The 54,232-nt window shown below is 44.7% G+C and carries 50 protein-coding genes; 17 read left to right on the plus strand and 33 right to left on the minus strand.

Annotated elements, in window-relative coordinates:
* Nucleotides 1-142 precede the first annotated feature (142 nt).
* Both ABIO93_RS17635 and ABIO93_RS17640 read left to right on the plus strand, forming a co-directional pair.
* Nucleotides 143-2,266, plus strand: coding sequence for a bifunctional aldolase/short-chain dehydrogenase (locus ABIO93_RS17635; protein ID WP_348069980.1), 2,124 nt, complete (start codon nt 143-145; stop codon nt 2,264-2,266).
* 78 nt (nt 2,267-2,344) lie between these two features.
* Complete coding sequence (locus tag ABIO93_RS17640) at nt 2,345-3,628, plus strand: sugar isomerase (protein WP_348069982.1); 1,284 nt, start codon at nt 2,345-2,347, stop codon at nt 3,626-3,628.
* A gap of 81 nt (nt 3,629-3,709) precedes the next feature.
* On the opposite strand, the gene ABIO93_RS17645 is transcribed toward ABIO93_RS17640, so the two are convergent.
* Both ABIO93_RS17645 and ABIO93_RS17650 read right to left on the minus strand, forming a co-directional pair.
* Complete coding sequence (locus ABIO93_RS17645; protein ID WP_244822196.1) at nt 3,710-4,729, minus strand: GntR family transcriptional regulator; 1,020 nt, start codon at nt 4,727-4,729, stop codon at nt 3,710-3,712.
* A gap of 140 nt (nt 4,730-4,869) precedes the next feature.
* Nucleotides 4,870-6,210 carry a DUF6600 domain-containing protein gene (locus ABIO93_RS17650; RefSeq protein ID WP_348069984.1) on the minus strand — a complete coding sequence of 447 codons (1,341 nt, stop codon included), beginning with the start codon at nt 6,208-6,210 and terminating at the stop codon, nt 4,870-4,872.
* Nucleotides 6,211-6,329: 119 nt separating this feature from the next.
* Here ABIO93_RS17650 and arfB point away from each other — a divergent pair, with 119 nt between their 5' ends.
* Together arfB and ABIO93_RS17660 are read left to right on the plus strand one after the other, a co-directional pair.
* Nucleotides 6,330-6,737, plus strand: a complete 408-nt coding sequence (gene arfB / locus ABIO93_RS17655; protein WP_348069986.1) for an alternative ribosome rescue aminoacyl-tRNA hydrolase ArfB — start codon at nt 6,330-6,332, stop codon at nt 6,735-6,737.
* A gap of 30 nt (nt 6,738-6,767) precedes the next feature.
* Nucleotides 6,768-8,009 carry an MFS transporter gene (locus ABIO93_RS17660; RefSeq protein WP_348069988.1) on the plus strand — a complete coding sequence of 414 codons (1,242 nt, stop codon included), beginning with the start codon at nt 6,768-6,770 and terminating at the stop codon, nt 8,007-8,009.
* Nucleotides 8,010-8,021: 12 nt separating this feature from the next.
* Here ABIO93_RS17660 and ABIO93_RS17665 read toward each other — a convergent pair whose 3' ends face one another.
* The 7 genes from ABIO93_RS17665 to ABIO93_RS17695 all read right to left on the minus strand — a co-directional run bounded on the left by ABIO93_RS17665 (nt 8,022) and on the right by ABIO93_RS17695 (nt 16,820).
* Nucleotides 8,022-8,360, minus strand: a complete 339-nt coding sequence (locus ABIO93_RS17665) for a hypothetical protein (protein ID WP_348069990.1) — start codon at nt 8,358-8,360, stop codon at nt 8,022-8,024.
* Nucleotides 8,361-8,408: 48 nt separating this feature from the next.
* Nucleotides 8,409-9,590 (minus strand): ATP-binding protein, encoded by a 1,182-nt coding sequence (locus ABIO93_RS17670; protein ID WP_348069992.1) that lies wholly within the window; start codon nt 9,588-9,590, stop codon nt 8,409-8,411.
* 149 nt (nt 9,591-9,739) lie between these two features.
* Entirely contained in the window at nt 9,740-10,771 is a 1,032-nt protein-coding gene (locus ABIO93_RS17675) for a hypothetical protein (RefSeq protein WP_348069994.1), read from the minus strand.
* Nucleotides 10,772-10,894: 123 nt separating this feature from the next.
* Nucleotides 10,895-14,332: a HEAT repeat domain-containing protein gene (locus ABIO93_RS17680; RefSeq protein ID WP_348069996.1), complete on the minus strand. Its 3,438-nt coding sequence runs from the start codon at nt 14,330-14,332 to the stop codon at nt 10,895-10,897.
* A gap of 126 nt (nt 14,333-14,458) precedes the next feature.
* Nucleotides 14,459-15,025 (minus strand): Uma2 family endonuclease, encoded by a 567-nt coding sequence (locus ABIO93_RS17685; RefSeq protein ID WP_348069998.1) that lies wholly within the window; start codon nt 15,023-15,025, stop codon nt 14,459-14,461.
* Between the two features lie 83 nt (nt 15,026-15,108).
* On the minus strand, nt 15,109-16,314 hold the full coding sequence (locus tag ABIO93_RS17690) for a DUF763 domain-containing protein (protein ID WP_348070000.1): 1,206 nt from the start codon (nt 16,312-16,314) through the stop codon (nt 15,109-15,111).
* A 122-nt stretch (nt 16,315-16,436) separates the two neighbouring features.
* Nucleotides 16,437-16,820 (minus strand): hypothetical protein, encoded by a 384-nt coding sequence (locus ABIO93_RS17695; RefSeq protein WP_348070002.1) that lies wholly within the window; start codon nt 16,818-16,820, stop codon nt 16,437-16,439.
* A 176-nt stretch (nt 16,821-16,996) separates the two neighbouring features.
* Between ABIO93_RS17695 and ABIO93_RS17700 the strand changes: the two genes are divergently transcribed.
* The 3 genes from ABIO93_RS17700 to ABIO93_RS17710 are packed head-to-tail and all read left to right on the plus strand — an operon-like array spanning nt 16,997 to nt 19,518.
* Nucleotides 16,997-17,869, plus strand: coding sequence for a helix-turn-helix domain-containing protein (locus tag ABIO93_RS17700; RefSeq protein WP_348070004.1), 873 nt, complete (start codon nt 16,997-16,999; stop codon nt 17,867-17,869).
* Between the two features lie 47 nt (nt 17,870-17,916).
* A complete protein-coding gene (locus ABIO93_RS17705) occupies nt 17,917-18,168 on the plus strand; it encodes a DUF1456 family protein (protein ID WP_348070006.1) in 252 nt (83 codons plus the stop codon).
* Between the two features lie 45 nt (nt 18,169-18,213).
* Nucleotides 18,214-19,518: a hemolysin family protein gene (locus ABIO93_RS17710; protein ID WP_348070008.1), complete on the plus strand. Its 1,305-nt coding sequence runs from the start codon at nt 18,214-18,216 to the stop codon at nt 19,516-19,518.
* 2 nt (nt 19,519-19,520) lie between these two features.
* Here ABIO93_RS17710 and ABIO93_RS17715 read toward each other — a convergent pair whose 3' ends face one another.
* Nucleotides 19,521-21,869: a PDZ domain-containing protein gene (locus tag ABIO93_RS17715; RefSeq protein WP_348070010.1), complete on the minus strand. Its 2,349-nt coding sequence runs from the start codon at nt 21,867-21,869 to the stop codon at nt 19,521-19,523.
* Between the two features lie 34 nt (nt 21,870-21,903).
* On the opposite strand from ABIO93_RS17715, the gene ABIO93_RS17720 reads away from it, so the two are divergent.
* Nucleotides 21,904-22,296 carry a hypothetical protein gene (locus tag ABIO93_RS17720; RefSeq protein WP_348070012.1) on the plus strand — a complete coding sequence of 131 codons (393 nt, stop codon included), beginning with the start codon at nt 21,904-21,906 and terminating at the stop codon, nt 22,294-22,296.
* Between the two features lie 65 nt (nt 22,297-22,361).
* Here the strand turns inward: ABIO93_RS17720 and galU are convergent, their stop codons facing one another.
* The 6 genes from galU to atpA all read right to left on the minus strand — a co-directional run bounded on the left by galU (nt 22,362) and on the right by atpA (nt 28,521).
* Nucleotides 22,362-23,225 carry a UTP--glucose-1-phosphate uridylyltransferase GalU gene (gene galU / locus ABIO93_RS17725; RefSeq protein ID WP_348070014.1) on the minus strand — a complete coding sequence of 288 codons (864 nt, stop codon included), beginning with the start codon at nt 23,223-23,225 and terminating at the stop codon, nt 22,362-22,364.
* 110 nt (nt 23,226-23,335) lie between these two features.
* Nucleotides 23,336-24,331 carry a GHMP kinase gene (locus tag ABIO93_RS17730; protein ID WP_348070016.1) on the minus strand — a complete coding sequence of 332 codons (996 nt, stop codon included), beginning with the start codon at nt 24,329-24,331 and terminating at the stop codon, nt 23,336-23,338.
* Between the two features lie 201 nt (nt 24,332-24,532).
* On the minus strand, nt 24,533-25,060 hold the full coding sequence (locus ABIO93_RS17735) for a YceI family protein (RefSeq protein ID WP_348070018.1): 528 nt from the start codon (nt 25,058-25,060) through the stop codon (nt 24,533-24,535).
* A gap of 128 nt (nt 25,061-25,188) precedes the next feature.
* Nucleotides 25,189-25,920 (minus strand): outer membrane lipoprotein-sorting protein, encoded by a 732-nt coding sequence (locus ABIO93_RS17740; RefSeq protein ID WP_348070020.1) that lies wholly within the window; start codon nt 25,918-25,920, stop codon nt 25,189-25,191.
* A gap of 133 nt (nt 25,921-26,053) precedes the next feature.
* The gene (atpG, locus tag ABIO93_RS17745; RefSeq protein WP_348070022.1) at nt 26,054-26,938 is read right to left on the minus strand and encodes an ATP synthase F1 subunit gamma; all 885 of its coding nucleotides are present in this window, start codon (nt 26,936-26,938) and stop codon (nt 26,054-26,056) included.
* Between the two features lie 5 nt (nt 26,939-26,943).
* Complete coding sequence (gene atpA / locus ABIO93_RS17750; protein WP_348070024.1) at nt 26,944-28,521, minus strand: F0F1 ATP synthase subunit alpha; 1,578 nt, start codon at nt 28,519-28,521, stop codon at nt 26,944-26,946.
* Between the two features lie 287 nt (nt 28,522-28,808).
* On the opposite strand from atpA, the gene ABIO93_RS17755 reads away from it, so the two are divergent.
* Both ABIO93_RS17755 and ABIO93_RS17760 read left to right on the plus strand, forming a co-directional pair.
* On the plus strand, nt 28,809-29,567 hold the full coding sequence (locus ABIO93_RS17755) for an FKBP-type peptidyl-prolyl cis-trans isomerase (protein ID WP_348070026.1): 759 nt from the start codon (nt 28,809-28,811) through the stop codon (nt 29,565-29,567).
* 12 nt (nt 29,568-29,579) lie between these two features.
* Nucleotides 29,580-31,703: a carboxy terminal-processing peptidase gene (locus ABIO93_RS17760; RefSeq protein ID WP_348070028.1), complete on the plus strand. Its 2,124-nt coding sequence runs from the start codon at nt 29,580-29,582 to the stop codon at nt 31,701-31,703.
* 69 nt (nt 31,704-31,772) lie between these two features.
* On the opposite strand, the gene ABIO93_RS17765 is transcribed toward ABIO93_RS17760, so the two are convergent.
* The 4 genes from ABIO93_RS17765 to ABIO93_RS17780 all read right to left on the minus strand — a co-directional run bounded on the left by ABIO93_RS17765 (nt 31,773) and on the right by ABIO93_RS17780 (nt 38,191).
* Nucleotides 31,773-33,215, minus strand: coding sequence for an efflux transporter outer membrane subunit (locus ABIO93_RS17765; protein WP_348070030.1), 1,443 nt, complete (start codon nt 33,213-33,215; stop codon nt 31,773-31,775).
* Nucleotides 33,216-33,252: 37 nt separating this feature from the next.
* Nucleotides 33,253-36,408, minus strand: coding sequence for an efflux RND transporter permease subunit (locus ABIO93_RS17770; protein ID WP_348070032.1), 3,156 nt, complete (start codon nt 36,406-36,408; stop codon nt 33,253-33,255).
* Between the two features lie 34 nt (nt 36,409-36,442).
* Complete coding sequence (locus tag ABIO93_RS17775) at nt 36,443-37,594, minus strand: efflux RND transporter periplasmic adaptor subunit (RefSeq protein WP_348070034.1); 1,152 nt, start codon at nt 37,592-37,594, stop codon at nt 36,443-36,445.
* 177 nt (nt 37,595-37,771) lie between these two features.
* Nucleotides 37,772-38,191: a hypothetical protein gene (locus ABIO93_RS17780; protein ID WP_348070036.1), complete on the minus strand. Its 420-nt coding sequence runs from the start codon at nt 38,189-38,191 to the stop codon at nt 37,772-37,774.
* Between the two features lie 383 nt (nt 38,192-38,574).
* On the opposite strand from ABIO93_RS17780, the gene ABIO93_RS17785 reads away from it, so the two are divergent.
* Together ABIO93_RS17785 and ABIO93_RS17790 are read left to right on the plus strand one after the other, a co-directional pair.
* Nucleotides 38,575-39,615: a GNAT family N-acetyltransferase gene (locus ABIO93_RS17785; RefSeq protein ID WP_348070038.1), complete on the plus strand. Its 1,041-nt coding sequence runs from the start codon at nt 38,575-38,577 to the stop codon at nt 39,613-39,615.
* 13 nt (nt 39,616-39,628) lie between these two features.
* Nucleotides 39,629-40,246, plus strand: a complete 618-nt coding sequence (locus tag ABIO93_RS17790) for a DUF1801 domain-containing protein (RefSeq protein WP_348070039.1) — start codon at nt 39,629-39,631, stop codon at nt 40,244-40,246.
* A gap of 34 nt (nt 40,247-40,280) precedes the next feature.
* Here ABIO93_RS17790 and ABIO93_RS17795 read toward each other — a convergent pair whose 3' ends face one another.
* The 6 genes from ABIO93_RS17795 to ABIO93_RS17820 form a co-directional block, all read right to left on the minus strand.
* Entirely contained in the window at nt 40,281-40,871 is a 591-nt protein-coding gene (locus ABIO93_RS17795) for an HmuY family protein (protein ID WP_348070041.1), read from the minus strand.
* 19 nt (nt 40,872-40,890) lie between these two features.
* Nucleotides 40,891-42,969 carry a TonB-dependent receptor gene (locus ABIO93_RS17800; protein ID WP_348070043.1) on the minus strand — a complete coding sequence of 693 codons (2,079 nt, stop codon included), beginning with the start codon at nt 42,967-42,969 and terminating at the stop codon, nt 40,891-40,893.
* 140 nt (nt 42,970-43,109) lie between these two features.
* The gene (locus tag ABIO93_RS17805; protein WP_348070045.1) at nt 43,110-43,646 is read right to left on the minus strand and encodes a YceI family protein; all 537 of its coding nucleotides are present in this window, start codon (nt 43,644-43,646) and stop codon (nt 43,110-43,112) included.
* 31 nt (nt 43,647-43,677) lie between these two features.
* A complete protein-coding gene (locus ABIO93_RS17810; RefSeq protein WP_348070047.1) occupies nt 43,678-44,016 on the minus strand; it encodes a n-acetylglutamate synthase in 339 nt (112 codons plus the stop codon).
* Nucleotides 44,013-44,399: a VOC family protein gene (locus tag ABIO93_RS17815; RefSeq protein WP_348070049.1), complete on the minus strand. Its 387-nt coding sequence runs from the start codon at nt 44,397-44,399 to the stop codon at nt 44,013-44,015. Before ABIO93_RS17815 ends, ABIO93_RS17810 begins: the two co-directional genes overlap by 4 nt.
* 67 nt (nt 44,400-44,466) lie before the next feature.
* Nucleotides 44,467-45,276 carry a helix-turn-helix domain-containing protein gene (locus tag ABIO93_RS17820; protein WP_348070050.1) on the minus strand — a complete coding sequence of 270 codons (810 nt, stop codon included), beginning with the start codon at nt 45,274-45,276 and terminating at the stop codon, nt 44,467-44,469.
* Between the two features lie 293 nt (nt 45,277-45,569).
* On the opposite strand from ABIO93_RS17820, the gene ABIO93_RS17825 reads away from it, so the two are divergent.
* The 4 genes from ABIO93_RS17825 to ABIO93_RS17840 all read left to right on the plus strand — a co-directional run bounded on the left by ABIO93_RS17825 (nt 45,570) and on the right by ABIO93_RS17840 (nt 49,096).
* Nucleotides 45,570-46,424, plus strand: coding sequence for a cupin-like domain-containing protein (locus ABIO93_RS17825; protein WP_348070052.1), 855 nt, complete (start codon nt 45,570-45,572; stop codon nt 46,422-46,424).
* Between the two features lie 77 nt (nt 46,425-46,501).
* On the plus strand, nt 46,502-48,520 hold the full coding sequence (gene uvrB / locus ABIO93_RS17830; RefSeq protein ID WP_348070054.1) for an excinuclease ABC subunit UvrB: 2,019 nt from the start codon (nt 46,502-46,504) through the stop codon (nt 48,518-48,520).
* 43 nt (nt 48,521-48,563) lie between these two features.
* Nucleotides 48,564-48,782, plus strand: a complete 219-nt coding sequence (locus tag ABIO93_RS17835) for a hypothetical protein (RefSeq protein WP_348070055.1) — start codon at nt 48,564-48,566, stop codon at nt 48,780-48,782.
* The gene (locus tag ABIO93_RS17840) at nt 48,767-49,096 is read left to right on the plus strand and encodes a type II toxin-antitoxin system PemK/MazF family toxin (protein ID WP_348070057.1); all 330 of its coding nucleotides are present in this window, start codon (nt 48,767-48,769) and stop codon (nt 49,094-49,096) included. The genes ABIO93_RS17835 and ABIO93_RS17840 overlap by 16 nt, the downstream gene beginning before the upstream one ends.
* A gap of 12 nt (nt 49,097-49,108) precedes the next feature.
* On the opposite strand, the gene ABIO93_RS17845 is transcribed toward ABIO93_RS17840, so the two are convergent.
* Nucleotides 49,109-49,648, minus strand: a complete 540-nt coding sequence (locus ABIO93_RS17845) for a 5'(3')-deoxyribonucleotidase (RefSeq protein ID WP_348070059.1) — start codon at nt 49,646-49,648, stop codon at nt 49,109-49,111.
* Nucleotides 49,649-49,761: 113 nt separating this feature from the next.
* Between ABIO93_RS17845 and ABIO93_RS17850 the strand changes: the two genes are divergently transcribed.
* Nucleotides 49,762-50,511: a DeoR/GlpR family DNA-binding transcription regulator gene (locus ABIO93_RS17850; RefSeq protein ID WP_348070060.1), complete on the plus strand. Its 750-nt coding sequence runs from the start codon at nt 49,762-49,764 to the stop codon at nt 50,509-50,511.
* A 14-nt stretch (nt 50,512-50,525) separates the two neighbouring features.
* Here ABIO93_RS17850 and ABIO93_RS17855 read toward each other — a convergent pair whose 3' ends face one another.
* The 6 genes from ABIO93_RS17855 to ABIO93_RS17880 form a co-directional block, all read right to left on the minus strand.
* Nucleotides 50,526-50,684: a hypothetical protein gene (locus ABIO93_RS17855; RefSeq protein ID WP_348070062.1), complete on the minus strand. Its 159-nt coding sequence runs from the start codon at nt 50,682-50,684 to the stop codon at nt 50,526-50,528.
* Between the two features lie 98 nt (nt 50,685-50,782).
* A complete protein-coding gene (locus tag ABIO93_RS17860; RefSeq protein WP_348070064.1) occupies nt 50,783-51,130 on the minus strand; it encodes a hypothetical protein in 348 nt (115 codons plus the stop codon).
* Nucleotides 51,131-51,217: 87 nt separating this feature from the next.
* Nucleotides 51,218-51,997 (minus strand): 3-hydroxyacyl-CoA dehydrogenase, encoded by a 780-nt coding sequence (locus tag ABIO93_RS17865; RefSeq protein WP_348070065.1) that lies wholly within the window; start codon nt 51,995-51,997, stop codon nt 51,218-51,220.
* Nucleotides 51,998-52,004: 7 nt separating this feature from the next.
* Nucleotides 52,005-52,175 (minus strand): hypothetical protein, encoded by a 171-nt coding sequence (locus tag ABIO93_RS17870; RefSeq protein WP_348070067.1) that lies wholly within the window; start codon nt 52,173-52,175, stop codon nt 52,005-52,007.
* Nucleotides 52,176-52,197: 22 nt separating this feature from the next.
* Complete coding sequence (locus ABIO93_RS17875; RefSeq protein ID WP_348070069.1) at nt 52,198-52,446, minus strand: hypothetical protein; 249 nt, start codon at nt 52,444-52,446, stop codon at nt 52,198-52,200.
* Between the two features lie 202 nt (nt 52,447-52,648).
* The coding region (locus ABIO93_RS17880; protein WP_348070070.1) for a DUF5915 domain-containing protein at nt 52,649-54,232 on the minus strand (1,584 nt) is incomplete at its 5' end.

The following is a 54,232-nucleotide window of genomic DNA, read 5'->3' on the forward strand; positions in this document are numbered from 1 at the left end:
ATAATGAACATTTTAGGCGCATTAGTTGCTTACTGCTTCTTTCCCAAAAAACCGTCACTTAATATTCAAAAAGTCAAAACAAACCAACTTTTTCTAACCGCCGCTTAACCCGAATTCACGTTAATTAATAAAATAAAAAAATATGAGCAGTTCTAAAGTAAGCCAGTACAGGTATGTAAGCTATTTATGGGATGATGAGAAAGCCGCTTCTCTGGGTGATGATCAGGTGGCGCTTCTCTTATATCGTTCCAATTTGTTGGGGGCCGATCTCCGTTTGACAAATTATGCGGGTGGCAATACAAGCTGCAAAACCATTGAAAAAGACCCCCTGACTGGCAATCCTGTTGAAGTAATGTGGATCAAGGGTTCCGGTGGGGATATTGGTACTTTGACGAGAAGCGGACTGGCTGGATTGTACGTTGACAGGCTGCATAGCTTAAAAAGTATATACCGTGGACTGGAATTTGAAGATGAAATGGTTGAGCTTTTCAATCATTGCATTTACGATCTTAAATCGAAAGCCCCTTCTATTGATACACCATTGCATGGCCTGCTGCCATTCAAACATATAGATCACCTGCACCCCGATGCATTGATCGCCATTGCCGCATCCAAAGAAGGTGAGGCAATTACGAAAGAGTTATTTAAAGGAGAACTGGCGTGGGTGCCCTGGCAGCGTCCGGGTTTTGACCTGGGTTTACAGCTGGAACAGGCATTGGCCGAAAACCCGGGAATCCGTGGTATCGTCTTGGGTGGACACGGTTTGTTTACCTGGGGAGATACGGCCTACGAATCGTACATCAACACGCTCGACACGATCGAAAAAGCGTCGGAGTACTTGAATGAAAATTATGGTAAAAACCGTCCGGTATTCGGCGGACAGCGCCTGGAAAGTGAGTCGCCGGAACGTCGCGCAGAAATTGCCGGAAAACTGGCACCTTACCTGCGTGGACTGGCCTCCGACAAGCAGGCGATGATTGGCCACTTTACCGATGACGCCCGCGTACTCGAATTCATCGCCAGCCACGATCTCGACAAACTGGCTCCGCTAGGTACCAGCTGCCCCGACCACTTCCTGCGCACCAAAATCCGTCCATTGGTTCTGAACCTTCCTTTTGAAAAACTGGCCGGTAGCGATCAGGAAATCCTGGATCAGATCAGACCACAATTCGAAGCATATCGCGTCGACTATCAAGCATACTACGACCGTTGCAAGCATGACAACAGTCCGGCGGTACGTGATCCGAACCCTGTGATCATTTTGTTTCCGGGAGTAGGGATGTTCTCATTCGCAAAAGACAAGCAAACTGCCCGCGTTGCCGCAGAATTTTACATCAATGCAATCAATGTAATGAAAGGCGCGGAAGCGATTTCTTCTTACGTTTCATTGCCTGAGCAAGAGGCTTTTGACATTGAGTACTGGCTGTTGGAAGAAGCTAAATTGCAGCGTATGCCGAAAGAAAAGTCGGTTTCGCGTAAAGTAGCATTCGTAACCGGCGGTTCAGGCGGTATTGGAAAAGCCATTGCTCAAAAACTATTGCAGGAAGGTGCTTGTGTGGTTATTTCAGACATTGACGAAAAAGCATTGGCAGAAACCAAAGCGGAGTTCGACGCAAAGTTTGGCAAAGACTTTTCTTCAACAACCATTGCGAATGTTCTTGATCCGGAACAAATTAAAGCAGCATTGCACACTACAAAGCTGAAATACGGCGGTGTGGACATTATTGTGAACTGCGCAGGTTTGTCGATTTCAAAACCACTTGCTGAGACTACCATTAAGGATTGGGATATTTTGCAGGATGTTTTGGTAAAAGGCCAGTTCCTCGTTTCGCAGGAGTCAGTTGCAATTATGCGTCAGCAAGGATTAGGTGGTGATATTATTAACATTGCCAGCAAAAACGGTATCGTTTCAGGTCCTAATAATGTGGCTTACGGAACTGCCAAAGCTGCACAGCAGCACATGACACGTTTGTTGGCTGCTGAACTTGGCCCGGACAGAATCCGCGTCAATGTCGTTAACCCTGATGCTGTAATCGCCGGAAGTAAGATTTGGGAAAGCGGCTGGGCGGCTGGAAGAGCCAAAGCTTACGGCATTAAAGTAGAGGAACTACCTTCTTATTATGCTAAAAGAACGGTTCTGAATGCAGAAATCCATACTGAAGACATTGCAAATGGCGTATACATTTTTGTTAGTGGGTTGCTGAACAAAAGCACCGGAAACGTGATCAATGTGGATGGTGGTGTTCCTGCTGCATTCCTAAGATAATTTAAGACCTGCCAGGTTTCAAGACTTGCCGGGTTTTCAAAACCTGGCAAGTCTTTTTTCATATCAAACTCTTTCCAAATGAAAATAGACCAATATAAGATCGACCAACATAACGACAGCCTGCTGTCAAAGCACAACAATCAGTTCATATTTATAAAGGAGCAGTTAGGGGAGCAGGGAATTAATGCTAATGATGTTGTAAAAGCGTTGGAAGCATTTCAGGTAGCGATCCCAAGCTGGGCATTGGGTACAGGCGGGACTCGTTTTGGAAGGTTTTCCGGCGGTGGAGAACCTCGTTCACTGGAAGAAAAAGTAGAGGACGTAGGCCTTCTGCATGCATTGAACCGATCGAGCGGCTCCATTTCTTTGCACATTCCTTGGGATATACCCGAGCAGGCACAATCCATCATTAATCTGGCGACTTCGCTGGATTTGAAATTTGATGCTGTCAATTCCAATACTTTTCAGGACCAGAAAAATCAGGAGCATTCATACAAATTCGGTTCGCTGTCGCACGTGGACCCGAAAGTGAGAAAGCAGGCTGTTGAGCACAACATTGAAGTGATCAAATACGGGAAAGACCTTGGTTCAAAAGCATTGTCGATCTGGTTGTCTGATGGCTCTTGCTTTCCCGGTCAGTCTAATTTTGTGAAGTCTTTCCAAAATACATTGGAATCATTGCAGGAAATATATGCAGCATTGCCGGATGACTGGAAAGTATACGTGGAATACAAAGCTTACGAACCGAATTTCTATTCTACGGTGATTCAGGATTGGGGCAGTTCTTTATTATTTTGCCAAAAATTGGGGGCCAAAGCTGACGTATTAGTAGATCTGGGGCATCATTTGCCAAATGCGAACATTGAGCAGATCGTGGCTACTTTGATGATGGAAGGCCGCCTGGCTGGTTTTCACTTCAATGATTCCAAATATGGCGATGATGACCTTACCGTTGGAAGTATTCGTCCATATATGTTGTTCCTGATCTTCGTGGAGCTCGTAGAAGGAATGAAACGTGCCAACCGGGCGAGCGATACGTACGCCTGGATGATCGATGCGAGCCACAATGTGAAAGATCCGCTGGAAGATTTGCTGCAATCCGTAGAAGCAATCCTGCTTTCTTATGCGCAAGCCCTGATCGTTGATCGCAAAAAACTGGAACAGGCAAGAATTCAAAATGATGTCGTTCTGGCTCAGCAAATCCTGCAAAATGCATTCCGGACTGATGTTCGTCCGCTTGTGCGCGAGTCTATGCGATTGAGCGGAGGAGCCATTGATCCGATCGGTTTATTCAGAAATCTCAGCGTTCGCTCCGAATTAATGAACGAGCGTGGTAAGGTGACGGTAGCGACCGGCCTATAACGTTGTCAGCCTCCTGCGGAGTCGAAGTGCATATGCACAGCGCAATGCACTTCGACTCCGCTCAGGGTGACAACTACTCTTTCAAAGCGACTTCCTTCGTATCAGCGTAAACGGATTTTTAATGATCGCCCTTCTGTTTTCTCTGATCAGTTCCGCCGCCGTTTTTCCCATCTGCTCGTGGTCAGTGGATATAGTCGTGATACCGTCCAGTAGGATCTCTTTTAGCGGTGTTTCGTTATAGGAAATAATTCCAATGTCTTTTCCAATCGTCAATTGCTGCTCTCTGCATCTTTTGATGAGGTTTACCAGGTCATTTTCCTCAATTACCACATAGGCAGTGTCTTTTACTGCCGTACTGTTTTCATGAAAATCGTACATAATTTCATGCTCAAATTCGTGCTGAATGCAAAAGATCCGGAAGCCTTTGATAATCTCTTTGGGGTAACGGATAATGGTTGGGAAAATGAGGATTAGTTTTTTGTAAACTTTCAATAGATCCACCGCCTCATTCAATGCAGAAACAATGTCTTTTTCAAAATTCTGAAAGACCGAAGAATGTTTTTTGCTGTTAAATTCAATGTCCTTATCGAGTAAAATCAGTTTTTCCGGAGGGATCATTTTGAGTACTTCAATGGCTTCCTCGGCTTTTTCGTAAAAGTGGGGCATAATCACGTAGTAATCATATTCGCCCAAACTGTTCTTAATCAGGTTTTTGAAAATATTAGTATTGGAATGATGAATGTGCAGGTCAACATTCACATTTCTGCCAATGTTCTCGACGAAGGCATTATAGATCTGTTTTTTATAGTTACTGATCTTGTTAAAGACCAATAGTATCCGCAGAGAAGTCTCAATGTCGACGCGATTGATGAAATAACCCTTTCCGCGGACGGAAATCAGGACACCGTCTTTGATCAAATGTTTATAAGCTTTTTCAACTGTATCCCGCGAGAGCAGGTATTCTTCACTGAGCTGGTTAATGGATGGAATTTTGTCCCCTCTCTTCAATTTACCCTTACTAATCGCCTGCAAGAGCGATTTAATGATCTGCATGTATTTAGGTGCGCTCTCCTTAAATTCTATGTCAAACTGTATTTCCATTCAATGTACCGGTTTAGGACTAAGCTAAAATAATGCTTTTTTCTGCGTTTTAACAGGAAAAATATAGGTGTTGCAAACAAAAAGAACCCGGTAAGGATTACTACTATCCTTACCGGGTTCTTTTGTATCAAAATCTGAATTTATCTCGGTGACCGGCTGCTTCTTTCGCTCGCTCCACGACCACCTCTGTCGTGACTTTCTTGCGAAGATCTGTTGTTTTGAGAGTTACCACGCGATTCCGGCTGACTTCTTTCAGGTGCGCTTCTTTCCACACGTTCATTCCGCGGAGCCGACGGTACACTTGACTCTCTACTGCGCTCGGGTTGGCGCGGAGCTTCGTAAGAACCTCTGTCCCGGCCTGGATTCACCTGTTCTGCCGAACGGTTTGAGCGGCTGTTTCTTTCCGGCTCGTAGGTCGGGGCGCTCGATTCTCGGCTGCGGTCAGGTTGGCGGGGAGCTTCGTATCTGTTGTTACGGCTATCCGAAGGCGATGGCGACTCTGCGTCCCTGTTACGGTTGATTCGGCTGTTGTCGCGTTCTTCCGAGGAATTCCGTTGTGCGTCGCGGGAACGTTCATTCGATGGATTATCCCTCCTGGCATCGCTGTTCGAATTGTCCCCGATCCGACCATTGCTATTGCGGTCGTTTCTTTCGCGGTTGCTATTGTTATCAGCATTGCCTCTGCCACGGTCCGAACCTGCATCTATCACTGATCCACGGCGGCTAGGCTCGTCTCTTCGTCCGTTGTCGCGGGAATCATAGCGGTCATTGCCACGACCTGACTCTGCAACGATCACTCTTCCGCGACCTCTCGGGCTGGCATCTATGGTACGGACCGGAACGCTTCTCCTGGTCACTCGCTCGATTTCATCACGTCTCGGGCCGTATACATAGGTGCGGTTGTTGCTGCGATAGTAATTATTCACGATCACAGTTTGATTATATACATGCGTTACACGTCCCCGTGGCGCACAGTAATTGTTCCAGCGTGGGTTGGTAATATAACGTTGTGGTACAAACACCCACCAGAATGACGGAATGTTGATAGAGACATTGATATTGACCCCAGGTCCCAAAGGGGCCCATCCGTAATATCCGCCACCGGAACGCCAGTTTACCCAGGCAGGTCCCCATTCATAGTCAGGTACCCAAAACCAGCCATTATAGTCGTCATAGGACCACCGGCCATAGTGAAAAGGAGCCCAGCCCCAGTCGTAATCCGAAACCCAAGTGTTTCCATATTCCGTTACCTCCCAATAACCATTGGTGGAGTAAGGCTGGAAACCATTGGCAACGTCAGGAATCCAGACTGATCCGAATTGCGGGTTACGTACCCACCTTCCGTAAGGGGCCAAGTCATTGTAGAATGTCTGGAAGGAAATGCTAACGCCCGGCTGTGCCTGGGTTTTATTATAAACCGAAACACCGGAAAGCATTAAAAAGAACAGGCCGAGTATCCGAAGTGTACGCATGGTGTTCATGACTATATGATTAAATTGTTTTCTGTTTTTAAAAATCGTTTATTGGACATAACTTTTTAATGTAGGTTTAAGGACGTAATCTGACATTAACAGGTGTTAACAAAATTTTAAAAAGAATCATGATCAATCCTGAAATCCTGCATAACGAACTGGCTTTCCAGACGGCCCGGAGCGGTGGTGCGGGAGGCCAAAATGTCAATAAAGTAGAAACCAAAGTAGAGCTGAGATTTGATGTCATTAACTCGCAAGTACTTACTGATGAGCAAAAGCAGGTCCTTACTGAAAAGTTATCCAGCAAGTTAACGAATGACAAAGTGCTGGTATTATACCACCAGACTGAGCGGTCGCAGCTGGCCAATAAGGATAAAGTGATTGCGAAATTCGATCAGCTTATCCGTCAGGCACTTACTGTTCAGAAACGCCGCAAAGCCACCCGGCCCACATTGTCTTCAAAGCTGGAAAGATTGCAGTCCAAGCAACGTAATGCAACCACTAAATCGCTTCGTAGGAAGACTTTTGAAGATTAACCTAACCCTTTGTTGATTTATTTTAACAATATGATTGCTGCCACTCCTGCTCAACCTAAATTAAGTGCTGTTTTAACGCTGCCCGTGATCGTCGCATCGCTGGGCTATTTTGTGGATGTGTATGATCTGCTGCTTTTCAACATTGTGCGCGTGCCGAGTTTAAGAGACCTCGGGCTTTCAGAAGAGGAGATCTCGCAGATCGGGGCGAATATTTATAACTGGCAACAAGCTGGCTTGCTGATAGGAGGGTTTATGTGGGGGATCCTGGGAGATAAAATGGGCCGGCGGTCGGTACTGTTCGGCTCCATCCTGACATACTCCATAGCCAACATTGCCTGCGGTTTTACCAATAATGTAGAGGTTTATTCATTTTTAAGGTTTATCGCTGGCCTCGGGCTGGCAGGCGAACTGGGTGCCGGGATCACATTAATTGCCGAAATTCTTCCAAAAGAACTGAGGGGATATGGCGCTTCTGTAATGGCTAGTGTGGGACTGGCAGGTGCCATTGCCGCCTTTTTTGCCGTGAAGCTTACAGACTGGCGGGTTGCCTACTTCATTGGCGGAGGTATGGGAGTGATTTTGCTGGTGCTGCGTATCAATGTTTTGGAATCCATTGTGTTTAATAAAAGCCTTGAAAAAAGAGGTGCAAAGTCAGTACCATGGTGGACTATATTTACGAGCTGGTCGCGGTTTGTACGTTACATTCGTTGTATGGGTATCGGGCTCCCGACTTACATGGTAATCGGGATTTATTCCACATTTGGGAACGAGTTTGCCAAAGCGTTGGGTGTCGCGGGTGACGTGCAGGCGGGCACATGTGTGCTATATACATACATAGGCGTGGTCACGGGTGACTTTTTCAGTGGAATTTTAAGTCAATGGCTGCGATCAAGGCGAAAAGCGATTTTTTTAATGATGAGCATGACATTGGCCGGAGTTGTGTGGCTTTTGTATGGCGGGATCAATTCCACTACCACCCTTTACATTTGCTATGTATGGCTCGGCTTCTCTATTGGCTACATTGCCATGTTCCTGACTACCACTGCCGAGCAATTCGGTACCAACTTGAGAGCCACAGTTACCACTTCCGTTGCCAATAATGTGAGAGCGACCGTATTGCTGACATTACCATTGTTCCAATTCCTGAAACCTGAGAAAGGAGTACTTCAATCCGGCGCGATCGTAGGTGCGATCTGTTTTACACTGGCGCTTTTATCCCTGTGGAAGATGGAGGAAACTTACGGAAAGGAACTGGATTACGAGGAAGCGTAGGGTGCTCAACGTCTATTCGGTTACCCCAAAAATCAGCTTGTCAGGAGTGGGGTATTCAATCAATTTGGAGAAATCCGTTTTCCAGAAATCAAGATCTAGTAAATGATTGTGATGGTCTTTGGTTAATGTGATCACCACAGGGGTATCATCCGTGTCAATGTATTCCACTTGAATGAGGTCTCCGTCATAACCGTCCACGTCTCCGCCGAGGCTGATACTGCCCATTTTGCCGCCCTCATATTCATCCACTTGCTCACTGATTGGAAAATCCTCAGGATTCAGGTTTAGCTTTTCAAGCAGGAAATGTACCAGGTCAATCTCATTTTGCCTGATCGGTCGTATGTTGCTCATTGTTAATGAATTCGTTTTTTGATCAAAATTTAAAAATCGTGTCTTTCATTAATACACCGCTCCACCCCATATGAAATCCTTGAACCCGCCAGAGTTGGGATGGCGACCCACCAATGCAACATCATTGATCTGCAAAATTTTAGCCCGCTCAGTTAATGTGGATAAATCTTGCGGCGTGCAGGTTTCTTTCACTTCAATGGCCTTTTCTCTGTTTAAAATAAAATCTATTTCCGTTCCTGAACTTTTCTCAAAATAATTCACCGAGCCTATTCTACCTAGCTGGTTAGCAATTGCATTTTCGAATATTGCTCCGCTACTTACTTTGCTGAGGATCTGCAGCAGCCCGGTATCAGCAAAATAGAACTTAGGCTGCTTGGTTAATTCTTTATCAATTCCGTTCGTAAAAGGTTTTACAATCTGGATAAAATAGGTGTATTCCAGCAAGTGCATGTAGTCTTTAATCTTGTTTCTGTTAATACCAATGATGCTGGCTATTTTGGAATAATCTATTCGGCTACCCACTCTGGCCGCCAGTAATTGTATCAATTTGTAAAGTGTGTCGCTCACTGTGAAGTCTGACAATAATTTAATGTCCAGTTCAATGTATGCATTCAGAACATCTTTTAAATAATTGGTTTTTGACGCATCGGAACCGGCTAGTACCACTTCCGGAAACCCTCCGAACTGCAAAAATTCCTCATAGTATCCTTTCCAGCGATCATAGAACGTTGGAAGAAAAGACTTTAACCGCTCTTTTTCCAATGTTGCTACATCTAACCCCTTAAAAGCAAGAAATTCCTCAAAATCCAGCGGGAACATTTCAAATATCTGTTTTCTCCCTGAAAGACTTTCTGAAAAATGATTTTTCAAATAAAAAGAACTTGAACCGGTGACTATGAATTTGATACCGTAGGTGTCGTACAGGCTTTTAATAACACTCGTACTATTGGGTACCAGCTGTATTTCATCAAGAGCCAGCACAGCGGGTTGGTCCAACTGTAAACCCAGGGCGCTCAACCCGCGTTCGATATCATTATAGGAATCCTGATTGAATAAAACCCGGTTTTCAATGCGTTCAAAATCGAGATATAGCTTATTGGTATGAGGCACAAGGGTTAGCAGGTGTTTGACGGTCGTGGATTTCCCAACTCTCCTCATACCCGTAATCACAGTAGCCTGCTTCTCCGTCAGGTGCTGTTGTAACTCGTTAAATGATCTCCTGAAATACATATTCTAAACTATATGCACGAAAATAATACATATAATCGGATATTATGGACAATAAGAACACATATTATATGATATTATGAATAAAATTAAAGCAAAATATCGGATAATATGCATAATATTCATGCATATTATCCGATGATATAGTAATTTCAGGCCGTAGGCCGACTACGCCACTGCTCTGCCTTCTTCCCAACAAACCAAAATGACAGAGCAAGTAACGCGAAGAAAATCCCTTTATTAGTGCGGTCCCAGAAGTATTCGAAGTAACGGGTGTAGATGTTTAAAAGGAAAAAAACAAGACAGAGATCACGTAATGTGTCCTGCTTGTTTTGGAATGCGTAAACCAGCATTAGTATCAGCACAATGGTGAAGCCCAGTGCCCAGTACCAGAAATGGCTTTGTTTCAGCCCTTGCCAGCCGGTGAGGTCGTCGTAGTTCCCGAAAATGGATAATGTCCAGGCTGCGATCAGAAATAATAGTAAGCCAATGGCGTAGGTAACCTCTGCCAAAAATTCCAATGGTTTTATCCGGCTCATTACCCAGGAAGATGCCCAAATAGCTAAACTGAACAATGTCATTCTAAGCGGATAATTCATGCCCAGAAAACGGAAACCACCATCTGACCAAAAGTAAGTTTGCGCTCCCCACCAACCCGCCAGCGACATGATCGCAATTGTCCATAGCAATGTCGAGCGTAACAACACGGCGATGATACCGTAAGCCAAAGTCGCTATAAGTAGCGGAATGGCAAAGTTGGAATTGTCACTTAACAAGCTCCTCGTCCAGTAAGTAATGGCGATTCCGACCGTGAGAATGATGGTAATGTTGTAAACTTCGTTGCTGAAACGCGTGGTTGGAATTTTACGTTGCCGCCTTTTCGCGAGATAGACAAAAAGGGCAGCAATGAATGTGAAACCTATGCCGACAATGTTCTCCGAAAAGCCCCATCTTTTTCTGAGGACATCGATCCATTTTTCATCAATTACGAGTGCGCCGAAAGCCAGTAATCCGCAAGAAACGGCGGAGATCAAAGCGTAGATCGCAATGGCGTCGACATTGGCATTCCGTAACTGGTAGCTGTTCCGCAGCTCAGTTGCCAGTTCCTTTGAAATCTTCGCATCTTCCTCCCAGGACTGTATCGCTTTATTCACGATTTCCGCCTCCTTCTTATCTAACTCCATTCAGCATTTTTAGCGTTGATGACTTTAAAAATCATGCCGGTTAAATAGTCTCATATTCAGAGAAAAGCTTTGGCGCAATAAATGAAAAAGCCCGGAAGAAATTCCGGGCTCGATCTGTCATTTTTATTTTTTTAATCCGGATAAAAACTCAACAACATCCCTGATCTCCCGTTTCGACATGATTGTTCCCATGGGCGGCATGCTGGAGGGTACATTTTCCCGTTTCGCGATTCGTGCGACGGCGATTTTTAATGGTTCCGCTTCCGAGGTTTTCAGTACCAGTTCGTGTTCATTTTCCTGCGCCAATATACCAGCGGCAGAGGTTCCGTCTTTCAATGTCAACATTACCATTCCAAATCCTGGGGATAGCCGCGCGCTTGGCTCGACTAATGCCTGCAAAATCTGTTCGCGGGAAAGTACATTACCGATATTGGAAAGCGAAGGCCCTACCTCACCGCCCTGACCGCCGATAGCATGGCAACGAACGCATTCCGCGGCTGAGTTGGTCATGAAGTAGCGACGGCCAAGCTGAGCATTACCACCGAATAACGCATCCTGGAAGTCAGCGACGGTCGTTCCTTGTGATCTCAATGGAGCCAGTTTAGCTATCAATGCAGTTGATTTCGTAGAGTCAACAGCTTCACCTAAATCCAACGCCAGACTGTTAGGAAGCTTTTTGTCAACCATTTTTCCAATCAGGTCTGTGAAGATCGTTTCTGTTTTGGCAACAGGTAATGTGCCTAGTACGCGCAACATTTGTTGCTGTTCCCGTACGCTGCCTTTATCGAAAATCGTCTGAGAAATATCTGTTAACGCTTCTTTGGACATGGTCACGTTTCCTACCATACCCAATGCAGCAGTCCGCACGTCGGCGTCGGAATCGCTCATGCCTTTTTTCATGACCGTTTCCATATCGGTGTATTTCAGCTCATTCAATGCTGCCAACATCGCCGCTCTTACCTTTGGATCTTTGTGGTCGTTCAATATTTTAGCAAGCGCTGCATTGTTTTCTGAAACATTCAGGTTCGTGAGCATTTGGGCCGCAGCGATTAATATAGCCGGATCATTGTCTTGTAAAAGATCACTAATGATTGGCTGGATTTTACTTTTAACCACCGCCGGATTACGCTCCATTGGCCCGCGGTAGCGACCATCCACACGATCCATAACCGAAGGACTTGCCCAGGTACCTAGTGTTGCCAATGCTTCCGCTCTCAGGTTTTTATCAACATCTTTTCTTTTTGCAAATGCAATCAGATCATTCAGTTGCGCCTCGCCCCCTACACGCAGCGCAGCGTTGATTGAGCGGCGCAGCAGAGGTTCAGAAGTAAATCTTTTATCATTTAATGTAGCTGCCAGGGCCGGAAGAGCACCCGTAATAGAGAGGTCATCATTAATAGCGCGGGCTGTTTCCGTAACAATGTACTCATCCTTATCTTGTAAAAAGACACTGATTTTATCGCTCTTCAATTTGCGTAGTACCAGGACTGCCGCAATGCGAAGTGACTTTTCGGGGCTGTTTGCCAAAGCAAGCATAGGCTCGGCAGTTCCGATACGAGACAATGCCAAAACAGCAGCGTGCCTCAGATAAACGTCTTCATCATTGTTAGCTTTGATCATATTCAAAAGCGGCGTTACTGCCTCTTTGTAACCAACGCGTCCCAGCGCCTGTGCTGCAAAAAACTGCACACGAGGGTTTTTGCTTGAAAGCATTGGAATCAGCATCGGGCCTGATTCTGCGATCCGGGCGTCTCCGAGTACTTTCGCAGCCTGTACCGTAATTTCTTCGTCAGAATCTTTCAGCAATGTCATGAGCACATTCGCGTAGGCCTTATCCTGGCGCGCCAGCTGGCCCACTCCCCAGATACCGTGGATACGTGCAAGCTGATTACCGGTTTGGGCAATCGCTTTGCTTAGTACCGGAGCACCTTTGGCACCTCTCGAAGCCAGTTCAAACTGCGCTTTCTGCCGAATACGCATATCCTGGTTGGAAAGTAATGTCAATAGCATGTCGTCTGCCTGCTTTTCGTAGTCAAGCTGCATCAGCCTTTTGGTTTCGATACGAAGTGCTTTCAGGTCGTTTTTCTCTTCTGTAACGTCCAGTTTCCACACTCTACCGTAATTTTTTGTATCCCAACCATTGATCCAGTCAGCCACATACAACGCGCCATCCGGTCCGAAACGGATACCTGTAGGCAGGATACCTGTTAAAATATTTTTTTCACCATCCAGAACGAAAGAAGCTCCTTTGGGTTTCAAACCAAACGACCAGATCGGCGAACGTGCGGGGTTACCCACAAATTCAACCAGGAAAAACTTGTTTTTCCATGCAGAGCCCAATGCAGTTCCGGGATTGTATTGCATTCCCGTAGGACCATTGTGAAAATTCTGGATAGGAGGGATAATGTATGCAGCCTGTCCTTCCCAACGTGGTTTGTAAAGCTTTTCATCCATCCAAACCTTGTAACTGTTGTTTTTTGGATCGGTGTACTTACCATACTGCCAGTTCGAACGCCAGCCAGCATCAGAACCTTCCACCACGTGTACCAATCTTTCGCTTTCGCCAGGATGGTCACCATCATTATCCGAACTGATCAGGTTGCCGTATTCATCAAAAACAAACTCGTGCGTATTACGCAATCCGTGTGCAAAAATTTCAAAATCGCTGCCGTCCGGGTTAGCGCGACCGATAATTCCCGAATTAGGATATTCATGTTTCACACCTTCGGCAGTAGTAACATTGGCACCAATGTCACCAATATTCCAATATATTTTTCCGTCAGGACCTTCAATGGGGTTTGACATACCGTGACCGCTAAAACCAATGTGAACGCCATAACCGTGGCTGATCGAAGTTTTTTGATCCAAAACGCCGTCACCATTCGTATCTCGTAATCTCCAAACGTCCGGAGCAATGGTTACAAATGCATCTTTCGCTCTGATCAGCAAACCGCCGGCAACATCGGAAACCTCATCAAAAAAGTCATCCAATATTCTAATTGAAACATCAGCGATGCCATCATTATCGGTGTCTTCAATGCGCCATACCTCGTCTTTTTCGACGGCAAGATCTTTCCAGTCATGAGATTTGTCGCCATTGACGTCTTTCAGCCAGTTGTTTTCTTTACTTTTTTCCGGCGCAAAAGTGCTGTGCAAGAAAGCACGACGATCTTCAACGGTTTGCAAGCCAATAGAGGCGGTCATCCAGTTGCGGTGTCCGCGAATGTCAAATTCAGAGTTTTTCTGACGGTTTGTTCGGTTCAGGTACACGCGGCCTTTATCATCCATAGCAATGGCGACAGGATCAGGGGCCAGGGAGTCTGACGCCCATAGATCGAGTTTCAAGCCGTCGGCCAGTTTCACGACCGTTTTTTCACGGATTTCTTTTGCCCGCGCTTTACCGGTTGCAGCGTCTTCTTTCACGACCAGCGCTTTGCTGTTGGTTTTAGAAGTGGAGCCCACGGTGGAGCCCGACGGGGACATTTTCATGCAGGATACTACCACAACAGCAGTAGCGGCCAGAAGGATTAAGGGGTTCTTAAATTGTTTTTTGGAAATCATTGGGTAACGCTTTTATGCGGATATGTTCTTGGCTTGGTTCAAAATTTAAAGTAAGTAAAAAATAAAGGGCATATGCTAAGATTTTTTACTGTAAACGGGGAAAATAGCAATGTAGGTTGGTGAAAATTAATTCGAAGGGCTAAGAGAAAATAGCTCTTTGGCCGTCAACTCAAAATCGGGCAAGACTGGAGAGGCAGAACAAATATCATTTTCTGTACAGATTTTGACGTTTTTACGTGATGTGTAAACATAAACTACCTCATTGTCAGGATAAATGTGCCAAACAACTTTAACCGTAGACTGGAAATACTCTGCTAGTTTTTCTTCGACTTTTTCCGCATCATCCGATGGAGAAATAACCTCAATTAAAAATTCGGGAATGGGCTCTTTGTCAGAAATGACCGAATCATCAATTTGTGACCCGGTGAAAAAAGCAAGATCTGGCCTGCGCATCTGAATCCCGCTGAGGATTACATCTTGCTCCATAATCAGCGCAGCGCCTTTTGAAAAAGCAATGGTTCGAAAAAACAACTGTTGCAACTTCCGAATGATAAACAAATGCTTTTTCTTCATTTTCTCAAATCTGATGATTTCTCCGTCATTCCATTCATACTTAAAACCATCAACAGCTTCCCAACGAAGAAATTCTTCGAAAGAACTGGGTACTACCGATGACTGGGAACGAAGTATCATAATTGAGTTTTGCAGGTAAGGGTAAATTTACTGAAATTCAGGGAAGTTGGTGTTTTTTAAAAGTTGAAAAATCGATATAGTTGTTAAAACAATTCCAGCTGACCGTCAAATCCTTTTGGTTTTTTAGCTTTGCCTTTCACAGTCCTGCCCTCATATTTCCAGGAATTATCCCTTTCCTGCTGTACAATGTCATTAAAACGATTGTTAGGTTGGAAATCTTTTTCTAATTGAACCGCCACTTTGGATAGATTTTTCAGTGCTTCCGATTTGTCCTTATCACCCATTTTTGCTTTTTGAATGGCCCTGTCCAATGTCAGGATCGACTCGTCATAAACGGTAATAGGTACCGGAAAAGGATGGCCGTCCTTACCGCCATGTGCGAAAGAAAACCGTGCAGGATCTGAAAACCGCGAAGGGGTACCATGGATAATTTCACTTACCAAAGTCAGGGATTGAATGGTACGCGGCCCGACTCCTTCCAGCAGCAGCAACGATTCCATATCATTGACCGGATTATCGTGTGCCAGCGCCAGAACTGCGCCGAGCCTTTTCAGATTCACATCTTCCGCTCGTAGATCATGATGCCCGGGCATGACGAGTTTGGTTATTTCCCGCATGATATGATTGGGATTTTCTTTGGTCAGTTCCAAAATCCCGATTCGGGTAGGTGCGGCGGCTTTGGCGGTAAGATTTAAGATATTTCCCTGATTATGCCCGTAAATGGATGTATGAGGCTCTTCTACAAATGATTTGATGCTGGGTGAATGCCAGTGGTAACGTCTGGCCAGGCGCTCATTGGTGTTCATTCCCTGCTGGATCACAGCCCAATCTCCTTCTTTGGAAAGAACAAATGAATGCAGATACAACTGAAAGCCATCCTGAATCGCAGTATTGTCAACCTTGGCAGACAAACGGCTATTATGCACCAGCAAATTTCCGTCCAGGCCGGTTTTCTCTGCAATCACCATTAACTCCGCCGGCGTCTGGCGCGAATACTTGCCCCGACCGCCACAAATGTAAATGCCAAGTTCAGCAGATTTCTTATTTACCGAACCCTTCAAAGCACCCATGACAGATGTAGTGATTCCGGATGAATGCCAGTCCATTCCCAGCACACAACCCAACGATTGAAACCAGAAAGGATCGCTTAATTTTTGAAGTAAAGCATTGCGGCCATATTCTATTACAATGGATTCCACGATCGCCCCGCCTAGCGCACTCATCCGTTGTGCTAACCAAATCGGTACCTTTCCATAATGTAACGGCAAATCCGCGTGACCACTTTTCATAATGATGTAAGTTACTAAAAATTAGAAATGCGATGAGTTTCGGGATGCTATCTAACATCAAAAGTGTCGTGGTTGTCCGAAAATTCGAACAGCCACAACACTTTTACCAGATGCCTGGAAGATTAACCTGCGATCTTCAATTGCCTTAATCCCTTCAACTGCAAAAAGGCCATCAATGCCACCCAAAGTGCGACTGCCCCTATTAAGCAATAGCCAAGGGGAGTTAAGCCAAACATTTCTGTGGCAATGATCATTAAACTTTCAACCACCCAAAGAATATCCAGCACAATAATTAATTTAATCCAACCCGTACTAAGTGGATTCTTGCGGCCTTGTGTGAAAACGATTGCGGCAAAAATTAGCAGAAAAACTCCAACCGCGACAAATGGCATGGTCTGGGCAGCGCCGAAAAGTCCGGCGATATAAGATGGGAAAGTGGCGAGGATTAATCCAGTGGCGCCGGAACTCAATGCATTAATGATCAGGACGTTTTTTAAAGTTGTCATGGGAATGTTATTTTGATTACCTGACAAAACTATATTTGCAGAAAGTAATTAAATTGACATTTCACGACAAAATGAATATCCTTTCTTCACACCTTCGGTATTTCACTGACTACGCCAGGATAAGGGGTGTAGCTGCGGATATCTTCCCCAAATTACCAGATTCGACATCGACAGATTTGACCGAGCCAGAATCTGTGGTAACGGAAGAAGAATTTTACGAAATTTTGAAGGAAATAGACCGGCAACTAGCTGATGAATACCTGGGAATCAAATGCGGCAATTTTATCTCGCTGAAACTGCTTGGAATAATCTACCGGATTTCGCTGCAAGCAGCTACAGTTGAGGAAGCCTTTCATTATTTAAGATCGTATTTGGAAGTAGCTTTGCCAATTGTACAACCGAAGACAGTTATATCTGAAAAAGAAGCCAGAATAGAATTGAGCATTGACAATCGGGAAGAAGCAATCAACCGAATTATTGTTGAGAATTGTTTGACAATAATATCAAGAGAACTAAAAATGATGGTCGGCCGAGATGTAAATATTAGAATTGGAACGCCCTATTTCCACGGTGGTTACCCGGCTGATTGGGTTCTGGATCAGCACTTTTCCGTTTCCTTCGAATTAACTATTCTAAAAGCGGCACTAAAAGACAGAAATCACCTTCATTTGGATATGCTTGTGCCGGAATATCTGAAAATGATTGAGCAATTAAGATCGGGAAACAGTTTTGCCAACAAAGTCCGGATTACGATGCTTTCAATGTCGGATCCGAAATTGCCTGACATTCAGTCCATTTCTGATGCATTGTATTTGACACCCCGAACTTTACAGAGAAGATTAGTGCAGGAAGAGTTAACTTACAGGGAAATTACTGAGGGTTTGAAAAAAGAGATATGCTCATTTTTAATAAGACATGACCCATATTCTATATCAAGCCTAACTTATATTTTAGGATATGCGGAGCCAGCCTCATTTATACATTCGTTTAAAAAATGGTATGGCGATTCACCACAAAGGGTTCGCAGAAGATTAAAAGAGCCTTTTTGAAATTTTGCCGGATATTACCTACTTGCGAGACATTTGTAAAAATAACTATGACTAATAACGACATTTTAAAAAAGCTTCGGGTGGCGCTTCACCTTCGTAATGATGAAATCATCAATATTCTGGCTTTGGTGGACTTCAAGGTTACAGCCAGTGAATTAGGAGCCTTGTTCAGAAAGGAAGGGCACGAAAATTATAAGCCTTGTGGTGACCAGCTTTTACGCAATTTCCTGAATGGCCTGATCATTCATATGAGAGGCCCGATAGAAGGAGATAAAAAGTCACAGGAAGATTTAGAATAAGACGTTCTTTTCACATTAACCATAAGTCTCTCTTACCACAGAATAATGCTAATCCAGGTTTTAATAACATTAGTGCTCGTATTGCTTAATGGTTTTTTTGTCGCAGCTGAATTTGCTATCGTCAAGATCAGAGCGTCGCAGTTGGAGCAAAAAGCACAGGATGGAAATAAAATGGCCATTTTGTCTAAAAAGATTGTCGCTAATCTCGACGGATACCTGGCTGCTACACAATTTGGTATTACGCTGGCAAGTCTGGGTTTGGGTTGGATAGGAGAGCCGGTAGTTTCCAAAATACTCATCGGTGGAATGGAGCTGGTCGGTATTTCGCTCGATCCCGAGTTGGCACATCAGATTGCGTTGCCTGCCGCTTTTGCCATCATTACTGTATTGCATATCGTTTTTGGTGAATTGGCGCCAAAGTCCATTGCGATCCAGCGACCGGAGGCTACTACATTGTTTTTATCGTATCCGCTGCACGGCTTTTTTCTGGTATTCAGGCCGATTGTGTGGATGCTAAATGGTATAGCGAACTTTATTTTGAAAGGCGTGGGCATTACACCGACCCACGGAAGTGAGGTTCACAGCAGCGACGAACTGCGGTATTTGGTTCAGCAACAGAAGGATAGCGGAATGATCGAAGCTGCGGATTACGACCTGATCAAGAATGCATTTAATTTTTCGGAAAGAATCGCGAAGCAGATCATGATCCCGCGTACGCAGGTTGTTGGGGTTGATATCAATGATTTCAATGAAGCAAAACTCGAAAAGATCATTGAAGAAGGGTTTTCAAGAATTCCGGCTTATGAAGATACATTGGACCAGATTGTCGGCGTATTGCATTTGAAAGACCTGTTATTGAAAATGCGGCAGGGTAAGGAAATTGTTCTTTCCGAGCTGATCCGCCCCATTTCAACAGTTCATGAATCCAAGCCTATCGGCGCATTGCTGCGTGATTTTCAGGTAAACCGTCAGCAAATGGCTGTCATTATAGACGAATATGGCGGGGTCGATGGTATCGTGACTATGGAAGATATTCTGGAAGAGCTGGTAGGGGAGATACAGGACGAATATGATAATGAGGTGCCCATTGTGAAGAACGAAAGTGACAATACCTATACTGCTCAGGGTTCAGCTTCGATTACGGACCTGAATGACAAGCTGCTCCATGATATTGCCAAGAATGGTGAGTACGAAACGCTAGCCGGTTACCTGATCTGGAAATTTGGCAGGATTCCCGCTGTGGGAGAGAAAATGAGAACGAAACACTACGAGTTTACCGTTTTGAAAAAACAACGCAGCACCATTTCCACTGTCAAGATCACGATTCTCGACACGCCGAATATGTTTTAATGTTATTTCAAATTGAGTTTCAGCTTAACATTCTTCTGATTTCTTAAAACCTCCACGTCCATTTGGCCCGTCCAGTTCACCTGCTGGCGAATTGCTTCCAGCCTTACTACATTATCGGCCTTTTCTTTGTTAGCCTGAACGATCACATCATTGTTTTGAAGACCGCTTTTGGCCAGAATGCTGCTTTCGGGAATATCCACGATCACAATTCCTTTTTCGTCTGGAAGCCCGAATGCAGAACGGTCGCCCAGTCCCTGTACATTCCGGATTTTGGCTCCCAGCCAGGTCATTTCCTGCATATTTTTTTCAAGTTCTGCATTTAACAATACCGGGAAAGCGACTTTCGCGGCCATTACTTTCAGTTTCTCAATTCTAACACCAAACTGATCCATCGGGAAATTTTTAAAGCCCAATGACAAAGCCGGACTGGAATTCTTGACCCCGTAATCTCCTTTTTCAGGATTAATAAATGCTGCATCTCCGAACTTGCTGTGCGTATCCGTGTGATTGGAGCGCGCAATGGTCAAATCCGCCTGATTTGGAAAAAGATTGTAATCAACTTCCTTGCCCCAGTCTTTGACCAAAATTGGAAAGTAAGGCCGCATCACGATATTTTTTCTAAAAATATCCCCGCTGTTTTTAAACCAGACATGCGGATGAAAGGAGTTATTGATCATAATGTTGTTCTCCGCAATTCTTTGAAAGCCCTCCCGAAACTTCAAACCGCCACTCAGAAGTACATTATTATATATGTGATAGTTGCTGCTGCCGTCGTCGAGGTCAATGTCCCAGCCGTGGTCGCAGCGGAAACGGTTATTGCGGATCACAACAGGTTTTTGCGCATCCAGTAGTATCAGTTCCGGGTGGGCCATCGCCAGACTATCCATTGTTTTCCGGTTGGGATGCCAAAAACGGTCGCGTCCCCAGGAATTGAATGCACCGTGATCGCCGGTTTCTAGTACGGTCTCAAATACATCATTATACTCGATCAAATGTCCTCCCCAGGCGCCATCTCCAATGTTGATCCCCGCACGCGGAACTTTGTAGATCGTATTATGGCTCACATGGATTTCAGAAGCCATTTCGATCTGAACACCGGTACATTGTTTTTCTATTTTGCCAATGTTGTGGATCAAGTTGTCTGCCGCGAAGCATTGCAGCGGGTAATGGTTACTCTTCGGCCCCGGTGTTTTGTCCATTTTAGCAAAAGGAACAAAGTTTTCGTAACCAAATGCTGCTGAACGGACGGCAGAAGAATCACCTACAAAACAAATAGCGCTCGACCCGATATGGTGAATGTGCGAACCAGTCACACCTGATTTGACATTATAGCCTGTGATCATCACCGCATTGCCGCCCAGATTGGTAAACTCAGAATCTCTGATCTGGCAATTTTCAGTGTTCTCCATCACGACCGCTCCGCCGCGATAAATCATCCAGTCGCTACGCAACAATGGCTCATAATGTTCCATAATAGTACGTTCTGTATGCTCAAATCGAATGCCTTTGATCGTGACATTTTTCAATGGTTTTTGAGTAGTACCCCTTAGTTCAATGATATGGTTAAGATTTGAAACCTCGATTCTGGCAGTTTTTATATCCACACCTTTGGGCGGATAAAGATATAGCGTTTGCGTACTATGATCGTAAAACCATTCGCCGGGCGCGTCCAGCTCTTCAAAAATATTCTCTACAAAACGTTGTTTGGGATGCAGGGGAGAAGGTCGGTTATTTTGCCAGCCGCCTTCCAGCTCCGGCTCATTATTCTTTACACCTTTGATCCGGTAATGAAAACTTCCCCACTCGCCCTGGTGTAATGCATGTACATATCCTCCCGCGGGATTTTTCCAGGTTGCTACCCGGGCTGGCGCGATGGCATCCTCGGCAGTACCATTGAAAACTCTTGCATCCGCGTCATAATTTGGATAGCGTGCCATAGGCAACTGCTGCCCATTGACGAAAAGCATTTCGAATCCTGCTTTTTCAATTTTAGCTTTCAGGACGTTTCCTTCATGTTTTTCCCATTGTGGCTGGATCAACCTTCCGGCGCTCAGTACTACTTCTTCTTTCTGGTAAGCCTGAATGGAGAGTACTTTTTCCTCGATTAATGCAGAGGTAATGAGGATAGGTTTTTCAAGGTAATAGCTGCCCTCGCGGAGAATTATCGCGGCCTGTGGACCGTTGTGGGCATTGATCCGTGACAGCGCTTTGTCAACTGTTTTCAACGGCCGCTGTAACGTACCTGCATTCGTGTCGTTACCTTGTGGAGAAACGTAGAAATTTTGCGCAATACCTGTTTTTGTAAACAGCATTAGGCAAATCAGCAGCAGCGTTGTATTTTTTATTATCATTGGTGTTCAGGAATTAATGCTATTCGGTCTAAGTATGAAAAAGTTATCCGGGATTATGTCAGGTTTAATGCTCCTGGTTTTTGTGCAAAATACTTCATTTGCCCAAACTAAGAAGAAGGATGATCATTTTCCTACTTATGATCAAATCAGAGGTAACAAGGGAGAAACTGTCGATTACGTGAGTCCGGTGGGTGGCGAATGGGTAAGAGTAAAAAGGGACGTCGTTGTGTCACCGTATTTTAATGCATTCAATTATCCTGATGATAGTGTGACCTATTACCTCAATGGAAAAAAAGTAAAAGGCAAAAAAAGGGCTGAAAAGGAGCTTGAAGAGAAAAGCATGAATGTAGAAAATGTCTCTGTCGGGCCGGTAGGAGAGCATGGAAAGCGAATTGTCAGAATCGATTATGAGCCCAAGAAAGACTGAAATCTGAGTTGACGATATAATTATGTAAGCCACAACACAATAGCTATGGCTTACATATTATGGTTTTATTTATTCAAAATATCAATGAGGAATTTGCGGAAAGGCTCGGCAAATTCTTTTCTTTTTAATGCAAATTCAACGGTAGTTTTCAGGTAATCAAGCTTGTCGCCAATGTCGTGACGTTTGCCTTCAATGTGATGCGCGTAAATATTTTCACGTTTCAAAAGCAACAGCAATGAATCGGTCAGCTGAATCTCGTTGTTCTTTCCCTTGGGCGTTTGTTCAATGGTATTGAAGATTTCGGGAGTTAGAATGTAGCGGCCTGCGATCGCCAGGTTAGACGGGGCAAGATCGAGCGCGGGTTTTTCAACCAATGTCGTCAGTTCAAGAATGGTGTCGCTCAGCGAAGTCCCGCCCACAATTCCGTAGCGGTTTACCTTGTTGGCTGGCACTTCTTCCACCGCGATCACCGATCCGCCATACTGCTCGTAAGTGTCCATCAATTGCTGCGTAACCGGTATTACCGAATCCATAATGGTGTCACCCAGTAATACAGCAAAAGGCTCATTACCAACGTGATGACGTGCATAGTAGATCGCGTCTCCTAACCCGTTCGCTTCTTTCTGACGTACAAAATGCACATTAGCCATGTCGGCCAGGCGGCGCATTTCATTGAACCACATTAAGTCTTCCTTCTCTTCCAGACGACTTTCCAGTTCAACATTCCGGTCAAAATGGTCTTCAATCGCACGTTTGCCTTTTCCGGAAATAATCAAAATATCCTCAATTCCTGAATCGACAGCTTCCTGAACCACATATTGAATGGTAGGAATGTCAATGATAGGAAGCATTTCTTTGGGCATCGATTTGGTCGCCGGTAAAAATCGGGTACCAAGCCCGGCAGCAGGTATTACGGCTTTACGGATCATGTTTTGAGTGTTTAGCTTTTAGCGATTAGCTGTTAGCTATTGGCTTTTTTTGATTAATGTTTTTATAGATACTGGGTGGATTTTTAGCTTTTGGCTAACAGCCAATCGCTCTAAACCACAAACGGCTTAATAACCCTCGCATTGTGCTTTTTCAGTTGTACAAATAGCTGGTTCAGCATATCATCATCGCGATAAATACCAATGATCGTTCCGCCGGAACCTGCGAATTTGGCGGATGCGCCACATGCCCGTGCGGCATTGATCAGCCTTTTGTTGGAATCGGGAACATTGTAGATCTGGCATCTCAAATCAAAATTTTCATTCATGAGTTGATGTAAGTCGTCGGATCTTCCTTCGAGCAATGCGCTTCGCCCGTCTTCTGCTTTTTTTGCGATCTGTCCCAATACGTCGATCACATCACTTTCGCCCCGGTCGAATCTGGCCCTTACGTCGCTGTGTACCTTGCCGGAAACTTTGCTCAGGTTAGTATTGTAGGCAACGTACAGCTTAGGAAGCAGCTCAGGATTCAGACGTTCGTATTTTCCATGGCCTTTTTGTTCGATCATGGTTTTGTCAAAATCCATATAAACACAACCTTCATAACATTGGATCACGCGGTCCTGCAAGCCGGCAGTAATGCCCAGCTCTTCGGTTTCGGTTACCATGATGAGCTGGGGCAAAATCTCGATCGGGATTTCAACCTTGTAAAACTGCATTAACGCCCTGAACAATGCGACCACAATGGCACTGGACCCGGACATTCCTACCTGACGGGGAATGGAGGAGCGGTAGCGAACTGTAAAGTTACGGTTAGGCAAACGAATGCCTTTTTCCTCGCAATAGTCACCGAACTTTTTAATCCCGGCTTTTATCAGCGGAATCCCACCATTATAACCCAGCATACTTACTGAATCACGCAAATGGAAAATACTTCGGAATGTGCTCACATCCTGCGGTTGCGACTCAATGTGTAGCTCGGGAGATTCGTATAACGAGATGGAAGCACCGAAATTTCTAACCGAAATAGCTATCGTTTTTCCAAAAAAACCATCAGAAGGATTGCCTAGTAACCCGGCCCGGGCATAAGCACGTGTTTCAATAATCAATGTAAAAGTCTTTTTTGATCAAAAGTAATAATTAGATGACGATACAATAAGGTTTTGCCCTTATAGGCCGGAATTATTAAGTAACCGCTGACCGGAACCGACATTCCGGCAATATCGTGAAATGTATTAATGAACCGTGTATAAACAAAAAAAGCGGGATAAAAATATCCGCGCTTTCTTATGAGAATTGGTTTACTAATCTTATTGTTTCACTACCTGAACATTGGCAATCAATTTCACGTCATCACCTACTACTACACCACCTGCCTCTGTTACAGCACTCCACTCCAAGCCGAACTCCTTCCGATTAATTTTACCAGAGATCTCAAAACCTGATTTATTGTTACCATAAAAGTCAGTCATATTTCCGCCGTATTCTACTGCGAAGTCAACTGCTTTGGTTACGTTTTTAACTGTCAAATCACCAGTCAATTTATAACTATCGTCCCCTTTTTTACTCAATTTCCCGCTAAATGAGAGTTTAGGATGGTTTTCAGCATCAAAGAAATCTGCTGATTTCAAATGCTGGTCACGTTGTGCCTGATTGGTATCAATACTGTCAACATCTGCTGAAAAATGCACTGTTGCGCCATCAAAATCTTCTGTTTCTGTTTCAACGCCGCCTTCAAAAGCTTTGAAAGAACCTGTTACTGTAGAGATAACAAGGTGTTTTACTTTAAACTGGATTTCGGAATGTGTTGGGTCAATTGCCCATTTTGTAGTAGCCATATCTTTATTTGTTTTATATATGTAATGACATTTAATGTATATACACGTATCTTCAAAAATTAGTTTCAGGTACATAAAAAAAATCCTGGAAATTTTTCCCAGGATTTTGAAAATGGCCTCTAATAACCTTATTCGGGCATAGTGAAAATATTGGGATCAATTTTTGGATTGACGGCCAGGTCAGTAATTTTCAATGTCATTTTCGTTCCGGGCATCGCTGACGTTGAAACTTCGGAGGTAAATGGGTAGTAAATGCCTTCTACCTGCCTGAAATCGGACTGGGTGTTCTCTGACATGATTTCCTGTCCATTCATTTTCATGTGAACAATAATTTTAAGAATGTAAAAGGTATCCTTCGAAATGTAGTTGATCCGCTGGATACCATTCTTCAATGTCATCGTTACTTTATAGACTTTCGCGCCGGTCAGATCCTCTTCGCCGTCAAGTGTCAGGACGTAGCCTTTTTCCTTGTACTTGTAAAGTCCCGTCAGATCCGTTTCGGCGGTCATGGATTTCACAGCTTCTTCGGGTAATGCAGTAGCTTTTGTCTGTCCCGTCATCGGGTTGATCGCCCAGCCGGTAGTCCCGTTCACAGCCTGCACCACGGTCATGCCCTGCACGGTCGTTTCGCTGCGAAAGCCTTTGTTCTGGATAATGGTCGTGGTAATGGGCACTTTCATATTCATTACATCCATTTCGGCAGTAATTTTCAGACTTTCCAGTTTAGACAGTTTATCAGCGCCGCCCATTGCCTTAATGTGCTTATTGATTATCTCGTCCAGGGTCTGCGCGGAAACGGTATGCATGATTCCGACGAGCAGGACGATTATAAAGGCTTTTATATGAATTGATTTCAACATGTAGGTAAGTGATGGTTTAAAGGTTGAACTGTTATCACGGTCCAATATTGTAATTTTAGCTAAGTTAATAACAACAAAAAACGAGCGGATTGTCATAATCCGCTCGTTTTGTATTTGATACTAAAAGTAAATCTTAGTTTTTCAAGGCTTCCGCTCCACCCACGATTTCGAGGATCTCTTTCGTGATCGCTGCCTGACGCGTACGGTTGTAAACCAATTTCAGTTCTTTCAAAAGATCCTGAGCATTCTCAGTTGCCTTTTCCATTGCCGTCATACGGGCACCTTGCTCTGATGCATTGGATTCCAAAACAGCACGATAAAGCTGAATTTTCAATGATTTCGGGATCAATTCAGCAAGAATCTCTTCCTCAGTCGGCTCGAAAATGTAGTTAACCTCAGACTTCTTTGTTCTTTTTGTTTTGTCTTCTGTTGCAATCGGCAGGTAACGGTCTGCGTGAATGATCTGAGTTGCAACGTTTTTAAATTCGTTGTAAACCAAATCCACCGCATCGTAGCGACCATCCGCAAACGCCTTCATGATTTCTTCTGCAGCCAATTTGACATTTACGAAATTTAACCTTCCGAAAATATCCATGTAGGTTTTATTGACTACAAAACCTCTTTTTGCAAGCGATTCTGCGCCTTTCTTTCCTATGGCAAAGATCTCAACGTTTCCTTTTGCTGCTTGCTGAGCATATTTTTGTTCGATAAGCAGCAATGTTGCTTTAACGATATTGGTATTGAAAGCACCACATAATCCGCGGTCTGAAGTAACAACTACTATCAAAACCTTATCAATCGCGCGAACCGTTTTCAATGGGCTGTCAACCGCACTTTCTGCTCCTGATGATACAGTAGTTAGCATTTCACCAAGTTTCTGAGCATAGGGTCTCATCTGCATGATGTTATCCTGTGCCCTGCGCAACTTTGCAGCTGCAACCATTTTCATGGCTTTGGTGATCTGCTGCGTGGAATTAACGGATACGATCCGGTTACGGACTTCTTTTAAGCTCGCCATAATGTTTAACGATATTTTACAGCAATTTCACGCGCAACTTTTTCAATTACGTCTGTCACGCTGTTATCCAGTTTTCCTGCACGCAATGCTAATAAAGTGTCTTTGTACTGACCGCTCAAAACAGTTAGGAAATCTTTTTCAAACTCCTTCACGCGGTTTACATCCACTAAATCCAGTAAGCCTTTGGTAGAAGCATAAACAGTTGCTACTTGTTGCTCAACAGGAACTGGTGAGTACTGAGGCTGCTTCAAAACTTCCTGGTTACGGCGTCCACGGTCGATCGCAAGCTTGGTAGCAGCATCCAGGTCAGAACCGAATTTGGCAAAAGCTTCCAATTCACGGAACTGCGCCTGATCCAGTTTCAGGGTACCCGAAACCTTCTTCATGGATTTGATCTGAGCATTACCACCCACACGTGATACCGAGATACCCACGTTGATCGCAGGACGGATACCGGAGTTGAACAGGTTGGATTCAAGGAATATCTGACCGTCGGTAATTGAAATTACGTTGGTAGGGATATAAGCAGAAACGTCACCCGCTTGTGTTTCAATGATTGGAAGTGCAGTTAATGAACCACCGCCTTTCACGATCCCCTTCAATGATGGAGGAAGGTCGTTCATGTTTTTGGCAATGGTATCATCTGCGATGATTTTTGCAGCACGCTCCAAAAGGCGGCTATGCAGATAAAATACGTCTCCCGGATAAGCTTCACGTCCCGGAGGGCGACGAAGAAGAAGGGAAACTTCACGGTATGAAACCGCTTGTTTGGAAAGGTCATCATAAATAACCAGCGCAGGACGGCCGGTATCACGGAAAAACTCACCGATCGCAGCACCTGTGAATGGCGCGTAAAATTGCATTGGTGATGGATCTGATGCACCCGCAGCAACGATAACAGTGTAGTCCATTGCACCGTAGCGACGAAGTGTAGCTTCAATACTTTTGATGGTAGAAGCTTTTTGTCCGCAGGCTACATAGATACAAAATACCGGTTCGCCTTTTTCGAAATATTCTTTTTGATTGATAATGGTGTCGATCGCAACGGCTGTTTTACCAGTCTGGCGGTCACCAATGATCAACTCACGTTGTCCACGGCCGATGGGTATCATCGCATCGATCGCTTTAATACCAGTTTGAAGAGGTTCTGTAACCGGCTGACGGAAAATTACCCCCGGAGCTTTACGCTCGATCGGCATTTCATAAAGTTCTCCAAGGATCGGGCCATTACCGTCGATCGGCTCAGCCAGGGTGTTAACCACACGGCCAATAATTCCGTCGCCAACCTTCACCGAAGCGATCTCTTTGGTACGCTTCACAGTGGCTCCTTCTTTAATGTCGCTGAAATCACCTAGTAACACGGCTCCGACATTGTCTTCCTCAAGGTTAAGAGCAAGGGCTTTAAGGCCATTCTCGAAAACAAGCAGCTCACCTGCCTGAACCTGGGAAAGGCCATAAATGCGGGCAACACCGTCACCAACCTGAAGGACTGTTCCTACTTCTTCGAGTTCTGCTTCTGATCTAGCTCCTGCAAGTTGTTCGCGCAGGATGGCCGAAACTTCATCCGGTCTAACAGATACCATAGTATATTTGACTTATTTAGAGTATAGTAGTAAGTTTTTGAAAACTGCCGCAAAGGTAGAGTTTTATTTTGGTTTAAAAAGAATGTTTCGATTAAAACCTGTCATATAAAATTAGATTTTTCCAAGGTAATGTCTCTATGGATTGCTCAATGGTGAAATTACCGCTTATCATCTGGAAATAACATTTCTAAAACTTTTTTAGGTACTATTTGTGTTTTTGTTGTAATTGAGTTCGTTAATATCACTTATGCATTCTAAATTAAACTTATCGACCATCCATCAGTTCAATGTACAGATTAGAAAAAACCATTGCAGCAGTCTTAGTATTAGGAGTTTTGGTAACATCACAAAGCACAGCACAGACTATTAAAAAAGCGGCCAAACCCGCAGCGACCGTAAAGAAATCAACAGCCGCACCAGTAAAAGCAGCATCGACTGCAACCGTACTCAAAAATCAGATGGATTCTTTGTCTGCGGCGATTGGAGTTAGTTTTTCAACTTCGCTAGCTGCACAAGGAATAAGTAATATCAACACAGAAGTTCTTACAAAAACGATCAACGCAGCATTAAAAGGGGATAAAACGGCGTTCTCGTCGGAGGAAGCAAACAAATTTATTGGCGATTATTTTCAAAAGAACATGGAAGAAAAAGGTGCAGTAGTGCGGGTAGAAGGCGAGAAGTTTTTGGAAGAAAACAAGAAAAAGACTGGCGTTACTACCACCGAAAGCGGTTTGCAATATGAAGTGATCAAAACCGGTGAAGGCCCAAAGCCAGCCGCTACTGATAAAGTAAAAACACATTACCACGGTACGCTGACCAATGGAACGGTTTTTGACAGTTCCGTAGACAGAGGAGAGCCGGTGGAGTTTCCGGTAAATGGTGTTATTAAAGGATGGACAGAAGCGCTGCAGTTAATGCCGGTAGGATCTAAATGGAAATTGTTCATTCCTTACCAACTGGCTTATGGAGAACGTGCGGCGGGCCCTCAGATACCTGCCTATTCAGCTTTGGTGTTTGAGGTTGAATTATTAGAAATTGTTAAATAGCAAAATTCAACAATGAAAAAGTACTTAATCACTCTTATTCCGGTTGTGTTGCTCGGTTGGCAACGGGGCCCCGTTCAGGATAAGGCCACGGCAGTGCCTTCCGTTGAAACTTCGATGGAAGATGATATCAAGCCCGTGCCGGCTCAGTACAAAGCTGAGGAGCTGACTACCCGTATTTTATCAAGCTATCATTACAGGAAGACAAAACTAAATGACTCTCTGTCAGAAGCGATTTTTGATAAATACATCGATGGAATTGACCACGGCAAGCTGTATTACCTGGCTGAGGATATCAAGGAATTTGAGAAGAATAAGGACTCTTTCGATGACTATTTGCAAAAAAGAGAACTGGATGTTCCCTTCCAGATTTATAATGTGTTCAGAAAACGCTACAAAGAGAGAAGCGATTTTATCCAGACATTATTAAAGGAGCCAAAGCCATTTGACTTCACTGCGGATGAATCCATGAACACGGACCGTGATAAAGCGACGTGGGCCAAGAACACAGAGGAGCTGAACGATACCTGGCGCAAGTACCTGAAAAGTGAAGCGCTGGACTTGAAATTATCGGGAAAGGCGGATACTTCGGTCGTTACCATGTTACGTGACCGCTACAAAAATCGTGATCGTGCTTTGGGGCGCATTCGTACAGAGCAGGTTTTCCAGATGTTCATGAACGCGTACGCAGAGTCTATGGACCCGCATACGAGCTATATGGCACCTACTTCGGCTGACCGTTTCAAACAGGAAATGAGCCAGTCCCTGGAAGGTATCGGGGCACTTTTGCGTGAGGAAGACAACTACATAAAAATCGTTGAAGTCATTCCTGGCGGTCCTGCTTTCAAAGGAAAGCAATTGAAAAAAGAAGATAAAATTATCGCAGTTGCGCAAGGAGACGAAGGCAAAATGGTTGATATCGTAGGCTGGTTTGTAGACGATGCAGTTAAATTGATCAAAGGACCTAAGTCAACAGTTGTACGTCTGCAGGTTATTTCCGCTGATGCGATTTCAGGGACTCCTCCAAAAGAGTACAGACTGGTTCGCGAGAAAATTAAACTGGAAGAGCAACGTGCTAAAAGCGAGATTGTTTCGATCAATAATGCTAACAAAGAATTCAAGATTGGCGTAATTGACATTCCATTATTCTATCGTGATTTTGAAGGGGCGCAACATAAAGAGAAAGAGTTTTCAAGCACTACCCGCGACGTACAGAAACTGATTACTGACTTGCAGGCTTCGAATGTAGATGGTATCGTTATCGACCTTCGTAACAATGGAGGAGGTTCACTGACAGAGGCTGTTTCACTGACTGGATTGTTCATCAACAGAGGTCCCGTAGTTCAGGTGAAAGAAGGTCAGGGAGAGATCGAAGTTCAGTCGGACAACGACCCTGCGATTGCTTACGATGGCCCTATGGCAGTGATGGTCAACCGTTTTAGTGCTTCTGCTTCTGAAATTTTCGCAGCTGCTATTCAGGATTACAAACGTGGCATTATTGTTGGCGAGCAAACTTATGGTAAAGGTACCGTTCAGACATTGATCGATCTGAACCAGTGGGTTCCGAAAGAAACGGACCAATTGGGGCAGGTGAAATTGACCGTTGCGAAGTTTTACCGGATCAATGGCAGCAGTACCCAGCTGAAAGGAGTAATGCCTGATTTGGAATTGCCAACTGCATTTAAAGTCAATGAATATGGCGAAGGTTCTCAGCCAAGTGCATTACCATGGGATCAAATTGCTTCTTCGAAGTATGAAATGACCAATAATGTGAATCCGAAGGTGATCGATCAGCTGAAAGGTAAATACAATCAGCGTTTGAAATCTGACGAAGAATTGAAAACACTGGTGAAAACGCTGGACGAATTCAAAGAAGCGCGGGAGAACAAAGTTGTTTCTCTTCAGGAATCAAAGCGTAAAATTGAACGCGATGTGGCAGAGAAGAAAAGAGCAGCTATGAAGCAACTTGGCGAAGACAGCGACGTAGATGAAGAAGACGAAACGGATTCCAAAGTAGCAGAAGCTCCGAAAGAGGTCAAAAAGAAAAAGGATATCTACCTCACTGAAACGGGCAGAATGCTCGCGGATCTAATTGTCATCTCCAAAGAACCAAGCTTAGCTGGTACCAAGAAGAAATAAGCCATTCAACAGACAACAAAAAAGCACGGATTTTGACGAGCCGTGCTTTTTTGTTGTCTTATACATTGATTACTCCCAGCCGCCGCCCAGCGACCGGTACAATTCAATCAGCGCCAGAAACTGTTCTTTTTGCACATTGGTAAGATTCAATTCTTCCTGCAAAACACTTCGCTGCGCAGTAATGACTTCCAGGTACGAAGCGTAACCAGTCAGGAAAAGGTCTTTGGATGTCGCTACTGCCTGTTGCAGCACTTCAACTTCCTGCTTTTTCAAATCCCCGATTTTTTGGCTATTTTCCAGTTTTTTGAGACTGCTACTTACTTCCTGAAATCCTGTAACGACTGTTTTATTATAGTTATACAATGCTTCCAGGCTCGCAGCTTCGGCTCTTTTTTGTCCTGCTTTCAAAGCTTTACGGTTTAATAATGGAGCGGTCAATCCCCCCAAAGCACTATAAGCAATGGAGCCTGGCGAAAACAATAAGCTGCTTTTGAATGAATTAAAACCTAAAAATGCGGTAATGTTCAGCGAGGGTAAAAAGGCCAGCTGAGCGGCCTGCTGATCGGAATAGTAAGCAAGCAAATCTAACTGTGAGTGTTGCACGTCCGGCCTCCTTTTGAGCATCGTGGCAGGAACTCCCGCCTGGATAGAAGCAGGTAGTACTTGTTCAAGCGTCGTGCCGCGCTTAATCGACTGCGGAAAGCGACCGAGCAATACATTCAGGATGTTTTCAGTTTCAATTATTTTCTGCTGAACATCAAATTCAAGGCTCTGGGTATTAAGCAGCTGCGCCGTGAGTTGCTGTACTCCGAGTTCATTAGCCCTGCCACCTTCCTTTTGAATTTTAATGGTTTCAACTGCGGATTGCTGCAAGGCAATGTTCTTACGGATAATGTCCAGCTCCGTGTCCAGCGCGATCAGTTGGTAGTACGACGTGGCGATCTGGGCGATGAGGCCGGTTACGATTGCGTGCCTGGCTTTTTCAGACGCCAAGAGACGATTGTACGCTGCTTTTTTCTGTGTTTTGAGCTTTCCCCAGATATCAATTTCCCAGGAACTTCGCAATCCCACAAAATAGTCGGGCATGAATGGCGCAGGTAGTTTCCGATCATTATCAATGTTCTCGGAAAAGTTGGTATCGTAATTGCCGACGCCGTCCATCGTATAGTCACCGAATTTCCTCCCGCCGCCCGAAATATCGCCTAATACCGAAGGAAGCAATGCGCCATGGGCGATCAGAATGTTGGAACGGGTCATTTCAATGCGCTGCACTGCTACTTTCAAATCCAGATTATTTTGTAGCGCAGTATCAATCAACGCAATTAAATGACTGTCCTTGAAAAAAGTGCGCCATTGAATCGCGCCTATACTGGTGGAATCAGTCCGTTCCTGAAATGTTTTCGGCGCTTCAATGCGTTTGGCCTGCTCGACGGGCTGAGTGAGTTTACAACCGGATGCGAACAGGGTTAGTCCGGAAACAAGGAGGTAGTTAAACTTTTTATATGGTTTCATTAACGATCATCTTGGTGAGAATTTGTGCAAAAGGCTGCTAGTCAAGTACTGCTTCCTCTTTTTCAGGGGTTGCCATTTTAGGTTTTTTCTGGATAACCATGCTGGCAAAAAGAACGTAAAGCCCCGGAATAATAATGACCCCGAACAGCGTACCGATGAGCATACCCCCAGCCGCGGCTGTACCGATAGACCGGTTACCAATGGCGCCAGCACCGGAAGCCATGACCAGCGGAATAAGACCCGCAATAAATGCGAACGATGTCATCAGGATCGGACGGAGCCTTTCGGTAGCACCTTCCAGGGCCGCCTCAATGACGGAACGTCCTTCTTTTTGCCGGATAATGGCGTACTCGACGATCAGGATGGCGTTTTTACCCAAAAGACCAATGAGCATGACCAGCGAAACCTGCGCATAGATATTATTTTCCAGCCCCATTAGTTTCAGTGCCAGGAATGCTCCGAAAATGCCGGTCGGTAACGATAGAATAACCGGTAATGGCAGTAGCAAACTTTCATATTGCGCAGCCAGAAGCAGGTAAACGAAAAGCAAACAGATACCAAAAATATATATAGCCTGATCACCCGACAGGATCTCTTCCCGCGTCATTCCTGACCATTCGTAGGTAAAGCCTTTTGGAAGACTTTTCGCAGCAATCCTTTCAACTGCTTTGATCGCGTCGCCAGAGCTATACCCGGGTGCAGCGTCACCGTTGATCATCGCGGAGGTGTACATGTTGTACCGCGTGAGCAATTCGGGGCCGTAAACCCTTTCCAGTTTGATAAATGTCGAAAACGGTACCATTTCGTCGCGACTGTTTTTGACATATAGTTTCAGAATATCTTCCGGGCTTCTCCTGAAACTCGGATCAGCTTGCACCATTACCTTGTACATTTGGCCAAAGCGGATGAAATTGGAGGCATATAAACTTCCGATCAATGTTTGAAGCGTACTCATGGCCGCGTCCACCGAAACTCCCTTTTTTGAAGCCATATCAGCGTCGACGTGGATCATATATTGTGGAAAACTCGCATCGAAGCTGCTGAAAGCATTTGCGATTTCGGGCGAATCCATCAAGTCTTTGACAAATTTGTTGGTAATGTCAGCCGTTTTTTGAAGATCATCACTTCCTGATCGATCCTGTACCCGCAGCTCAAAACCACTTGAATTACCAAAACCGGGGACGGTAGGAGGAGGGAAGAACTGGATTTCGGCGTCGGTAATGTGCCTGGTTTTTTTCTCCATCTCCGCAATGATATCCTGCACGGAAGCCTTTCGCTGATCCCAGGGTTTCAGGTTGATCATGGCCATACCGTAAGATGATCCGGCAGATTCTGTGATGAGACTGTATCCCGATAAGCTGGAAACCGATTCGACGGGTTCGAGGGACTGCGCTACTTTTTGAATTTCGTCCAGTACCGCCTCGGTTCTTTCCACAGTAGCGGCTACCGGCGTCGTCACATTCACATTGATCACTCCCTGATCTTCGGTTGGAATAAAACCCGTTGGAAGAATGGTGTTAATGCCATAAGTACCCACACAAAACGCGATTAATAAACCTACCGTCACGACTCTTCGGTTAATAATGAGCGACAGTAGCTTTCTGTATTTGTTAGAAATACCGTCATAGCCATTGTTAAAACCTTTGAAAAACCGATCTAAAAGTGAGTTTTTGGAAGCCTCGCCGTGCGTGTTTTTCAGCATCAATGCGCAAAGAGCAGGCGTTAATGTCAATGCATTAATACCGGATATGACGATCGAAATGGCAAGCGTAATGGAAAATTGACGGTAAAAAATCCCGACGGGACCTGACATAAATGCCACCGGAACAAACACCGCGGACATGACCAATGTGATCGCAATAATGGCGCCGCTCATTTCTTTCATTGATTCCAAAGTAGCTTCCCGCGCTCCGATATGCTTCTCGGCCATCTTCGCATGCACTGCCTCGACGACGACAATGGCATTATCGACAACAATACCGATGGCCAGTACCAATGCAAACAAAGTCAGCAGGTTGATGGAGAAGCCAAACATTTGCATAAACGCGAATGTGCCAATCAATGCCACCGGCACCGCCAGCGCGGGGATAAGCGTTGATCGGAAATCTTGCAAAAACAGATAAACAATGATGATTACCAGGATAAACGCTTCGATCAGCGTGCGCACCACCTCGTGTATGGACGCATCCAGGAACCGCGAAACGTCATAAGAAACGAAGTAATCCATACCCGGTGGGAATGTCGTTTTCTTCAATTCCGCAACCTTCGTTTTGATATTTTTGATTACCTCCTGTGCATTCGAGCCCGGCCGCTGCTTGATCATAATGGACGCAGACGGCTTACCGTTGGACTTGGAAGCCATGTCGTATTCAAGCGTACCAAATTCTACATCGGCCACGTCTTTCAGTTTCAGCATTGATCCATCCGGGTTCGAGCGCAGCACAATGTTCTCGTATTGAGCCGGTTCGAATAATTTTCCGGTGTATTTCAAAACATATTGTAGTACTTGCACCTCACGACCTGAGCTAACGCCGGTTTTCCCAGGGGCTGCTACCACATTCTGATCGCGAATGGCTTTCACTACTTCATCCGCAGATACATTGTAGCTCATCATACGGTCGGGTTTCAGCCAGATCCGCATGGAGTAATCTTTGCTACCCATGATCTGCGCACGGCCCACACCGTCGATCCTTTTCAGTTCTTTGAGGATATTAATGTCGGCAAAATTGTAAACGAAATCCTCTGCCGCCGACGAGTCCGTGCTCATAACGTCCAGGTACATGAGCATACTGTTCACCTCTTTTTCGGTGGTAACACCCGCCTTGATTACCTCTTCGGGAAGTTCGTCAATGACAGTCTGGACGCGGTTTTGAACGTTCACCGCAGCGAGATCGGGGTCAACCCCGACATTAAATGAAATGGTAATGGTAGTAACCCCGTCATTCCCCGACACACTGGTCATGTAAGTCATGCCCGGCACACCATTTATGGCCTTTTCGAGCGGTACGGCAACGGCATCGACGCAGACCTCCGAGTTGGCACCGGTATAAGTAGCAGTCACCACCACTGAGGGCGGAACAATGTCGGGAAACTGGGAAACAGGCAAGTCTTTGAATGCTAAAAGTCCCAGCAGGGTAATAAAAACCGATATGACCAGCGAAAGCACCGGTCGTTCTATGAAAATCTTAAACATAATGTAATGATCAGGTGAGCGTTTTGTTTGCTTCTTATCGTGCGCTAAGCTCTATTTTGCTAGCATTCACATGAAGACTGTCCATGGAAATGACTTTTGGTGAAATGGTAGCGCCATCCTTCAATCCCTGGATTCCCTCACATACGATCCTCTCACCCGGTTCCAGCCCGGATTTTACTACATAATAAGTCGAGAAGCGTGACTTGGGCACGAAGCTTCGGGTTTTGATTTTATTGTTTTTATCCACCACATATACAAAGCTTTTATCCTGGATTTCGAATGTGGCTTTTTGTGGAATCAGGATAGCATTGTCGACTGTATTAGTAAGCCTGATCGTTCCCGTTGAGCCGTGTTTCAGTAGCTTTTCAGGATTAGAAAAACGCGCCCGGAATGCAATGGAGCCAGTTCCTTCATCGAATGCCCCTTCCATCGTTTCAATGTTACCCTTGTGTTTGAAAAAAGAACCGTCAGAAAGTTCCAGTTCTACAATCGCTTCTTTTTCAGCGGCTTTTCCTCTTCCTCTCACGTATTCCAGGTATTCGTTTTCAGAGACATTGAAATAGGCAAATACCGTTTTAGTGTCCGAAAGTGTAGTCAGCAACGTTCCTTCATTGATGAGGCTTCCCATTTTAAAAGGAATCCTGTCAATAATGCCGTCAAATGGTGCTTTGATCTCGGTATGGGCCAATTGAAGCGACGCATTGGATTTCTCGGAGCGCGCTTCTTCTATTTTTGCATTCACAGCCGCCAGTTTAGCCTCTGCGACTTCCACTTCTGTTTTGGTGATTACATTTTTTTCGACCAGCAAGCGTACCCTTTTTAGTTCGAGTTCTGCGCCTTTCGCCTCAGCGATAGCACTTTGGAGATTGGCCTTCGCCTTTGCGAGCTGCGCTTCATATTCTTCATTATTGATCCTGAAAAGCGTCTGTCCTTTCTTCACTTCCTTTCCTTCATCCACATATACTTCTTCGAGATAACCTTTTACCCGGGCATATATTTCAACATTCCTGATAGCGTGGATGTCTCCTACATATTCGCGCAGCAGCTCTGTTTTCTGAGGCCTCAGCTCGGTAACGGGAATGGTGAGGATGCTATCCTTGCTTTCGGAGATACCTTCGCTTTTGGAGGCACATCCGTATGTGAAAATGCTGATAATCAACAAGAATGGCCATTGGAGATTTTTCATGATGAGTAGGTAAAAATGGGTGATAATATTTGATCGGGTATAGGAATAGCCTTTAAGCTGCGCGGGGAACCGGCAGTAAAGTCGTGCAGTTATGGCCGGCAAAACAATGTGCAAGGGGCACGCAGTTTTGTCCGTCAGCTACGGAAAATTGGATTTAAAGAACGCTTGCGGCGATTTTCAAAAGGGGCAAAGGCGATGAAGAAAACTGTAATAGTCAGGGAGTGTGATAACACCTTTGGTAACGGAAAGCAGTGTTACGGATTCTCTGATCACTTTCGGGATACGCTGAATGACGTATTCAGGAGCAACCTGATTGACAAGTGTCAGAAACCGGTAGGTAGAGTGGCGATGACGAAGCAGATCGGACAAATTTTCCTTCCATTCGAAATCATCAGCCCTTACGATCGTTTCATTTTTGCGGATCGAATCATCGACCAGTACAAAATGATCCGAAGTTTCAGCCATTTCAATGGCAAAGGGAGAAAAGCCATTTGTGCCCAGATCCAGTTTGCACGCGGACGCTTGCTGTTGCGAAAACAGCAGGGATGCCATGAATTGTGCAAGGCAGAAAAACAATACAAAAGTTCTTTTTGTCATGATGCTGATTGAGATCAGGTCATTAAAAAATTCATACTTTTATAATGAATTCAAGAATGATTGGAACTATTAGATCGGGATTTTAATACAAATTGGCAATAGTTCAAATGTAATAATTCAAATGTAGAAAGCAAATTTTAGTAAATGTTAATGTCTGTTAACGGTAAAATAAATGAAGAATATTGTGCTTCTGAGGCTGTTAACCTCAGAAAAAAATAAATTTTTCATTCAGGAATTGATGTAACTTATTTGATAAAAAATCTATATTTAGTTTAAATTTTACCTCAATAGATTTTTTACATTATAAGCGCTCTATTCAGCGTTTTTTGGCGCAATTTTACCTTTTCAATGTTCTGAAATTGAGCAGGTAATAGCACAGGTCAATGAATAGCAAGACGATTAAAGCGGGGAGGTTTTTATTAACCAAGATGACGGCGGCGGACGGTGACAAATATTTCCGACTGAGTAACAATGCTCAGGTTATGAAGTATGTGACCGGATACCCGCTGACCCGGCCCCAGTCTGACGATATGCTTCGAAAATTTTTAGCTGAGTATGGGGCGAACACTTACCTGGGCAGGTACCTGATCGAGGAGGAGGCGACAGGAGAGTTGATCGGAGCGGCGAAACTGGATAAGGTCGGGGCTGAATATGAGATCGGCTACCGGGTTATGGAAGAGCATTGGGGGAAGGGAATTGCAACCGAAATAGCGACCGGACTAATCCATTTTGCAAAAACAACATTGAATGCCAAAGGTGTGATTGCATTTGTGAATGTTAATAATGCAGCTTCCATACGGGTACTGGAAAAAGCCGGTATGGTGAATATGGAAACCATTGAAGATCTTGATGAAGTAAAGTACAAGTTTAGTTATTCACCTCAAAATAATCCCTTGATGAAAAAAGCGCTCTACATTTTGCTCGGACTGATCGCGTTAGTCCTGATTGCTGCTTTCCTGATGCCAAAAGACTATGCTGTTGAAAAGGAAATTGTTATCAACAAACCGAAGCCCGAAGTTTTCGAATACCTCAAATCCCTGAAAAATCAGGATAATTGGAGTGTATGGGCAACCCGTGACCCGAATATGAAGAAAAGTTTCACCGGAACGGACGGAACGATAGGGTTCACTTCCAGGTGGGAGGGTAATGATGACGTAGGTACAGGCGAGCAGGAAATTACGAAGATCGAAGAGGGCGAGCGTGTCAATACCGAGCTTAGATTCCTGAAACCTTTTGAAAGCACGAACGATGCTTATATGACCACCGAAACGATCGATTCGACCTCAACGAAAGTGCGCTGGGGATTTACAGGTGCTATGCCTATACCCATGAACGTGATGTTGCCTTTCATGGGCATGGAAAAATCGGTAGGAAAGGATTTTCAGGACGGATTGAATAACTTGAAGTCGATTTTGGAAAAATAATAATGCGTACCTGATGACCCAAACCGATCCCCGGATAGATACCTACATTTTGAAATCGGCCGTTTTCGCGATCCCGATTTTGACCTATCTCAGAGAACTCGTACACGCTACCTGCCCGGAAGCGACTGAAACGATGAAATGGAGTTTTCCACACTTCGAGTATAAGGGTAGTATTCTCTGCAGTATGGCATCATTTAAGCAGCATTGCGCATTTGGTTTTTGGCTGGGTTCCAAACTAACTGATCCGCATAATTTACTGGCGTCCGGTGATGAAAAAACTGCGATGGGTCAGCTGGGCAGGATTACCAGCCTGGATGATCTTCCGAAGGGAAATTATCTGTCAGGCTTTATCAGAGAAGCCATGCAGCTGATCGATAGCGGCGTAAAGCAGACCAAGGAACCAAAGCCCACGGCTAGTAAGGAGCTGATTGTTCCCGCCTATTTCAAGGAAGCATTGCAACAGAATGCGGAGGCGCTCAAAACGTTTACTAATTTCAGTTACTCACAGAAAAAGGAGTATGTGGAATGGATTACCGAAGCCAAAAGTGATGCTACCAGGGAAAAAAGAATGGGAACTGCGCTGGAATGGCTTGCGGAAGGGAAGATTAGGAACTGGAAATATTTAAGATAGACTGGCGGAACAACCCCGCCAGTCTACATTGATCTTATTTCAGGTTGGTAGTGCCGTCAGCCTGGTACACAAATCTGAATGTGTATGTTTTCGCGGCTGGGCGGGTTGTGAGATCTTTGAATGCCTCTGCGCTGGTACTTGGGTTTCCCTTGTAATAGCTGATCATTTCAATCTTGGCATATTTGCCGTCAGCTGTTTTCAAAACGATTATTTTGCCGGGCACCGGAATGATCGCGTGCTGCGGTTCTGTGGTGGCAGTGTAGTTGTACCACGACCCCGAGCCTTTGATATCCGTGGCATCAAAACCGGAAGCTGGGGCGGTAGTGTAAGTTTCAAACAGCTGCCCGTTCGATAGTTGCAGCAATTGCGCCGTTCCGCTCACGGAAATGGTCGTTCCCTTGAATTTAATGTCCCATTTTTCAGAGGACGTCACTTCCTTGTTGAGGGAAAGATTAAAAAAAGCAGAATCTTTCTTCGATTCCGCCGAGCCGTCCAGGTCTTTTACTTCACTGATTTTCAGGTCTGGCACTACTACCGGCTCATTCTCATTGTCGTCACTGCAGGCAGTCAGAAATAGCATCGAGGCAGCAAAAAACGTTAGTACAGGTATTTTTAGAGTTCTCATTGTGATTGGTTGATTATGATTATTTATTAAAATTGAAGCTGATGCCTCCGTACAGCAGTCTTCCCGGGAGGTTGGTCACTGAGGCTATGTCTTTGTAATTCAGTAGATTTTCGGCGGTAAGCTGCAATCTCAGCCTGTTTTTGTAAAAACTTTTGGAAACAGAAGCGTTGAGTACATTATATCCTTTCACATATTCGCTGTCTGCATTCAGAATTCCGTTTCCGTCAATGTCGCTGATGCCGTACTTGCCGCGATAAATGGAGCGGAGTGAAGCGGTAATGCCTTTTTCAATATCGTTGTAAGAAATTCTTGCATTGGCCATCCATTTGGAACGGTTGTACAATCCGCCATACTCGCTCATTTTGACCAATCGGGTGCGGTTGTTTTCGTCTTTTGTGTAAACTTCGCCGGCCTTGATCTTATCTTTTTCAGCCTGATCGAAAGCGTCCAGGTACTGTACCCCAAGCGCCACTTCGAAATTTTTAGCGAACGAATAAGTTACCTCCGCCTCCGCGCCCTGCGTCACAACGCTGTTCAGGTTGAAGTAGGAATAGACAAACAATCCATTCGTTTTGAGTGCGATGGGTTGGGTACTGATGAGGTTTTTAATATTATTCCGGAAAGCATTGAATGTGATGCCCAACCCGGGTAATGGTGCGTATCTGAATCCTGCATTGAATGAGGTAGAGCTTTCAGCGTCCAGGCTTTGCAATGTAGAGGGATCTATGAGTACCCGTTCAATGAGACCTGCATGCTGCAATTCTTTGAGCCTGTCGGCCACGCCAATGTATCCGAAAACAGAGTAGCCGACCGCCGCATTAGTGAAGTTGAGGTACAATTGCCTGAAATCCGGCGCTTTATATCCTTTGCCAGCTGAGGCAAGGACCATGAAACGATCCGTGAGCTTGTAGCTGGCTGCCAGCTTGGGACTGAATTGTGATTTGTATTCACTATGAGCGTCAAAACGTCCGCCAGTGATGATGCTGAGTCTTGGCAAAGGCTGCCAGTCCGCCTGCACATAGCCGTAACCTGAGTTAAATGATTGCAGATCTTCGTACCGGGTAGCTTCCACGGTTTCATGTACAGCACCGGCGCCGGCAGTCACTTTCAGGCCGGAAAAGACCGCGTAATCCGTTTGCAGTTCACCCCGCGTAAATGTCTGGTTGAAGAATGTCTGGTCGAACAAGGAATGGTCATCCTCGTAGTTGTAAAGGGACTTTGTTTTGTAAGACGAATAATAAAGCCTCGCCGAAGAATTGAGTTTATCATTAAACCTGACCCGATAGGACGGGGCGATGCTCAGATTTTTCTCATTCCCTTTTCCAGATGCAAATCGGCCGTTGGTAAAATATCGGTCATCCTGCTCACTGTCAAGATAGCGCACTGAAACCCTTACATCCGATTTCGGGGTCAACTGGTAACCGCTTCTCAGGTTCAATGTGTAGGCTTCAAATGGGGAAACTGTCTTGGTACCAGTTTCAGGCCGCAATGCGTAGCCACTGCTGCTGTTGCGGTTCACAAAGCCGCCAATGTCAAACTTATTCTTCCTGAAACCACTTTCCACTGACAGGTCGGTGTTGTTATTCGTGCCATATCTGGCTGATAACGAGGAAGAAAAACCATTTTTTTGTTTCTGGGTAATGATGTTGATCACCCCGGCCATCGCCTCGCTTCCGTATAGTGAGGACGAAGGGCCTTTTACAATTTCAATTTTATCAATGTTGGTAGTAGCAATGCGGGAAAGTTCAAGCGTGCCAGATGTACGTCCGATCACCGGTTCGCCATCGATCATGATCATTGTGTACTCCGGCGAAAATCCCTGCATTTGAATGCCTTTTCCGTGATCTGTGACAATGGTCAGGCCGGTTTGTTCGGCGAGTATCTCATTCAACCGCACCATTCCGCGGTTTTTAATTTCATTGGAAGAGATCTGGGTAACCGGAACAGGGATTTGTGAAAGCAGCTTTTCAGTCCGGGTCGCCGTCACCACGACCTCATTCAAAACATTCGTCCTGACAGAATCTGGTCTCGGCGTCTGTTGCTGAGCCAGGCCTGCTGTCGTTAATAATGATAGGAGGGGAAATAAACGAATTCTCATTTATTTAGAATAAATTTAAATAGATTCACAAATGAATATATTATTTAGACTAAATACAAAGAAAGAATAAAATTTATGTGATAACTCTGAATTGAGGCTGCTGAGAAATGAAATAAGTGACTATTGTAGCGAGGAAACGGTTATTTGATAACCGCAGCGAGGGTGACGGTGACAATGTCTTTCAGCTTCCAGTCCTTTTCACCGATTTTATAGTCAAGCCGGTTTACTTCGAATGTGCTGGACAGGGCATAACTGCCATCTGCGTTTTTTTTGGCTTCAAAAGGCAATGTCACAGTTTTGGAAACGTCACGCATCGTGAGGGTACCTGTTGCCTGGAATTTCCCGTCTTTCTTTTCCACCTTCGAAGATTTGAAATGAATATCGGGATACTTTTCGACGTAAAAGTACTTTTCACTTTTAAGGTCCTTATCCCGGGAATTATTACCGGTTTTGAATGTTGCAGCCGTAATTTTTAGATCAAATGAAGCTCCTGACAGGTTTTTTTCGTCAAAAACAGCTGATCCTTTCGGTGCTTCAAAGCTACCGTCGCAAGTGCCCAGCACGAATTTTACACTGAATTTGGTGCTACCGGAGACGATTTTGGAAGTTTGAGCAAAAGTGTTGCCCCATCCCGTCAGGATGATAATGGACAGGGCAAATTTGAGAATATGGCGCATTTGAACCGGTTTTTGGATAAAGCAATATACGTTATTCCTCTTCAAGAAGCGATTCTCCTTCCGACATATCCCCGGAAGTCCATCGCCATTTTTCATGCATACGAAGTTTTCCGTTCGGAAGTTGCTCAGGGGTAGAATGGCAGATGCCGGTGGTGATCTCACCCTTGTCATTAACTTGATGATAGCGCATATCCAAATTGCCCCGGTCGTCGACCAGGGCAATCAAATGGCCGGTAACGATCCTGCCACCCGAATAAGTGGAAGTCACGATGTTACCCGTTTGCTTATACAAAAACTGCATTTGCAGATCCACTTCACCATTTTCAGAATTAGAAAGCGGAATAAAAACCTTATTATCGTAATTAGTCATAGTACAGAAGTTATCCACCACACATTGCCGCAGGGATCGGTTACCCCGCAGCTCCGACCGTAATCCTGGTCGGATGGCTCCATTAATTTGGTTGCACCCTCGGACAATGCTTTTTGAAAAGTGTCGTCTGCATTTTCTACATAGATAAACATATTGGACGGTTGCGCAGGCCATTCTCCACGGGCATCGCAAAACATAATGGTACTATCGCCGATCCTTACTTCCGAATGTTTGATCTGGCTCGGATCGTCTTCCTGGAAATGTGTTGAGACGATTGTTCCACCAAATACATTGATTGTGAATTCCTTAAACTTTGCGGCTCCTGCCAGCATTAAGTAGGGCATTAATGTTTGATGGCCGTTGGGGACTTTTACATTGCTCATAATTTTTTGTTTTAAGTTTAAGCAAAGGTATCGGCGGCTTATACCTCAAAATTGGAAAAACGCGACATTATACATCGCGGTAGCCGGTTCCTTCGGTTCTTCCGGAAAAGTAAAACCGGGGATGATCTCCCGAAAATGCCTTGAAATCGTGAATAAAGTGAGACTGATCGTAATACCCACATTCGTAAGCGATTTCGGTCAGCGACTTTTCTTTATCTCCATAAGCATTCAATGCAGACTGAAACCGGATGATACGGGAGAAAAGCTTCGGGCTAAAACCTGAGAATGCTTTAAATTTTCGTTCAAACTGTCTTGTAGACAGAAAACTGCTAGCTGCAAGTTCAGGCACGCTGGCGATACCATTACTCCGGATGATTTGATTGATAACCGAAAAAACGGCAGGTTCCGAAGGCTGATTTCTACGCAAACAGCTTTCCAGAAAGTGGGTCATCACTTCAACTCTTTCAGATGTATCCGTGGCCAACATCATTTTTTCTTCCAGTTCGACTCCTTTTTTGCCAAGAAACGCCTCCATATCCGGCATTTCATTGCTGATTTCGGTAGAGGGAATACCAAAAAGGACGGGTATGGCGAAAGGGTAGAGATAGACTCCGAAAATTCCAAAATCTTCCCGGATCAGGAACCGGCGGAACGTTTGCGATTGCCCGTGAATGCCCGAATTAAAGGATAATTCAATTTTATCATTGGCAAATAGCTCGTCGAAACGGCCTTTGTAATGAAAGATCAATTCTGCACAACCGTCTGCCATGGTACGGTGAATGTAGGGCTGGCCTTCGGAAACTTCATGTTCAAGTACCCAAAAGGACCGGACATACCGGGCAAGCGCAGGAGATGGGGAAATAGTGAAATATTTCATGATAAACAGTCCATGTGCTGTTGTGACCTGGCTTGAAGATAATGGATAGTTTCTAAAAGCTTATGGCGGAACCTCGTTTTTCCATTCATTAAGGCGATAAATATTAATCTACTTACTCTATATATTTTCAAGATAAATTTTTATTATCTGTAATGAAATTTATATTTTTGAAATCTCTTTAATACATTTGATAGCATATATGACGGTCGGAATTGTTTCATGATTGTCTCTGTTAACCTATTATTTAACAGGATTAATAACATAGTCGATTACCTTACTACTCAGTTTCTATTATGAAATTAGTGCCCATAGAGAAGCGTAGCGGACTTACCCGCGAGGAATTTATTGAGAATTATTTGAAGCCAAGTCGTCCCGTTGTTTTTACGGACTTGGCAAAAGATTGGCCTGCTATTCAAAAATGGACATTCGAGTGGCTGAGAGAAAATCACGGGAGCCTAGATGTTCCTTTGGTTGATAACCATATTCATGATGCGGATAAATATTTTCAGATTGCCAAAACAATGAAGTTCGGAGACTATTTGTCGCTCATTGAAAAAGGGCCGACAGATCTGCGTATTTTCTTATTTGATATCTTCAAAAAAATTCCCGAGCTGGCAGACGACATTCGTTTTCCAACCATTATGGATGGATTTTTGAAGTCTTACAAATTTGTATTTTTTGGAGGGCAGGGTTCTATTACCAATCTCCATTACGATATGGACTGCTCCAACGTCTTCCTTACCCAATTCCAGACCAGGAAGCAGGTAATATTGTTTTCTCCGGAAGAAAGCAGACGCCTGTACCACCACCCGTTCACGGTGATGAGCAAGGTAGATCCGATCGATCCTGATTATGAAAGATTCCCGGCATTGAAAGGGGCAGTGGGACACGAAACCATTCTGCATCACGGAGAAACGATTTTTATTCCTTCGTTGTGGTGGCATTATATCCGCTACGTGGATGGCGGTTTTAGTCTTGCATTACGTGCTAACAATTCCATTTTCACGGCTGTGCGTGGTGGTATGAACCTGGTTCGTCACACGTTTGTGGATAAGAGCATGACTAAGCTGCTAGGTATTGACTGGCAGCATTGGAAAGAAAATAAAGCTGCGGAGAATGCGAAGTCAATTTTGCAGGAGCAAGCATAAAGTTAAACCGGACGCATTTCAAAGAAACTAATATATCTTTGAAATGCGTTACAAACGGTACGGCTTTACTACTCGTTATGGATTTTGAACTTACCTCTGTTTACCAACCTACGGGCGACCAGCCTGATGCAATCGAGCAACTTGTTCAAGGGCTGAACGCCGGAGAACCTTCACAGACTTTACTAGGGGTTACGGGCTCCGGTAAAACATTTACCGTCGCCAATGTCGTCGCCCAGGTCAACAAACCTACGCTGGTGCTGAGCCACAACAAGACACTGGCGGCACAGCTTTACGGCGAATTCAAGCAATTTTTTCCTAAAAATGCCGTCGAGTATTTTATCAGCTACTACGACTACTATCAACCGGAAGCATTCATTTCCAGTACCAATACTTACATTGAAAAGGACCTGATGATCAATCAGGAAATAGAGAAGCTGCGGCTGCATACCGTTTCGTCGCTCATGAGTGGCCGCCGGGATGTGGTGGTGGTCGCGTCTGTTTCGTGTATTTACGGTGCGGGTAACCCACATGAATACAAGAAAAGTATCGTCAGCGCCAAGCTGGGGGACATTGTGAGTCGCAACCAGTTCCTGTTTCGGTTAGTCGAGATTCTTTATAGCCGTACCGAACTGGAATTCAACAGAGGTAATTTCCGTGTGAAAGGCGATACGGTTGATATATTTCCAGGATACGCCGACTTCGCGTACCGGATCATTTTTTTCGGAGATGAAATTGAAGAAATTCAGCGCATTGAACCGGAGACTGGTAAGAAAATCTCTACCGAACGCGCCATTGCTATTTTTCCGGCCAATTTGTTTGTGACTGGAAGGGACGTTTTAATGCAGTCGATCAAGGAAATACAGGATGATCTGGCCATGCAGATCCAATATTTTACAAAGGAGGGAAGGCTGGCAGAGGCGGAGCGTGTGAAAGAGCGTACCGAATTTGATATGGAAATGATGCGGGAGCTCGGTTACTGCTCCGGTATCGAAAACTACTCGCGGTACTTCGACCGCCGCATTGCGGGGCAAAGACCATTCTGCCTGCTCGACTATTTTCCTGAGGATTTTCTTATGGTAGTAGACGAAAGCCACGTAACGATGCCGCAAATCCGCGCGATGTGGGGAGGCGACCGTTCCAGAAAAGAAGCATTGGTTGAGTATGGTTTCCGGCTGCCTTCTGCATTGGATAACCGCCCGCTGACATTTCAGGAATTTGAGGATATGACGCCGCAAACGATTTTTGTGAGTGCAACCCCTGCTGACTATGAACTACGCAAATCGGAAGGAGTTGTGGTAGAGCAGATCATTCGCCCGACTGGTTTGCTTGATCCCGAAATTGAGGTGAGGCCCAGTCTGAACCAGATTGATGATCTTTTGGAGGAAATCAACAAAAGAATTACGATGGGCGATAGGGTACTCATCACGACTTTGACCAAAAGAATGGCAGAGGAATTGAGTAAATATCTTGACAGGGTAGGCATCAAGTGCCGCTACATCCATTCGGAGGTCAAGACGCTGGACCGCGTGGAAATTTTGCGTGAGCTGAGGCTGGGCGTTTTTGATGTGCTGGTAGGCGTCAACTTGCTGAGGGAAGGTCTGGATTTGCCAGAGGTTTCGCTGGTAGCAATTATGGATGCTGATAAGGAGGGTTTCTTACGTGATACCCGCTCCATGATCCAGACGATTGGCCGGGCGGCGCGTAATGACCGTGGGAAGGTGATCATGTACGCCGATGTCATGACCGGCTCTATGCAGTTGGCTATTGATGAAACCAATCGCCGTCGTAGCATTCAGATCGAGTATAATATTGAAAACGGCATTACTCCGAGAACGATCTTGAAATCCAGGGAAGCCATTATGGAGCAGACTTCTGTGGCAGATTCCAAAGTACGCAAAGTGTACGTGGAGCCTAGTGAAGTACGCATTGCTGCCGATCCTGTGGTTCAGTATATGGGTAAAAATGATCTGCAAAAACTCGTTGCCGAAACGCAGCGCAAGATGGAGTCCGCAGCGAGAGACCTAGACTTCCTCGAAGCGGCGAGGTTACGCGATGAGTTGATGCAGTTGAAGGCTCGGGTGAAGGAGAGCGCGTAATCCGATAATTTCATATATTTATGAAAGTTTAAATATACATGCTATGATCAGAACGCTGTTAGTTCCAGACAATCAGGACGTTTCAATTCAATTGCCTCAATCTTTTGTAGGAAAACAAGTTGAGGTAATTGCCTTCACTATCAATGATACCGTCCATGAATCGCACGCTCAGGACAAGCCCCTGACGCATTATGCCAGTCAAAATGTATTGTCAAAAGATTGGCTAACATCTGAAGAAGACGAGGCGTGGCAAAATTTATAAAAGGCGAGATTGTAGTCATTCCTTTTCCATTCTCGGATTTATCGGGGTCTAAAAGAAGACCTGCAATGGTGATTGCAGATTTAGAACGTGACGACATCCTATTATGCCAGATTACCTCACAAAACTCGTCGGATAAATTAGCCATTGCATTAACGTCAAAGGATTTTGTGAATGGTTCTTTACCTGTGGATAGTTACATCAGACCGACGCGAATTTTTACAGCCGACAAAAATATTATTGTTCGCAGGGCAGGATTGATAAAAACCGGTCTAATTAATGAAGTGACTCAGAAGATCATTGATATCATCAAATGATTCTTCAAAGTCTCAGATAGTTTCGATTGAACTCAACAGTTCCAGCGCTTCATCCCAGTTATCGACTCTGCGGTATTTATCGATTCCACGGTTGTGGCCGGCGGTGAAGAGAATAGGTGTTCCCTGGCAGTAATCCAGGTTTTTAAGGTGGTCGTCAATCAGATAATCTGTGTTGATAACACGCTTATCGCCGCAGAAGACGATATTTTTCCAGTGAATGAACGGAAAATGCTCGTTTAGCCAGTCATATTTTTCAGAGAGCGAATTTGGAAATTCCATCGCTGCTGAAACGATAAATACATCAAAATTTTCCTGCAACTTCAACAATGCTTCCTGCGCACCCGGAACTAGTGGCGCGTTGCGAAAGAAACCAGGCTTGTAAATTAAACTTCTCGCTGCCAATGGATCAGGAAAAGCCTGATCTTCGGGAATGCCGTGCATGGCCTCCTTGGTCACTTCTATTCCAAATTCTTTATGGTACCAGGTAATCCAGTTGGTTTCAATATCGACAATTACATTGTCCATGTCGATAGCTAGTGATTTTCGGGTCATTTCGATTGATGCTTTATTTTGCAATTATTTGCAACAAATGTAAATCTTAATTGCAGTAAAATGCAATATTGAAATTAAAAATTTGATAACTTTGCAAAAAATAAAAGTTTATTATGTTAAAAGAGGAGCGCTTCCAGATCATACTTAAACAGCTTGGATTAGATCAAAAGGTCTATTTGGGCGGACTAAGTGCCTTGCTAAATGTTTCTGAGGATACGATTCGCAGGGATATCAAAGAGCTGGCAGATCAGGGATTACTGAAATCCGTAAGAGGAGGGGCTGTGCCGCATTCTCCCGGGCCGCACCATTTCCGCGACAGGATGTTTTATGACAATGAGCAGAAGCAAATTATCGCAAGGAAGGCACTTACTTTTTTAAAGAACGACCAGGTTGTGCTGTTTGATGGTGGAACTTCGGCCATGTTGATCGCCCAAATGTTACCAAAGGATTTGAGGTTGACGGTGATTACCAACAGTTTTCCCATTGCTTCATTGCTGGAAGAGCACGAGTACGTTGAGGTTTTATTTGCGGGAGGACGACTATTAAAAAATTCATTTGTAACAATCGGGAGCGATACAATTCAGTTTTTCAAGAAATTCAGGGCGGATATTTGCTTGCTGGGTATTTGCAGTATCCATACAGAATTGGGCGTTACTGGGCCGCACTATGAAGAAAGTGAAGTAAAGCGTGCGATGATCGGGGCGTCGAAGGAAGTGATCGCGCTTGCCAGTACGGAGAAACTCGGGACAGCGGAGGCTTACTATGTCTGCCCGACTGATCAGTTATCTGTGATTATTACTGATCAGCCGGCGGACAGTGATGAATTTAAAATATATAGTGATCTGGGAATCAGGATGGTTTGAATTTTTCTTCAAACTTAACCTTTCTTGTCCGGGATCGTTTGTTCAATTTTAAAGCAGGAATCATCGATCGATTTGATGTCGTGATCAATGGCGCTGGCAAAGCCCAGCATATAGGAAACGGCCAGGCGCCAGAGCCATTTCCGGATAATTTTTAACACAATATTGAATTTCATCTTCCATTTTGGATTGAAAAATAGAACGGATTGAACGCATAGCATGGTGCTCCGTCATGATTAAACAGCAAATTGGGTGAGGCCTGAATAAATTTTAATCAGGCATGGAAAATGAAAGGATCTTCGGAAGCGAACGCTCTGCACAGAAGGTGCTGAGTGATACCTGTTCTCAATGAAAGTAACTTCGCCGGGAATGCAAGGGAATGTTGAACTACGAGATGATCGTGCCTTTTTGAGATAGCTGCAATGTAGGTGAATTGCAGATTCCTGGTATCAGTGGCATGCTCAAAACCGTGAGCAGGCAGCGCACAAAAATCATAAATGGAGCGAACATTGGAAGCGCTGCCTGTATACTTCTCAGTAATTAGGAAGGCGTCTGCATTCGCTGCCCTATTATAAGAACTGACTTCCAAAGAAAGGAATATTCCGGACGACAGGGTCGCCATAAACAGCCAATGCAGAATTGACCGCTTTCCAGATATGTTTTGAAATATTCCCATTGCCATAAAGATATACAAATAACTCGTAATGAGCTACCTGGGTGCCATTCTGATCGCACCGTCCAGCCGGATCACTTCTCCGTTGAGCATTGGATTTTCAACGATGGATCGTGCCAATAATGCATATTCGGAGGGACGACCGAGCCGGGAAGGAAATGGTACCTGCTGGCCGAGCGACAAACGCGCTTCTTCCGGGAGGCCCAGCATCAGCGGAGTTTCAAATAACCCCGGCGCAATCGCCATCACCCGAATTCCAGATTTCGCGAGATCGCGGGCGACGGGTAATGTCATGCTTACGATACCGCCCTTGCTTGCAGCGTAGGCGACCTGGCCCATTTGTCCATCGTAAGCAGCTACCGAAGCAGTATTGATAATTACACCTCGCTCACCTTCGTCATTGGGTACATTCTTTTCCATTGCAAATGCCGCAAGCCGCATTACATTGAATGTCCCTACAAGATTGACACGGATTGTTTTTTCAAAAACTTCAAGCGAGTGCGCACCGTAGATACCGTCAACTTTGCCAACGATTTTACGAGCTGGGGCGATGCCTGCGCAGTTAATGACAATTTGAATGGATTGAAACGACCGAATAGCTTCGTCGATAGCGTTCTGAACATCAGCTTCAATTGAAACATCTGCCTTAAAGAATTTTAGCCGGTCCGAAAATTCAAGTTCAAGCTTTTCTCCGGCAACTTCATTCAAATCCAGCACAACCACATTTGCTCCCTGCCCTAAAAACAAACGGGCGGTAGCTTCTCCTAATCCGGAAGCACCGCCTGTAATGATCGCTGTGGAATTTTGTAATTGCATAAGGCTTTTATTTCCTTAGCAGATGCTCAGGAATGGGATGCTCTTCGAGGAATTTGCGAGCTCGTTCGGCTTTTACTTTAACAACCGGGTGCTCAGACAGATCCGGCAAAGTGTTATCGATTATCTTTCGGGGTAATAAATTTGCGGGAATATCTAATTTCTTATCCAGAATTTTCATGATTGTAGCCAGCTTATTTTTACTAATCTAAGAATTTTCTTGCTATCAAAAAACTCTCATAGGATTGGTTTGGTTTAAATGCTTGCCATTCTTGATGTTGGTAACCAAGTATTTCCAGTTGATGTTTAACTTCATCAAAAATCATATTAATAGCTATTTGATAAAGACGTGTCCTGGAACTACTGTTTCCAGTTATGACGACACTCCTTTCTGCGTACTGGGAGAGATAATCTAAAATCACAGCCATCACAGTTGCAAGAATTTCGGGCATGTCACCATTATCTGTAATCGAATTGTCAATATATAATCTTGCGCAGCCGGATCGAAATCCAGCAACGCAAGATTATATCTACTTGGTGCGACTTGGGCCAATTCTATCGTTTTGTCGATTATGCCACGCTTGCCTACACTTTGGAACTTAAAATGACCAGTGGCCTCGTTTGCTATGAATGGATAAGCCTGATACTGCCCCATTAAACCACCTCAATCTTAACCTTCAACAGAAACTCATCCATTTCAATTTCAGTAGCCTCGCCATTCAGATCGCCCACCAGGCTCAAATCCAATGCCTGTACTTCCTGACAGATATAGTCTTTATTGGCTGTTATAGCGTTGGCCAGTAGGGCGTCATTGTTTTGCAATGTTATTTTGATCTTATCAGTTACGTCAAAACCACTGTCTTTACGAAGGTTCTGAACACGGTTCACGAAGTCGCGGGCGATACCTTCCAGTCTGAGGTCATCAGTAATGGTAATGTCCAGCGCGACGGTTAATCCTCCCTCGCTTGCTACCAGCCAGCCCGGAACGTCTTCTGCGATGATTTCAACATCACTGATGGCGATATCAAGTGCACCATTTAGGACAATGCTACCTTTTTGCTCTATTTCTTTGATCTCAGCCTCAGTCATGGCAGAAATCGCTGCTGCTACTTCCTTCATTTTCGGCCCGAATTTAGGTCCCAGAGTCTTGAAGTTAGGTTTGATCTTCTTTTTAAGGATACCGCTGTCATCATGAACGAATTCCACAGCCTTCACATTGACCTCTGTCAGAATGATAGCAGTAACCTGCTCAATCTGGCGTTTGGTATGATCGCTTAAAACCGGGATCAGAATCTTGGATAGCGGCTGACGCACCTTGATCTTATGACCTTTGCGGATCGAGTGAACGAGCGAGCTGATCGTTTGTGCCAGTTCCATAGACTCTTCCAAATCCGCGTCCACTACGCCGCTTTCAATTTTCGGCCAGTAGGTAAGGTGTACCGAATCGTATTTGAAACCAGTGTTGTTTTTAACGGAAGCCTCGCGATCGCCGTCAGTAAGGTTTTTGTACAACCATTCTCCGAAGAAAGGTGCAATAGGCGACATGAGTTGTGCTACTGTTACAAGGCAATGCTGCAAAGTTTCGTAAGCTGCCTGTTTGTCTTCTGTCAATCCGGTTCCTTGTTCCTGCGAAGGGTTCCAGAAACGGCGGCGGTTCAAACGGATATACCAGTTGGAAAGCTGATCAGTCACAAAATCCTGTACCAGCCGACCGGCCTTGGTTGGGTTATAATCATCAAACTGCTCACCAACTTCCTTGATGACTGTATTTAGTTTTGACAAGATCCAGCGGTCCAGCTCGGTACGTTTTTCGATTGGTACTGAATTGGCTTCATGGAACTCATAACCGTCCAGATTCGCATATAATGCAAAGAAATTGTAAGTGTTAACCAACGTCCCGAAGAACTTCCGCTGCACTTCACCAATTCCTTCAATGTTGAATTTTAGGTTATCCCACGGTTCTGCATTGGTGATCATATACCACCTGGTAGCGTCAGGGCCGTATTGGGCAAGTGTCGAGAATGGATCCACAGCGTTGCCAAGTCGCTTGGACATTTTGTTGCCATTTTTGTCCAAAACCAAACCTGTAGACACAACATTTTTGAATGCAACCGAATCAAACAGCATTCCTGCAATCGCGTGCAGCGTGAAGAACCAGCCACGTGTCTGGTCTACACCCTCTGAAATAAAGTCAGCCGGATAGCTTTGATTGAATATTTCCTGATTTTCAAACGGGTA

Origin of the sequence: Dyadobacter sp. (genome assembly GCF_039919315.1) — a bacterium.
Taxonomy (GTDB): domain Bacteria; phylum Bacteroidota; class Bacteroidia; order Cytophagales; family Spirosomataceae; genus Dyadobacter.

What these genes read in the sequence shown, in the direction of transcription:
- ABIO93_RS17635 (WP_348069980.1), top strand. Translation starts at nt 143, where the DNA reads ATGAGCAGTTCTAAAGTAAGCCAGTACAGGTATGTAAGCTATTTATGG.
- ABIO93_RS17640 (WP_348069982.1), top strand. Translation starts at nt 2,345, where the DNA reads ATGAAAATAGACCAATATAAGATCGACCAACATAACGACAGCCTGCTG.
- ABIO93_RS17645 (WP_244822196.1), bottom strand. Translation starts at nt 4,729, where the DNA reads ATGGAAATACAGTTTGACATAGAATTTAAGGAGAGCGCACCTAAATAC.
- ABIO93_RS17650 (WP_348069984.1), bottom strand. Translation starts at nt 6,210, where the DNA reads ATGAACACCATGCGTACACTTCGGATACTCGGCCTGTTCTTTTTAATG.
- arfB (WP_348069986.1), top strand. Translation starts at nt 6,330, where the DNA reads ATGATCAATCCTGAAATCCTGCATAACGAACTGGCTTTCCAGACGGCC.
- ABIO93_RS17660 (WP_348069988.1), top strand. Translation starts at nt 6,768, where the DNA reads ATGATTGCTGCCACTCCTGCTCAACCTAAATTAAGTGCTGTTTTAACG.
- ABIO93_RS17665 (WP_348069990.1), bottom strand. Translation starts at nt 8,360, where the DNA reads ATGAGCAACATACGACCGATCAGGCAAAATGAGATTGACCTGGTACAT.
- ABIO93_RS17670 (WP_348069992.1), bottom strand. Translation starts at nt 9,590, where the DNA reads ATGTATTTCAGGAGATCATTTAACGAGTTACAACAGCACCTGACGGAG.
- ABIO93_RS17675 (WP_348069994.1), bottom strand. Translation starts at nt 10,771, where the DNA reads ATGGAGTTAGATAAGAAGGAGGCGGAAATCGTGAATAAAGCGATACAG.
- ABIO93_RS17680 (WP_348069996.1), bottom strand. Translation starts at nt 14,332, where the DNA reads ATGATTTCCAAAAAACAATTTAAGAACCCCTTAATCCTTCTGGCCGCT.
- ABIO93_RS17685 (WP_348069998.1), bottom strand. Translation starts at nt 15,025, where the DNA reads ATGATACTTCGTTCCCAGTCATCGGTAGTACCCAGTTCTTTCGAAGAA.
- ABIO93_RS17690 (WP_348070000.1), bottom strand. Translation starts at nt 16,314, where the DNA reads ATGAAAAGTGGTCACGCGGATTTGCCGTTACATTATGGAAAGGTACCG.
- ABIO93_RS17695 (WP_348070002.1), bottom strand. Translation starts at nt 16,820, where the DNA reads ATGACAACTTTAAAAAACGTCCTGATCATTAATGCATTGAGTTCCGGC.
- ABIO93_RS17705 (WP_348070006.1), top strand. Translation starts at nt 17,917, where the DNA reads ATGACTAATAACGACATTTTAAAAAAGCTTCGGGTGGCGCTTCACCTT.
- ABIO93_RS17710 (WP_348070008.1), top strand. Translation starts at nt 18,214, where the DNA reads ATGCTAATCCAGGTTTTAATAACATTAGTGCTCGTATTGCTTAATGGT.
- ABIO93_RS17715 (WP_348070010.1), bottom strand. Translation starts at nt 21,869, where the DNA reads ATGATAATAAAAAATACAACGCTGCTGCTGATTTGCCTAATGCTGTTT.
- ABIO93_RS17720 (WP_348070012.1), top strand. Translation starts at nt 21,904, where the DNA reads ATGAAAAAGTTATCCGGGATTATGTCAGGTTTAATGCTCCTGGTTTTT.
- galU (WP_348070014.1), bottom strand. Translation starts at nt 23,225, where the DNA reads ATGATCCGTAAAGCCGTAATACCTGCTGCCGGGCTTGGTACCCGATTT.
- ABIO93_RS17735 (WP_348070018.1), bottom strand. Translation starts at nt 25,060, where the DNA reads ATGGCTACTACAAAATGGGCAATTGACCCAACACATTCCGAAATCCAG.
- ABIO93_RS17740 (WP_348070020.1), bottom strand. Translation starts at nt 25,920, where the DNA reads ATGTTGAAATCAATTCATATAAAAGCCTTTATAATCGTCCTGCTCGTC.
- atpG (WP_348070022.1), bottom strand. Translation starts at nt 26,938, where the DNA reads ATGGCGAGCTTAAAAGAAGTCCGTAACCGGATCGTATCCGTTAATTCC.
- atpA (WP_348070024.1), bottom strand. Translation starts at nt 28,521, where the DNA reads ATGGTATCTGTTAGACCGGATGAAGTTTCGGCCATCCTGCGCGAACAA.
- ABIO93_RS17755 (WP_348070026.1), top strand. Translation starts at nt 28,809, where the DNA reads ATGTACAGATTAGAAAAAACCATTGCAGCAGTCTTAGTATTAGGAGTT.
- ABIO93_RS17760 (WP_348070028.1), top strand. Translation starts at nt 29,580, where the DNA reads ATGAAAAAGTACTTAATCACTCTTATTCCGGTTGTGTTGCTCGGTTGG.
- ABIO93_RS17765 (WP_348070030.1), bottom strand. Translation starts at nt 33,215, where the DNA reads ATGAAACCATATAAAAAGTTTAACTACCTCCTTGTTTCCGGACTAACC.
- ABIO93_RS17770 (WP_348070032.1), bottom strand. Translation starts at nt 36,408, where the DNA reads ATGTTTAAGATTTTCATAGAACGACCGGTGCTTTCGCTGGTCATATCG.
- ABIO93_RS17775 (WP_348070034.1), bottom strand. Translation starts at nt 37,594, where the DNA reads ATGAAAAATCTCCAATGGCCATTCTTGTTGATTATCAGCATTTTCACA.
- ABIO93_RS17780 (WP_348070036.1), bottom strand. Translation starts at nt 38,191, where the DNA reads ATGACAAAAAGAACTTTTGTATTGTTTTTCTGCCTTGCACAATTCATG.
- ABIO93_RS17785 (WP_348070038.1), top strand. Translation starts at nt 38,575, where the DNA reads ATGAATAGCAAGACGATTAAAGCGGGGAGGTTTTTATTAACCAAGATG.
- ABIO93_RS17790 (WP_348070039.1), top strand. Translation starts at nt 39,629, where the DNA reads ATGACCCAAACCGATCCCCGGATAGATACCTACATTTTGAAATCGGCC.
- ABIO93_RS17795 (WP_348070041.1), bottom strand. Translation starts at nt 40,871, where the DNA reads ATGAGAACTCTAAAAATACCTGTACTAACGTTTTTTGCTGCCTCGATG.
- ABIO93_RS17800 (WP_348070043.1), bottom strand. Translation starts at nt 42,969, where the DNA reads ATGAGAATTCGTTTATTTCCCCTCCTATCATTATTAACGACAGCAGGC.
- ABIO93_RS17805 (WP_348070045.1), bottom strand. Translation starts at nt 43,646, where the DNA reads ATGCGCCATATTCTCAAATTTGCCCTGTCCATTATCATCCTGACGGGA.
- ABIO93_RS17810 (WP_348070047.1), bottom strand. Translation starts at nt 44,016, where the DNA reads ATGACTAATTACGATAATAAGGTTTTTATTCCGCTTTCTAATTCTGAA.
- ABIO93_RS17815 (WP_348070049.1), bottom strand. Translation starts at nt 44,399, where the DNA reads ATGAGCAATGTAAAAGTCCCCAACGGCCATCAAACATTAATGCCCTAC.
- ABIO93_RS17820 (WP_348070050.1), bottom strand. Translation starts at nt 45,276, where the DNA reads ATGAAATATTTCACTATTTCCCCATCTCCTGCGCTTGCCCGGTATGTC.
- ABIO93_RS17825 (WP_348070052.1), top strand. Translation starts at nt 45,570, where the DNA reads ATGAAATTAGTGCCCATAGAGAAGCGTAGCGGACTTACCCGCGAGGAA.
- uvrB (WP_348070054.1), top strand. Translation starts at nt 46,502, where the DNA reads ATGGATTTTGAACTTACCTCTGTTTACCAACCTACGGGCGACCAGCCT.
- ABIO93_RS17835 (WP_348070055.1), top strand. Translation starts at nt 48,564, where the DNA reads ATGATCAGAACGCTGTTAGTTCCAGACAATCAGGACGTTTCAATTCAA.
- ABIO93_RS17845 (WP_348070059.1), bottom strand. Translation starts at nt 49,648, where the DNA reads ATGACCCGAAAATCACTAGCTATCGACATGGACAATGTAATTGTCGAT.
- ABIO93_RS17850 (WP_348070060.1), top strand. Translation starts at nt 49,762, where the DNA reads ATGTTAAAAGAGGAGCGCTTCCAGATCATACTTAAACAGCTTGGATTA.
- ABIO93_RS17855 (WP_348070062.1), bottom strand. Translation starts at nt 50,684, where the DNA reads ATGAAATTCAATATTGTGTTAAAAATTATCCGGAAATGGCTCTGGCGC.
- ABIO93_RS17860 (WP_348070064.1), bottom strand. Translation starts at nt 51,130, where the DNA reads ATGGCGACCCTGTCGTCCGGAATATTCCTTTCTTTGGAAGTCAGTTCT.
- ABIO93_RS17865 (WP_348070065.1), bottom strand. Translation starts at nt 51,997, where the DNA reads ATGCAATTACAAAATTCCACAGCGATCATTACAGGCGGTGCTTCCGGA.
- ABIO93_RS17870 (WP_348070067.1), bottom strand. Translation starts at nt 52,175, where the DNA reads ATGAAAATTCTGGATAAGAAATTAGATATTCCCGCAAATTTATTACCC.
- ABIO93_RS17875 (WP_348070069.1), bottom strand. Translation starts at nt 52,446, where the DNA reads ATGCCCGAAATTCTTGCAACTGTGATGGCTGTGATTTTAGATTATCTC.